The sequence below is a fragment of the Dermabacter sp. Marseille-Q3180 genome (assembly GCF_940792985.1).
Classification (GTDB): Bacteria; Actinomycetota; Actinomycetes; order Actinomycetales; family Dermabacteraceae; genus Dermabacter; species Dermabacter vaginalis.
Map to the genome: position 1 here is coordinate 1,325,578 of NZ_CALNWU010000001.1, position 57,671 is coordinate 1,383,248.

Genomic DNA, 57,671 nt, shown 5'->3' on the forward strand with positions numbered 1-57,671 from the left:
CCACGGATGCGCCGCTCGAGAATGTGGCCCTCCAGCTCTCGAGCTTCACCTCACGCATCACCGATCGCACACTCGCCGATGAGTGGTCGGCAACCGCCCCGGCACAGACGTCCCGCCGCGGGACAGTACGCGGAACCTCGGCTGCGCGCACCCTCGCACCAGGCGAAACCGCCGAGTTCACGGTGCGAATCCCCGCCGACACTCTCGGCTACTCACGCGACGAGTCGCTATGGGGCCCGCGCCGCGTGGCTCTCACGGCAGTCACGGGAGCCACCACGGCGCCCGATTCCGAAGATTCCTCCGCAAACGCCACCCCGGTCGCGACGCTTCGCACGTTCCTCGTGTGGCAACCAGCTGACCACACGCCGAGTGTTTCCCTCGCCTATCTCGCGCCCCTCGCCTCCACCGACCCCGCGCTCGTGGCGACCAACCCGGAGGCTTTCGAAAAAGATGTGCGCGAGGGCGCCTTCGCCGCCCAGTGGGAGATTGCCCAACGCGACGACGTGAGCTGGTGGCTCGACCCCTCCATGCTCGCGGAGCTCAAGGTGCCCGAAGGGACGAGCACTGTTGAGGAAGCCCGTTTGAGTCTTGACGCGAAAACCCCCACGCCATCGCCGAGCGCGAGCCCGGCAACGCCCACGGCGCCCCCGGCCTCGGATGCGGGCGGCGCCAAGGAAACCCCGAGCATGCCTGCCACCACTCGCGCCGCAGGCACACCGTGGGGGCCGAATCCTGCGTGGGACGAGCGCCGCTCCTCACTCATGGACGCGGCTAGAACACACGACGTGACACTCGCCCCCTTTGCCCTCGCGAGCCCCGCAACAGCCCGCTCGACCACCCGGCTTCTCGAGAATGAAGCCGCTTCAGCCGCACAAAGCGCGGGCCTCGCGGCCGCCCCCACCCTGATGCGCGTCGAGTCCGGGGCTGTCACCGCGAATGCCGTACGCACCTCGGGAGCACAGACCGCTCTCGTACCCGCCGAATCCTTCTATTCGTCCCTGAACCCAAGCGTCACCCCGAGTGGGTACGCGCAGGTCGAGGGTGGCGACGAACCGGCAACACCGCTCCTCGGCTACGACACGCGGCTCACGCGCCTTTCGGAGCGGCTTGCCGATCACAACGATCCCGAACTGTCCGTTCAGCGGGCTCTCGCGGATACGGCACTCCTCGCGGGCGAGTCAGCGTCGGCCCCCCGCACCATTCTGCTTGCCCCTTCCCCTACCTCCCGACTCAACCCCGCACGCACCTCCCGCATGCTCGATGCCCTTGGCGCCGCACCGTGGGTCACGCACGCGCCCGCTTCCACCCTCGTCAAAGCGGCAAAGGCAGGAGAAGGCACCACGTCGATCAGCGGCGAGAGTGGGAACTATTGGGTGGGCAAGGTGAATAAGCTCCACGCCATCGGTGAGAAGTCCGACGCCAGCCCCGCCCGCATCGATCCCGAAGCCCAAAAGGTGCCGGCCGGCGCGAGCGGAAGGGTCGAAAAGAGCCTCACGAAGTTGGGCGACGTGCGCGCCGTGCTCGAGGATCCGAGCTACCTTTATGCGGCGATCTTGCTCGCGGCTTCGGGCGTGAGTACCCCACTTTTCGAGGATCCTCACGCTCACGTCACGCGACTTGCACACCTCAACACGGTCACCGAAGCGAACGCGAAGCGCATTTCATTGACACTCGCGGGAACCTACAATCTCGTCTCGAACGAGGCCTCGATCCCCTATACCGTTCACAACGGCTTTTCCACACCCGTGACGCTCAACCCGTCGGTCTCATTTTCCCACCGGATCGCAAAGGCTGGCGCTACGCTCGAGCCCGTCACGCTTCCGGCGCTCACCACGGGCGATAAGGCGATCCCCGTCGAGGCCGTGCGCAGCGGCAGCGGCTCGTTCACGGTGATGATTACAAACGGCGACGACGTGGTCCTCGATTCGCGCGAGAGCCAACTGAGCGTCAACCCCGAGTGGGAGAACTGGACAACCCTCATCGCGATGGTGCTTCTCGCCGCGCTCGTGATTACGGGCGTGATCCGCGCCGGCCGCACAAAATCTGATGCGCGAAGCCCGGCACTCACCGAGCCGGAAGATCTCGCGAGCGTCGACCACCCCGATGCGCCCCCTCACACACGTGTAGAACACTAAGGACACCACCCGAATCATGAACAACTCGAGCAGTTCTTCTGCGCGCGGCAAGGCCATGCGCGCGAGCGCAATCATGGCGGTCGCATCGGCATCAACGCGTCTTTTGGGCTTCGTGCGCACCTTCCTGCTCGGGATGGTGCTCGGCGGCTCCGCATCGATCGCCGCAAACGCGTATTCTGCGGCGCAGATCCTGCCAAACTCCCTGTGGATCCTCATCGGCGGTGGCACCCTCAACGCGATTCTCGTGCCGGCAGTCGTGCGTGCGGCGAAGCTTCCGGATAAGGGCGAGGATTTCTGCTCGCGACTGTTCACGCTGTTCTTCGTTGTCGCGGTGGGGATCACGACGCTCTGCACGCTTGCCGTCCCGTTCCTCACGATCGTCGCGAACTCCAAGCTTGACCCAGGCACGCTTCAGGCCGCGACCGTTCTCGGCTATTTCATGATGCCGCAGATGATCTTCTCGTGTATTTACATCATGTTCGGGCAGATCCTCAATGCGCACGAAAGCTTCGGGCCTTTCACGTGGGCACCGGCGCTCAACAACCTCATGAATATCGCGGGATCGATTCTGTTCCTCGTGCTCTGGGGGGCACAGCCCGACGGCACGCAGTGGACGTGGGGCATGCTGCTCGTTCTCGCCTTCTCCCAGGTGGGAGGCAGTGCCGCGCAGGCTCTCCTCGTGTGGGCGTGGACGCGGAAGATCGGCCTCAAGATCAGGTTCAAGTGGGGTTTTCGCGGGCTCGGCCTGCGCAAGCTCGGAACGATGGGGCTGTGGACGTTCGCGATGATGGTCGTCGGCCAGGTCGCGGTGTTCGCACGTCGCTGGTCCACGGGCGGCGCCGTGTCGGCTGTGGAGCAGGCGCAGGCGAGCGGAGCCGGCGCCAACCGAGAGCTTTTCCCCGCTCTCGCGGCCCTCGACTGGTCGTACACCGTTTTCATGCTTCCACAGGGCATCATTGCCGTTTCCCTCGTGACGAGCATCTTCCCGCGCATGTCGAAGCGGGTCAACGAACGCGACCACCTCGGGGCCTATCGCACCTATTCCTCGATGAACAGGATCCTGTTCGTCCCGATGACCCTCGCGACGGTTGTGCTCATCGTGCTCGCGGCACCGATCATGTGGGTCGTCGTGGGTGGCACGTCCCCCGTTGGGGCGGGCGCCAACGGTCTCGTGCTCATCGGATACACCCTGGGACTGCCAGCCTTCGCCGCAACGTATCTCGTCACGCGCTACTTCTACGCCTACGAGGACACGCGCACCGCCTTTATGATGCGCGTGCCGCCCACGGTGCTCTCGCTTCTCGCGATCCCCGTGATCCTCCTCTGGGTCGATCCGCGCTATGCCGCGGCTGCGGGCGCCTTCGCGAGTTCGATCGGCCTTGTGATCGGGTGGCTCGAAGGTGTGTGGCACATGCGTCGCAACCTCGCCCGAAACGGCGTGGATATGAGCCAGGTGAATTCTCTCGGCACCATTTCCACGATCGCGCGCCTTTTCGTGGCCGGCGCGATTTCGGCGGTGGCGGGCTGGGGGCTCCTCGCACTCTTTGGCGATTTCACGTGGCGAGGGCGCATTATCGCGATCATCGTGGGCGTGATCGTCGCGGCAGTGATGACCGGAGTATTCGCGCTCGTCGCGTGGATGCTCCGCGTGTCGGAGATTCGCGAGGCCGCGACCATGATCAGCTCTCGACTCGTGCGCAAACGCCGAGGCGGGGAGCCGGCAAAGAAGGCACCCGCTGCGGTGGAAGAAACCTCGAGCGAGGCCGAAGAGCCCCGCTACGATGGTCAAGCATCGGATCGAACCACTCGAGCGAACCAAAGGATCACAGTGACAGAAATCCGCAGCCTTGAGGAACTCTTCTCCTCTCTCTCACTGAGCCCCGCCCTCGAGGAAAAGGAAAGCGTGGGCTCTGACCGCTTGCCTACGTCCTCAACCGAAGGGGCGTCGTGGCACCGCGGCGTGAACGAGAACGGCGAGCCGATTCTCGTGTTCGTCGTTCGCGGTGAGTTTGCCGCCGATGTCCTCGATGCCGCACGCCGCGTGTCACTCGTGAACGTTCCGGGGCTTGAAGCCGTTCGCGACGTGCTCGAGTCGCACGAAGGCGAAACGAACGTCACGGCGGTCATCTATACCGACCCGAACCTGCCCACGCTCGCCGACCTCACGCGCGAGGGGGCGCTACGCGCGGAAACCGCCCGCACGATCGCTGGTCGCGTGACGGCAACCCTCCAGGAAGCCCGCAGCAAGGGCATCCGGCACCACCATCTCGATGAAGACCGCGTCTTCGTTGACCTCGAACACGATCAGGTGACAGTCCTCGGAGCGGGTATCGAGGATGCGGGCGACGAGGGCCTCTTGCACCTCACGGAGCCCTTCACGCTCAGCCCGGATGTGCGTGCGGTGGGGCGGATTCTCTACGTGGGGCTCGCGGCGCGCGGGCCGGAATTTTTCGGTTCCGACGCTTCCTTCGACCCGTCGACGACATCTCCGCGCACGGTGCCATCCGATCTGGGGAGGCTTACCGCCACCCTTCTCACGCCGCTCACACCAAACGCGCCCGCGGACGGCCCTCGCCCGATGACGATCGAAGACGTGCACGAGGAGCTCTCGCCATGGCAGTCACTCCCCGTGACCCTCGAGGCGTACGATCCTGAGCAGCACGCCGGGGCGCCGGTACCGCTTGCGGAGCGAAACACCTCCGGTCCCGTCGTCGCGGGTCCATTCGAGCACCGGGAGCAGCTCAACGCGCAAGAGTCGGGGAGCACCGATGAAGCATCGGTCGATGACGCCACCGCCGAAAGCTCTTCTCCCGTCGAAGCCGACCACGGCGACAGCGAAGCCCGGGCCGAGGCACCGGAGGCCGAAGAGGCACACGACGAAGCCGACGCTCCCCTCACGGGAGAGGCTGAGACCACCGATAAACCCGTTGCGGAGGCCGACAAGCCGTGGTCCGAAGTGATCGATGCGCCGAAGGCACCGTCGGCGGCACACATGTTCCCGGGGCACATTGATGCCGATGCCCACCACGCCCCCGCGGCACTCACCGAAGAGCCCACGGCGCCGGTCGCACCCCCGGTGCCTCCCGCGCCCGCCCCCATTCCCGTTGCGGGTCGCGAGGAGTCCCTCGCCGAATCGCCGCGCACGCCGAACACGAACGATGACGCACACGAAGCGCCCGGCCGCCCCGTCGTTGCGCCGCCCTCGGCGGTCCAGCACTCGGCTCCCCGTGTGCGCCAGACGGCGCCCGATGCCGGAGTTGTCATCCCCGTGCAGGGGCGCGAAGCGAGCGCACTCGACCCGCACGCGCCTGCGCCTCACAGCCAGCAGCACTCCTCGGCATTCCGCGACGTTATGGACATCGCCCTCGCTTCCGATACGGCAGGAAGCAGCTCAGCAGCCGAAGGCGACGTGTCCCGCTCCACGACCGCGCGGATTATCCTCGTCGCGGCCCTGCTCGCCGTGATCCTCGGCCTCGTGTGGGCCATCACCTCAGTGACGTCAGTGGGCCGGCACGACCGCGATGTGGCAACGAGCCCGACCACGCAGGCGTCGGAAGAAAAGGCCCCCGAAAAAACCGAAGCCCCTAAGGAAGAGCCCAGCGAGAAACCTACCGAGGCACCCAAACCCCTGGCGCCGCTCAACCAGGTGAGCGTGGTGTACCCGCCCGATCCGGCGAAAGCCGATAAACCCGAAGACGCAGGGCGCATGCTCGACGGTGACCCGGGTACCGTGTGGAAAACCCAGCGGTACGCGAGCGCCGAGTACGGCCACCTGCGCGAGGGCATGGGCGTCAAGCTCGACCTCGGCGACGGCGAAGTCAAAAACGTTCGCGTTACGCCCGGCGCCCAGCAGGGCGGCACGATCGAGCTGCGCACCCTCACCGAGGACGGCCAGATCGGCGACGTGCTCGCCTCCGGTGAGGTCGCCCCCGGCGAGGACCTCACGCTCACGCCCGAAAAGCCCGTGGACGCGCGCTCGCTCGTGCTGTGGGCGCCCAACCTCGGCGCTGTCGACGGTGGATTCCGGCTCGAGATCGCCGAAGTGAAGGTCAATCAAGAATGACCCCCATTCGCCGTGCGTCGCGTAGCGCCCACCGTGCGCGCGGTGAAAGGCGAAGCTGGACTGGCTTCCCACCGGGGGTGTTCGCGGGCTTCCTCGCTGCGACGATTCTTCTTGGCATCATGTTGTCGTGGGCGCTCAACCTGAGTGTCGAAATGGACGCCCCAGCAACCCAGAATGTTGCCGATTCCAACCCGGCACCGGGAACCGACAACTCCGGCCTCCCCGTTCTCACCGAGTACACGATCGGGGCCGAGGTGCAGAATCTCCTCGACACGGGGAGCTTGCAAACCCCCGCGACGTTCGACGTCACGGAGTGCCTGAAGTCCCTCTCCTCGAACGAATCCGTGCTTATGCTCGAGCAGGTTTCGTGGGGCGGCGACGAAAATGCGTGGCTCCTCGTTCTCGATGAGCACAACCTCACGCAAGTGCGTCGTGAAGGCGGGGAAGTTTCGGCAACGGTCGTGCGTTCCACATGCGGTAGGGATGCCGACGGCGCCTCCGCGCCCCTGTTTTCCGCACGGGTGCTCGTGGATCCGAAGAGCTGACCGCGAAACTCAGCCTTCACCCCTACCCTTGTTCTGTTTGATTGTTGGCGAGCCTTCGCTGTGAAAGGACATCATGACCACCTCTGAGCCTCAGACCCCGATCCTCAACACCCTCGGCGGCGGTTTCGGCATCAGCCTTTCGGGATCGCAGACCGACACGGCCGAGACCGCGGCCCCCTCCGATGCCGCGGACGCACCCGTGCGCGACATCGTGATCGTCGGCTCGGGCCCGGCGGGCTACACCGCTGCCGTTTATGCAGCCCGTGCGGGCCTCAAACCCGTGGTGATCGCCGGTTCTCTCGATGCCGGCGGCGCCCTCATGACAACCACCGAGGTCGAAAACTTCCCGGGTTTCCCCGAAGGTGTGATGGGCCCGGACCTCATGGGCAACATGCAGGAGCAGGCCGAGCGTTTCGGTGCTGAGATCCTTTTCGAGGACGCGACCGAGGTCGAGCTCGCGGGCGACGTGAAAACGATTCGAACCGAGGGCGGCGAGGTATTCCGCGCGAAGGCCGTTATTCTCGCGACCGGCTCCGCGTACCGCAAACTCGGAGTGGACGGCGAAGAGCGCCTCTCCGGTAAGGGCGTGAGCTGGTGCGCCACGTGCGACGGCTTCTTCTTTAAGGACAAGGACATTTTCGTGGTGGGCGGCGGCGATTCCGCCGTGGAGGAAGCCACCTTCCTCACGCGCTTCGGCAAGAGCGTGACCCTGCTTCACCGCCGCGATGCGCTGCGTGCCTCGAAGATCATGGCGAAACGCGCTGAAGACGACCCCAAGCTCGCGATCCGTTGGAACACCCAGGTCGTGGGCATTGAGGGCGAGAACGAACTCTCGCACCTCGTTCTCGAAGACACCGTGACCGGCGAACGCGAAACCGTGCCCGCCGACGGCCTCTTCGAAGCGATCGGCCACCTTCCCCGTTCCGGTCTGTTCAAGGGCCAGATCGACATCGATGACGAGGGCTACATCATCTGTGAAGGCCGCACGACTCACACCTCCCTCGAGGGCGTTTTCGCGTGCGGAGACGTTGTGGATCACCGCTACCGCCAAGCCATCACCGCTGCGGGATCCGGCTGCTCGGCTGCACTCGACGCCGAAAAATATCTCGCCACGCTCGAGTGAGCGACTTCGTCGCCTGCGGCGCCTCCTCGCGGAGCGGCGTTACTTTCGAGATTCACCTCTACTGGGCATCGTGGGCGGCGCCCTCACTTCCGGCGCCGCTCACCGCTCGAGAGCTCCACGGAGTTCTACCTTCCAATGTCGAGGTACACGTCCACGACGTTTCTCTCAGTTCAGGAGAAGGGAACCTCGAGATCCCGACCGGGGAGTTTGTGCCTCGGGTACTCCCTACGTGGAGAATCATCGCCCGGAACGGTCGAAGCGTTATCGGTGAGCGGGTGCTCACAGGCGCGCACCCGAAATTCACCGTACGCGAGGCATTGGACGAATTACGCAGCGCACTCGACTCTGGGCGCCTCGCTTAGAACCCTGAGTTTGTTTCACGCTCGTTGAGCCATGCACCCGCAGCACCCCTGGACGCCTGCTCTTCCTCTGCGTGGCAGCTGTGCCTTCCCTCGGCGCCCCCTTTCGTTCTTTTCCTCGTTCCTCCACGCTTGCCTATGCCTCGCACCGGCTTTCCTACCTCGTACATGGGCTGTCAATCCCCACCGTTATTGGCGGAATCGACCCGCGTATCGGCCGAACGTGAGGGAGGCGTTGCTTCTTTCGGCGTGAGATCTACCTTGACTCTTGTGGTTTCTCGGTTGCCAATGCGCACCCTTGCTGCGGCAGCGGCTCGTCAGCAAAACTCTCGCAAATCCCGACGCTGCCGACCATATGGTTAGCCAAGAGTTATCCACAAAGCTGTGCACAAGCGTTACCCCAAGTGTGGATTTCTGACTTTTGTGGGCCTCTACCTGGGGTTTTCTCACGATCTTCACTGTCCCCTTATCGAATTCGTGTGTATAATTTACGCCCAAAATCTCGCGGATGCCCCACTTATCCACATCTTTATTCACATCTGTGTGTTTCACGTGGGCCAGGCCGATACCCCCTCGTTGTTCCCGATCGCGATTCTCTACCCGACTACCTTCGGAAGATGATTTTCAGACCTCCGACTCCCTCACTGACTCGATAGGGCGTTTCGCGTGAAACGTTGTACCTTTGCATACGGCCTGCCAAGGCTTTTCACCTTCGGCTCCTTCGCCTGCTAAAAGAGCCGCCTGAAGCGGCCCTCTTCTCTCATGCCACAGTTTGCTTTTGGGCTTTCACGTGAAACATAGGTCCTTGTCCGCCCTTCAAAACTCATCGTGGATAGCCTTTTGAGGATTATGCGTATCCTGACCCAGGACGGACGGGAACTTCGTTCGCCAGGAACTCGGCTTCAAGTCGTGCCTTACCGTCGCGCGTTTCACGTGGAACGCTGCAGAAAGCACCGAAAAAAGTTGCTCGCAGCGTTGGCGCCAAAAACGCTACCGCAATTTCACCGCTTGTTTCACGTGAAACGTTCGGACCATGCTTACCACTACAGTCCGAAAGGCACCGTAAAACACATGCGTCGGGTTTCACGTGAAACTATGCAGCCGCGTCACGCGCTTTGGCGCTCCGACTTCGATGAGTCCGTTAAACGCGAATCTGTCTTCTCGCTAACTTGCTCCGGTTCGTAGTTTGCGGCCAACGACACAGCCGTTGTTTCACGTGAAACACCGATTTCCCTTTGCCGCTACGCGGCCAAACGAAACGACAATCCACCGAAGTGACTATATAGTTCGCCTACATGTTTCACGTGAAACCGGAGGCGGCATAGCAAAAGCAGCGCGCGAAACTTGCGACCCGACTCAAATCGAACCGACACGTGTCTACGAGTACTGAATGCCCCAAAGCGGTGTCTACTGAAATGCGCGCGAAACAATCCGCGGGTACTTATCCATTCTATAGTTGGCGTTTCACGTGAAACGCGACAACGGAGTCATCGAGAGAATCTATCGCTTAAAGGTGCTTCGGTAAGCAACACCAGAAATGTTCACAATGCAGTGGTGAAGATGATCGCCGGGGAAAGAGGACCCGAAAACCTTTATAGGCCGCTGCTGCGCCCTACTACACGTTTCACGTGAAACAGCAGACCACAAACCGTCGTCTCAAGGCCACCAGCTTTATCAGGAACTGCAGGGCACGCATAAGCAAGCCGATCACAGGGACGATCCGGAGACCAACAACCCATGGCGCCGAATGTTTCACGTGAAACTTACTAGAGCCGTAGAGAACGCGGCGCGCAACAACTGAGGATCGAGGGCCCGGCGGCTCGACCCAGCGACTACCGACGCCTTTCGAGAGCCCGCCTTGGAGGAGGACGCAATAGATGCGTCGACGGGAAACGAAGGGTCCAGCGGCGAGCTCCGCAAAAGAGCACAGCACCACTAGCACAGTGACACTGTTCCTCGCGCATAGCACGAGGAATCTACTGGGAAGACGTCATTTGAGGTGCCTGATGGGGCAGGCACCATGACCAAAGTGGTAAAGAGCGAGCCAGAATTTTCGATCCACGCACAAACGACATCGAACCCGGGTGCCGGGGCCTTAAAGACCAGGCAAAGCGAACCCGCGTGGGCTGCGAGCGCGAGCGCGGGGGCGAAAGGGCCCTGTTTCAGGCCCCACTCAGCGAGGGATCAGGCCTCGGGGATCTCCACGTTGTCGAGCCCGAGCTTTTGCACAATCCGCTCGAGATCGTCGAGATTCGTGAACTCGAGCGTGACTTTGCCCTTGCGCTTACCCACATCGATACGCACGGGTGCCTCGAGCTTGGTGGACAACTGCGACGTCAAGGACACCACGCGCGGGTTATACGAACTACGGCGTGGTACGGCGCGCGTAGCCGTGGAGGATTCAACGCCGTTCGCGATCAGCCGCTCAACGGCGCGGACGCTCAGGCCTTCGCTCACGATGCGCTGGGCAAGCTCCTCTTGGAGCTGCACATCGTCGAGTCCCAGGAGGGCACGGGCGTGACCCGCGGAAAGCGCCCCCGATTGCAGGCGACGCTGCACGAGGGGAGGGAGGCGCAGAAGGCGAAGAGTATTCGAGATTTGCGGCCGCGAGCGACCGATGCGATCCGCCAGTTCATCCTGGGTGCAATTGAAATCCTCAAGCAGCTGACCGTAGGCGGCCGCCTCTTCGAGGGGATTCAACTGCGATCGGTGAAGGTTCTCGAGCAGTGCGTCGCGAAGGAGATCATCATCGGCTGTGGAGCGCACGATTGCGGGAATCGACTCGAGCCCCGCGCGCTTCGCCGCACGCCAACGGCGCTCACCCATCACAATCTCGAATGGCTCGCCATCAACGGAGTCGGTCACAGGCCGCACGACGATCGGCTGGAGAACGCCAACTTCGCGCAGCGAGTACGCGAGTTCATCGAGCTCATCATCGTCGAAGACGGTGCGCGGATTACGAGGATTCTCCCGGATCTCGGAGATCGGCACCTCAACGAATTCAGCACCGGGAACGGGCACGAGACCAGCCTGCCCAGCGGGTGACGTGGGCACGTGGTCGGTTCCAGCGGAGGAAGCGGGCGTTTCACGAGTGGCCGTCGGTGATGCGGCGGCTTCAGCGGCCGGCGCTGTGTCCGACGGTTGCTCCGCCGAAGTCGCATCCACGTGTTCCTCGCGTTTCTCGGCCACGTCGCGCGAGGTCGCAGCCTTCGCTGCAGACTTCTTCCCGCCGCGGCGCTTCGAGCGAGCGTCACGTGACCATGAATCAGCGAGCTCGAGATCAGCAGACTTGCGGTGTTCGCGAGTACCGCCGGACGAGGAATCATCCGAACTGAAGAACATATCCACGCCACGAGTGCCGGCGGGCCTCGATGGTGAAACCTCAGCTTCGGTCGAGGCGGAGGTGGCGTCGGAATCCTTCTTCGAGGGGGAAGAGGGCTCAGCGGGTGGAGCGGAAGGCTCAGGGCTTTGTGCCTCGGGGGCTTCGGGCTTTTCGCTGCTCGCTGGTTCGGAGCTGGGGATCAGCGCACCGATTCCCCTACCAAGGCCGCGTTTCTTCGCCATGATCTCCTCGTTTCAGTTCTTCGGCTCGGGGCGACGGGAAATCTCGTGCGCGGCAGCGCGATAGGCGAGGGCACCCGTGCTGTTGGGATCGTAATTAAGAACGGTTTGCGCATAGCTCGGAGCTTCCGAGATGCGCACCGATCGGGGGATGACGGTGTCGAGGGTTTGCGTGGGGAAGTGCTCGCGCACGTCTTCCGCCACCTGCGCGGCGAGGCGCGTGCGTGCGTCGTACATCGTGAGCAAGATCGTCGACACTTGAAGGTCAGGGTTGAGATGCTTGCGGATGAGGTCGATGTTCTTCCACAGCATCGCAATGCCCTCAAGCGCGTAGTACTCGGCCTGAATCGGCATGAACACCTCGCGGGCGGCCACGAGCGCATTGATCGTGAGCAGGCCAAGCGAGGGCGGGCAGTCGATAAGCACGTAGTCGAGACGCGGCTGCCCTTGCTCTTCGCGCTCAGTGAAGTAGTCCGCGAGGGCGTTCTTGAGGCGCGATTCGCGCGCGACCACGGGGACGAGTTCGATTTCGGCGCCCGAAAGATCGATTGTCGCGGGCGCGCACAGGAGCGACTCTGCTTCTGGAGAGGGGGTCACGATTGCCGAGAGTGGCTCGTCTTCTATAAGCACGTCGTAAAGCGAGGCGATCTCGGGGTCGTGCGGGATGCCAAGAGCCGTTGACGCGTTGCCTTGCGGGTCGGAATCGATGACGAGCACATTAAGCCCGCCCTTCGCGAGTGCGACCGCGACGTTCACGGCACTCGAGGTTTTGCCCACGCCGCCTTTTTGGTTCGCGACGGCCATGATGCGTGTGTCTTCGGGTGCCGCAAAGGTCGCCTTCTCGAGACGCTTGCGCAGCTCCATATCGTTGCGCAATTGCCGCATGAGCGGCGTCTCGTCAAGAGAGCTTTTCTTAGCCACGACGCGGCCCCTTTCGCCTCGTTACCTCACGAACGTGTGCTCGTACCACTGTAGTAGGAACCTCCACGGATGGATCTCCGAATTCCTCAACGCGAACATCGACCGCGCCGACACGCGCGAGGGTCTTCGAGGCCTTCTCGACCTCGTCGCGCGCGCTCTTGCCTTTCATCACCACGAGTTCGCCACCAATCCGGACGAGTGGAACGGTCCACTTCGCGAGCTTGTCGAGCGCAGCTACGGCACGTGCCGTCACGGCATCGAATTCACGCTCGCCGTGGAGGTCCTCGGCGCGGGCACGCACAACCTCGACGTTGACGAGGCCGAGCTCGTCAATTGCACGCTCGAGGAAGTCCACGCGCCGCTGCATCGTCTCGATGAGGGTCACGTCGATGTCCTCGCGCGCGATGGCGATCACGAGCCCGGGAAGGCCCGCACCTGAGCCAACATCCGCGAGTGACTCCACGAGCCCCACGGGCCCGAGGGCACGCACCATGAGCGCGCAATTGATGACATGCCGCTCCCAGATTCGATCCACTTCCCGGGGGCCGATCAGGCCTTCCTCAGCTCCGCGGGTGCGAAGAATGTCCGCGTATCGCTCGGCAAGCGGAAGCCGTTCCCCGAAGAGCTCGCGGGCGAGGGGATCGAGATGGGCGGGGGCGGGAAGCATCAGTCTTGCGGGTAGATCACGACGTGGCGGGTCTTACCCTCGCCATCCGATTCGGAGCGAAGGCCGTGGCGCTTCGCAACATCGTGCACAACCTTGCGCTCGAACGGGTTCATGGGCTGGAGAGGAACGGGAACCTCGCCGTTCTTCGCTTGCTCGACGGCCTTTTCGGCGAGTTCTTCGAGCTCGCTCTTGTGACCCGCGCGGAAGCCGCCAATGTCGAGCATGAGGCGCGAGCGCACGCCCGTCTTCGTTTGCACGGCAAGGCGCGTGAGCTCCTGGAGAGCGTCGAGAAGCTCGCCCTTGGGCTCGTTGAGTGCGCTCAGTTCGGCGGCTCCGCGGATCTCCACGGAGGCGCGGTCGCCGTCAACGTCGATGTCGATATCGCCATCGAGGTCGGCGATGTCCATGAGTTCTTCGAGGTAGTCGGCGGCGAAATCGCCCTCCTCTTCGAGGCGCGCGAGGCGCTCTTCGGCAGAGGTCTGTGCGTTGGCCTTCTCGTTCTCGATCGTGTCGTTCTCGCTCATCGGGAATCCTTACTTCTTCTTACGCTTCTTACCGAGGGCGTTGCTCGACTTCGAGCCGCCTTTTTGGGTGCCACCGCCGTTTTCGGCCGCCTTCTTGCGGCGCTCTTCGATGGCTTTCGCTCGCTTCTCGCGGGCACGCTGGAGCATTTCCTCGTCGCTCAGTTTGCGGCCGTTTTCGTACCGCTTGGGTTGAACGCGAATGTTTTCGGCCTTTGCCGCTTCCATCTCCTGAACACGCTTGGACTTCTTCGGGGTGAAGTCGAGCGGCTCAAGGCCCTGCTTCTCGCGCTTCTTGTTGATGCGCTCGTGGCGAGCCTTCTCGGCCGCGGAACCGGGGGTGGGATTCTTCGTGATCATCCACCACTGCTGGCCGAACGTCCATACGTTGGTCGTGAGCCAGTACCCGAGCACACCGATCGGCATGCCAGGGCCCGAAATCACGTAGATGAACGGGAGCATGTAGAGCATCATCTTCTGCGTGGACGCCATGGGCCCCTCGAGGGCCGACGGCGGCATGTTCCGCATCGTCAGCTCTTTCTGCGTGAGGAAGGTGACGAGCACCATGAGCGCGATGATGACGCCCGCGATGATCTTCGCGGACATGTCGCCAGTGAGGAACGAATCGGAGATCGTCGTACCACCGAAAATGCGCGCATTGTGGGCGCTATCGGCGAGCTCGGGCGTGAGGATGCCAAAGTTCGTGTTGTTTTGCGCGGCCTCCGGAAGCTTGTAGAAGAGTACGCGGAAGAGCGCCAAGAAAATCGGCATCTGGATGAGAACCGGGAGGCAAGAGCCAACGGGGTTCGCGTCGTGCTCCTTGTAGACCTGCATGGTCTCTTGCGCCATCGCCTGGCGCGATTCCGGGTCGGTCTTGCCCTTGTACTTCTGCTGGATCGCCTTCAGTTCGGGAGCGGCGATCTGCATGCCGCGCGAACTCTTAATCTGCTTGACGAAGAGCGGAAAAATGATGATGCGGACCACGACCGTGAGAAGCACGATCGAGAGCAGCCAGGTCCACCCGGAATCGGGGTCCATCACGAAGGACAGCAGCTTGTGGGCCTGGACCATGATCCAGACGACAACCCATTCGATGGGGTAGAGAATGTTCAACTTCGGCCTTTTCTTCCTGCCACTCGCATGCGCATGACGGTCATGCGATGAGCGGCGTGAGGTCGGGTGTTCGGGTCAAGCCTAGTGGGTGCGAGCGAACTTGGGGCTTTCAGTGTCCCGCACGGCTACGGGTTTCGGGTTCGTCCACATGCCCGGGGCGGGGGTCGGGTCGATCCCGCCGTGGCTGAGGGGGTTGCACCGCAGGATCCGCCACGCGGCAAGCAGCAATCCCTTGAAGGTTCCGTGGCGGCGGATTGAGTCCACCGCGTACTGCGAGCACACGGGTGTGTACATGCACGCGGCGGGCAGGTACGGGGAGATGCCGCGCTGGTACGCGCGAAGGATTCCGACGGTTGCCTTCATCCCTGTGCTCCCTCCTTTTTCGCGGTGCGCTTCTCGAGTTTTCGTAGGGCGGAGGCCAAGGCGGAGTCGACTTCACCGACGAGTGTGTCGTGGTCAATCTCGTTGATCCCCACTCGCGTGCGTACCACGACGCTCGCGTACGCGGGCAGAGAATCAAGGCGAGCTCTCATGATTTCCCGCAGCCGCCGCTTGGTGCGGCTGCGCACAACGGAATTGCCAACCTTTTTTGACACGACAAATCCCACGCGCGGCTCCTCCTGGATCCTTTTGACCTCCGGGGAGGAGAGGATCGCGAGGTGCACGATCACGTGGGATCGAGCCGCTGACACGCCCTGGCGGGTGGTCAGCCGGAAGTCGTCGTTGTGACGTAGGCGGCTCACTGCCCGCACGTCACGCCGCGGCTCAGGCCGAGAGGGAGGCGCGGCCCTTCGAGCGGCGCGCGTTGATGATGGCGCGGCCCGCGCGGGTGCTCATGCGTGCGCGGAAGCCGTGCTTCTTGGCGCGGCGGCGGTTGTTCGGCTGGAACGTACGCTTGGTCATCTTTTCTCTCCAAATAAATCGGGGCCCTCGTTTCCGGGAAGGAACCGCGATGCGGCCGGAGGGCCCGGTTAAAGACGGCCCATGGGGCCGGTGGTTTCGGGTGTGCGCGAGATCCACAGTGATGGTTCTCGTGAACACAGACTGATCGAGTCTAGAATCGCGCGGCTACTCGGTCAATGGAACTGGGCTCGATTCGGCGAAGTGTGCCTAGAATCTCATGGTTATCCCCAATGATTCGACAGGGTGTGCTCCTTCTTCCACGTCATTGGGCATAAATGTGGAAAACATGGTGGATAATTGTGGTCGTCCGCCGCACCCCCGATCCCCACGAGGAGCCCCGAATGGACGAGACCGCACTCGATCGCGACGCGCTGTGGGCCGAGTGCCAGCAGATTTTGCGCGCCGATGACTCGGTTTCGAATCGCCACCTCGCCTACGTCACGCTCTCAAGTTTGCGCGGATTTCTCGAGGATACGGCCCTGATCGCGGTGCCGAATGCGACCGTGAAAGACCTTTTTGAGATGCGCATTCCCGAGCAGCTTCGCTCCGCTCTCTCACAGGCCATGGGGAAGCCCGTGACTTTCGCGGTCACGATCGATCCCACTCTCGGTCTTGACGACGCCCCCGATTCTCCGGCCCCTGCTCCCGCTCCCACAGTTGACAACATTGTGGATAACTCTGTGGATTCTTCGGGAACAATGGGTATCACCCCACGTCGAGATGGGGATAACTCTGTGAATACGGTACCGGCAGGGGCCGAGCAAGCGTCGGACCCCGCGCCCTATTCCCCCTATACCCCGGCGGAGGGAACCGACCGAACCGAAGCACCGGCCAGCTCCGTCGATCTCCCCACGGCGTCGTCTCTCGGGAACGACTCTCGCCTGAATCCGAAGTACACGTTCTCAACGTTCGTTGTGGGTGCCTCGAACCGCTTTGCCCAAGCCGCTGCCTACGCCGTGGCCGAGCAGCCCGCCCTCGCCTACAACCCTCTGTTTATCTATGGCGGGTCCGGACTCGGCAAGACCCACTTGCTCCACGCAACCGGGCACTACGCGAAGCAGCTGCACCCGAACATTCAGGTGCGCTACGTCAACTCCGAGGAATTCACGAACGACTTCATCAACTCGGTCCAGTCGGGTCAGTTCGGTAAGGCGCAAGAGTTCCAGCGCCGCTACCGCGACATCGACATCCTCCTGATCGACGACATCCAGTTCCTGCAGCGCGCGCCCGAGACCCTCGAGGCGTTCTTCCATACGTTCAACACGCTGCACAACGCGAATAAGCAGATCGTCATCACCTCGGATCTTCCCCCGAAGCTCCTCGGCGGCCTCGAGGATCGAATGCGCTCGCGTTTCGAGATGGGGCTCATGACCGACGTGCAGCCACCAGATCTCGAGACCCGCATCGCAATTTTGCGTAAAAAGGTCGCAGCGGAGAACAACGAGGAGGTTCCTCGCGAGGTGCTCGAGTACATCGCGGAGAACATTTCCTCGAACATCCGCGAGCTCGAAGGTGCGCTTATTCGCGTGCAGGCACTGCATTCACTTTCGAAGCAGCCCATGGATGTAGAGCTCGCGCAGAACGTGCTGAAAGACCTGCTCACGCACGATGGGGGTGCGGAGATCACCCCGAATCTCATCATCGCGGAGACGGCGGCGTACTTCGGTTTCGGTGTTGATGAAATCAAGGGCACCGCTCGCACCCGTGCGCTCGTCACGGCCCGCCAGTGCGCGATGTATCTGTGCCGTGAACTCACTGAGATGCCGCTCATGGCGATCGGGGATGCGTTCGGGGGGCGCGATCACACGACCGTCATCCATGCCTACAAGAAGGTCTCGACGCTCATGAAGGAGCGCCGAGCCCTGTTCAATCAAGTTACAGAGCTCACGGCTCGCGTAAAAGCGAACGCTCAGGAGCAGGGAAGGCGCTAGGTAGTCTCACGGTTGCGAGCAGCGCAACGAGCCTGGTCACGAGCAACGTTTCCAGAATTGTGGATAACTTTGTGGAGAATGTGCACGCACGGCTTGGCTGTTGTGAGGAGAGAACTCGCCACAGCGGCGAATAGTGACTGTTATGCCCAATATCTCCACAGCTTCTCGTCGTTACTCGCACCGAATTAGAAACTTGTAGTTTTCAGCGTGACCTGCAGAAATGATGGTTATCCACAGCTTCAACAGCCGTAATTAAGAGGGTTGTTTAAACTTGAGACACGGGTGATGGGGAAAACTCGCGTTGCTCGCAAGATCCAGGCCCTGAGGATGTGGAAGCCTTGGGGATGAGAATGACAGGCGTGTAATTTTGACCCGGGCGAGAGACAAAGAATTTGGCTAAAGTTGGGAAGTACGCGCGAGGGCGCGGAAAGCTTTTTCGTAAAGGAGCCGAGGCGTGAAATTTCATCTTGATCGGGACGTGCTGAACGATGCCGTGTCGTGGGCAACCCGCACTCTCCCGCAGCGCCCCGCAATGCCCATCCTCCAGGGCGTGAGGATTGTTGCCGAGGATGGCGAACTCAAGTTTTCGACCTTCGACTACGAAGTGAGCGCCCACATCTCCGTTGAGGCCGAGATCGACGAGCCCGGCGAAGTGCTTGTTCAAGGCAGGATGCTCAGCGATATCGTGCGCGCCCTTCCCCACAAGACCGTCTCTGTGAGCCATGAAGGCCCGAAGGTAGAGATCCTCTGTGGCTCCTCGCGCTTCGCACTCTCGACCCTCCCGGTTGCCGAATACCCGGTTCTTCCCGAGATGCCGCCCGTCGTGGGCACGATTGATTCGGGAACCTTTGCCCGCGCGATCGCGCAGGTCTCGATCGCCGCAAGCAAAGACGATGTTGTCCCGTTGCTCACGGGCGTGAAAGTCACAATCGAGGGCGAGAAGGTCATGATGGCGGCGACCGACCGTTACCGCCTTGCCGTTCGCGAATTCACCTGGAACCCCGCGAATCCTTCGAGCGAGTTGAGCGCCCTCGTGCGTTCGCGCACCCTTACCGAGGTTGCTCGTTCGCTCAGTGGAGGCAACGTCGAGGTCGCGCTCAGCGAAGGCGACTCCGCAAACCTCATTGGGTTCGAATCCTCGGGTCGCCGCACCACCTCGACCCTCGTTGATGGCGATTACCCGCCCGTGCTGCGCCTGTTCCCCGATGTCACCCCGTACACCGTGAGTGTCGCGACTGCCCCACTCATCGAGGCCGTGAAGCGCGTGAGCCTCGTGGCAGAGCGCAACACTCCCGTGCGCCTCACCTTCAGCGAGGGTCAGGTCGCTCTCGAAGCGGGGGACGGTGACGAGGCTCAGGCAAGCGAGGTTCTCGAAGCGAAAGTTGACGGTGGCGATCTCGTGGTGGGCTATAACTCGGGCTTCCTGCTCGATGGCCTCGGCGCGCTCGGTACCGACTTCACGCACTTCTCGCTTCCCGATTCGGTCAAGCCCACCGTTCTTCGCGGGCAAGAATCGCTTGAAGCAGCACCGGAGGAGCACTACCGCTACCTCCTCATGCCTATGCGCATCTGAGCGTTTGATCCTCGATGCACCTCAAGGCGCTCGAACTCACCAACTACCGCTCCTACGCCCACACCTTTCTGCGCTTCACACCCGGGATCACCGTGTTCGTGGGAGCGAACGGCCAGGGGAAAACCAACATCGTCGAGGCCCTCTGGTACCTCGCGACCCTTTCCTCGCACCGCGTGGCACATGACGCCGCCCTCGTGCGGCGAGGCGAGAAAACCGCAATCATCCGCGCGATGTGTGAACGCTCTGGCCGCGATGTACGGATCGACATGCAGATCTCGCCAGGCCGCCCCAACGAGGTGCGCCTGCACTCGCAGCCACTTGCACGAGCCCGTGAAATCCTCGGGCAAGTTCGCGCCGTCATGTTTTCCCCCGAGGATCTCGCCCTCGTGAAAGGTGAACCTGAGGGCCGGCGTCGCTTTCTCGATGAGATCCTCTTCGAAATCGCCCCGCGCTTCGCGAGCATCAAATACGACTACGACAAGGTGCTACGCCAGCGCAATCACCTTCTCAAGCAGATGCGCGCCATGAAGAAGGGCCGAGGTGGAAAACATGCGGCAGAGGAGATTGGCGGCATGGACCCGCGCGAAGCTGCCGACGCCACTCTTGCCGTGTGGGACGAACAGCTCGCGCGCCGCGGCGCTGAACTCATGCGTGCACGCCTCCACCTCGTGAATCGCTTGCGACCCCACGTTGGATACTCCTACCTGCGGGTCTCGAGCGACGAAGGCGCGGATCCCAACCTCGGTCTTGGCCCCGGCGGTCGCGGCGCCGTCACGAGTCCGGCGAACATCCGCTACGCCTCGAGTGTTCTCGAGGGTGACCTCGCCGCCGCAACCGACGTCGAAACGACGCGCGACGAGCCGCCCCTGCCGAGCCTGCAGCAGCTTCATGACGCCCTCCTCGCCCACATCGAGGAGCGCCGCGACGACGAAATCGACCGCGGCGTGAGCCTCGTGGGACCTCACCGCGACGACCTCGAGATCCGCCTCAGCGACTTCCCTGCCAAGGGCTATGCGAGCCACGGCGAATCATGGTCGCTCGCCCTTGCGCTCCGCCTCGGCTCCTACGACCTCCTCACGATCGAGGAGGGCGACCTTGGCGACGGTGAGCCGATCCTCATTCTCGACGATGTGTTCAGTGAGCTCGATGCCCATCGTCGCGAGCGCCTGGGGCGCATCATCAAGGGTGCTGCGCAAGTGCTGATTACAACGGCGAACGATGCCGACATCCCTCGATCGATCGGCGACGACGTGCACGTCGTCGATGTCGTGAAGGGTTCCGCGACCGTGCGCGAAGGCGGGCCTCGAGGCGCGAGAGATGCGGGGGCCACGTGGTGAACAGGGCCGAGGCGAGTCACGGCCCGCAGAGGCCTTCACTCAACCCCTATGCACTCGGCACGTGGCAACAGCGGACTGCTTCGAAAGGGGCTGCGAACAAGCAGGGGAGTGGTGTGGCTCAGTCAGGGTCTTCCGCGCGGGAGGCCGAGGAGCCCCGAGCCGAGCGGGAGCGCGAGGAGGGCGAAGCAGGCGTCGGACCGGGAATGACCGATGAGCTCACGCCTGACCCCGAAGCGAAACCCCGAGATTTCTCGCGCCCCGATGAGCTTGGCCGGCGCGCCCTCAATCAGGCCCGGGCGGCCGCGAAGAAGCATGGTTACAGGCCGCGCGCGAGCCGTCTCACCCGGCCCAAGGGCGATCCGCGTGGCGAGCGGGCCCAGGGCGCCGGCTATTCGGGGGCGGGGCCCGATCCGCGCGATCCGCAGCGCTTGAACACCGTGCTAGAGAAGATGCTCGTGAATCTCGGGTGGGATCGAGGTCTCAGCGCGGGACGTGTGCTTGCTGAATGGGACGACATTGTGGGGCCCGCTATCGCGCAGCATTGCCACATCGAAAGTTTCGAGGAAGGCGTGCTCGTTGTGAGCACCGATTCCTCCGCGTGGGCGGCGCAGCTGCGCATGCTTTCGCCGCAGATCGTGACGCGAATTCACGAGCGGGTAGGTGCCCAGGTCGTGAGCGAAATCAAGGTAGCTGGGCCGAGTACGCAATCCTGGAAAAAGGGGAGCCGCACCGTGACGTGGCGCGGCCCGCGCGACACCTATGGATAGGGCTAAGTCACCAGGGTGCAGAAAACCGACAAAAAACCCCATAGTTCCTCTGCACTTCAGTTGGTCTGGCGACCCAAACCCCCGTTAGCCCTCTGCAATTCAGAGTTACGGGAGGTTCAAACCCCCGTTAGCCCTATGCAATTCGGGGGAGGGGGTTGTGCTGACCGACACACGGGACGGCGATATGCACGCATGAACCTCCTTCCGGGGTTCCCGTGCGGTAAAATTTGAGGGTTGAGAGTGGTCGAGTTCCGCTCAGCGGCCTGCAAATGGCCCTGAGAGGCCACGGGCCCCCGAAATGGGCCCGCCCCCGTGCCAAGGGGTGAAGATGGCTCACGGGCCCTCGATCCTCACACCCGGGTTCAACCGACCCGGCGTTGACCATCAAGGAGATTCCTTCGTGAGCGAAGCCCAGGAAAACGCACCGCATTACGACGCCTCGGACATCACCGTCCTCGAAGGCCTCGAGGCGGTTCGCAAACGCCCAGGCATGTACATCGGTTCGACCGGCGAGCGCGGTTTGCACCACCTCGTGTACGAGATCGTTGATAACTCAGTTGACGAAGCGCTCGCGGGCTACGCGAGTGAAATCACCGTGGACGTGCTCGAGGATGGCGGCGTGCGCGTGATCGACGATGGCCGCGGCATCCCCGTTGCTATGCACCCCACCGAGAAGAAGCCCGCCGTTGAGCTCGTGCTCACGGTGCTTCACGCGGGCGGTAAGTTCGGCGGCGGCGGCTACGCGGTCTCGGGCGGTCTGCACGGCGTGGGCTCCTCCGTGGTGAACGCGCTTTCGAAGCGCCTCGAGGTCGAGATTAAGCGCGACGGCTACGTGTGGCGCCAGCAGTACACGCACGGCGTGCCGAACGCCCCGCTCGAGAAGGGCGAAGCCACCGAAGAAACGGGCACGTCGCTCACGTTCTGGGCCGATGGCGATATTTTCGAGACCACCGAGTACGAGTTTGAGACGCTCCGCAAGCGTTTCCAGCAGATGGCCTTCCTGAACAAAGGCCTCAAGATCACCCTCACGGATCACCGCCCGGTTGAGGATCCCGTTGACGATGATCTCCCGGATCTCGACAACCTCGATCAGGATGTCGACGAAAACGACGGGATTAACGACGCGGCTCGCCCCACCGACGCCGGTGCCGACACGGCCGAGAAGCCCAAGACCAAGACCGTGACGTTCCTGTACGAGCAGGGTCTCGAGGACTTCGTTAAGTACATCAATAAGCAAAAGCGCGCCGAGGTGATCCACCCGGAGATCATCAGCTTCGAGAGCGAAGACACGGACCACATGATCTCCGTGGAGATCGCGATGCAGTGGACCACGGCGTATTCCGAGTCGGTGCACACGTACGCGAACACCATTAACACCCACGAGGGCGGCACGCACGAAGAGGGCTTCCGCAGCGCTCTCACGGGCGTGATCAACCGCTACGCGCGCTCCAATAACCTTATGAAGGAAAAGGACGCGAATCTCACGGGCGAAGACATCCGCGAGGGCCTCACGGCGGTCGTGTCCGTAAAGCTCGGCGAGCCCCAGTTCGAAGGGCAAACGAAGACCAAGCTCGGCAACACGATCGCGCGCACGTTCGTGTCGAAGGTGATGACCGACAAGCTCGGCGACTGGGCCTCGGCCCACCCGAACGAGATGAAGATGATCGTCACGAAGGCGCAATCGGCGGCCGCGGCCCGCGAGGCCGCCCGCAAGGCGCGCGATGCGACTCGCCGCAAGTCGCCGCTCGAAACGGGCGGCATGCCCGGCAAGCTTCGCGACTGCTCGAGCCGCAACCCCGCGATCAGCGAAATCTTTATCGTCGAGGGTGACTCGGCAGGCGGCTCGGCCGTGTCCGGCCGCGACCCGAAGACCCAGGCGATCCTCCCGATCCGCGGCAAGATCCTCAACGTGGAGAAGGCGCGCCTCGATCGCGCCCTCGACAACGCCGAGGTGCGCTCGCTTATCACGGCGTTCGGCACGGGTATCGGCGAGGATTTCGATCCCACGAAGCTGCGCTACCACAAGATCATTCTCATGGCGGATGCCGACGTGGACGGCCAGCACATTTGCACGCTTTTGCTCACGCTGCTGTTCCGCTACATGCGCCCGCTCATCGAACTCGGGCACGTGTTCATCGCGATGCCGCCGCTGTATCGCCTCAAGTGGACGAACTCGCCGCACGAATACGTGTTCAGCGACGAGGAACGTGACCGCAAGCTCGAAGAAGGCCGTGCCGCCGGCAAGCGCATTCCGAAGGACAACGGCATTCAGCGCTACAAGGGTCTCGGCGAAATGGACTGGCGCGAGCTGCAAACCACCACGATGGACCGCGATTTGCGCACCCTCAAGCAGGTCACGATGGCCGAAGCTGCCGACGCCGACGCGGTGTTCAGCGTGCTCATGGGCGACGACGTGGACGCGCGCCGCCGGTTCATTCAGGAAAACGCGAAGGACGTGCGCTTCCTCGATATCTAAACCGCGCACCGAAAGGCGAGCCGAGGTTATTGAGAGAGCATTCACGCGAGGAAGACTAGGGGAGAAGACATGAGCGACGAGAACATCGAAGATCAGGGCCCGAAGAGCGCCGAGGATCTCGAACACGCGATTCCGCAGGGCCTCACCACCACCGTTGACGCGATCGACGAGGATGAGGGCGATCAGATCTTCCAGGTGGATCTGAACAAGGAGATGCAAAAGAGCTACCTCGATTACGCGATGAGCGTGATCGTGGGGCGTGCACTTCCCGATGTGCGCGACGGCCTCAAGCCGGTGCACCGCCGCATTGTGTACGGCATGTACGACGGTGGCTACCGCCCCGAGCGCTCCTTCAGCAAGTGCGCGAAGGTCGTCGGCGAGGTCATGGGTACCTACCACCCGCACGGCGACTCCGCGATTTACGATGCGCTCGTGCGCCTCGTGCAGCCGTGGAACCTGCGCTACCCGCTCGTGCTCGGCCAGGGCAACTTCGGCTCGGCCGGTGACGACGGCGCCGCGGCCTCGAGGTACACCGAGTGCAAGATGTCGCCGCTTGCCCTCGAGCTCGTGCGCGATATCAACGAAGACACCGTGGACATGGTGGGCAACTACGACAACACGGTGGATGAACCCGTGGTGTTGCCCTCGCGCTTCCCGAATCTTCTCGTGAATGGCTCGGCGGGTATCGCCGTGGGTATGGCGACCAACATCCCCCCGCACAACCTGCGCGAGGTTGCTTCTGCGGTGCAGTGGCTGCTCACGAACCCTGAAGCCACGAAGGAAGAGCTCCTCGAGGCGTGCATCGAGCGCATCCAGGGCCCGGACTTCCCGAACGGCGCAACGATCACGGGCCGCAAGGGCATCGAGGAGGCGTACCGCACGGGTCGCGGTTCGATCACGCAGCGTGCCGTCGTCAAAACTGAAGAGATCAACGGCCGCCTCGCGCTCGTGGTGACCGAGCTTCCCTACCAGGTCAATCCCGACAACCTCGCGCGTAAGATCGCCGAGCTCGTCAAGGCCGGCCGCATCCAGGGCATCGCCGACATCACCGACGAAACCTCCGGTAAGACCGGTCAGCGCCTCGTGCTCACCCTCAAGCGCGATGCCGTGGCGAAGGTTGTGCTCAACAACCTGTACAAGCAAACTCAGCTTCAGGAGAACTTCTCCGCGAACATGCTCGCGATCGTCAACGACGTGCCCCGCACGCTTTCGATCGATTCGTTCGTGCGCGAGTGGACGAAGCACCAGATCGACGTCATCGTGCGCCGCACCCGCTTCCGCCTGCGTAAGGCCGAGGAGCAGATCCACATCTACCGCGGCTACCTCAAGGCCCTCGATGCGCTTGACGAGGTGATCGCGACCATTCGCCGCTCGCCCGACGTGGACGAAGCCCGCACGGCCCTCATCGCGCTTCTCGACATCGATGAGATCCAGGCGAACGCGATCCTCGCACTCCAGCTTCGCCGCCTCGCCGCGCTCGAGCGTCAAAAGATCATGGAAGAGCACGATCGCCTTGCCGCGTTGATCCTCGAGTACCAGGAAATCCTTGGCAGCGAGCAGCGCCAGCGTGAAATTGTGAGTGAAGAGCTCGAAGCGATCGTGGAGAAGTACGGCGATGATCGCCGCACCCAGATCGTGCCCTTCGATGGCGATGTGTCCGTTGAGGACCTCATCCCCGAAGAGGACATGGTCGTCACGATCACGCGCGGTGGCTGGGTCAAGCGCACGAAGACCGACGAATACCGCGCGCAAAAGCGTGGCGGCAAGGGCGTGCGCGGCGCGAGCCTGCGCGAGAACGACGTCGTGGACCACTTCTTCACGACCACGACCCACAAGTGGCTTTTGTTCTTCACGAACTTCGGTCGCGTGTACCGCATCAAGGGCTACGAACTTCCCGAGGCGCCGCGCGACTCGAAGGGCCAGCACATCGCGAACCTTCTCGAGTTCCAGCCGAACGAGTCGATCCGTTCCGTGCTCGTGATCGGCGGATACGACGAGGCGGAGTACCTCGTGCTCGCCACGAAGCAGGGCATCGTCAAGAAGACTGCCATGAGCGCGTTCGATTCGAATCGCAGCGCCGGCCTGATCGCGATCAACTTGCGTGAGTTTGAGGGGTCCGACGGTTCCCTCGTCACCGATGAGCTTGTGGCGGCCCGCGCTGTCAACGGCGATGATCACCTGTTGCTTGTGTCGAAGAACGGCCAGAGCGTGCGATTCCCCGCTTCCGACGACGTGTTGCGCCCCATGGGCCGCGTCACGGGCGGTGTGACCGGCATGAAGTTCCGCGGTGACGATGAGCTTCTCGCGATGGATGTTGCCCACCCCGACACGTTCGTGTTTACCGTGACCGATTCCGGCTTCGCGAAGCGTTCCTCGATTGACGAGTACCGCGTGCAGGGCCGAGGTGGCCTGGGTATTAAAGTCGCGAAGCTGCCGAACGACCGCGGCCCCCTCGTGGGTGCCGCGATCGTTGAGGAAACTGACGAAGTTTTCGTGCTCATGGAAAAGGGCAAGGTCGTGCGGTCCTCCGTCGCGGGCGTGCCTTCCAAGGGCCGCGACACCATGGGCGTGGTGTTCGCAAAGCCCGACCAGAAAGACTCGATCATCCTCGTCAACGTGTTCAAGGAAAGCGAGCACGAGGAGGACGATGACGAGGTCACGGAGGCACCCGGTGAGGGTGTCACCGCGCAGGGCGAAGCTGCCGAGAACGCCGAAGCCGAACAATCCGGTGAGACCGACACGGCCACGGAAGGCGAGTCGACTGACAGCGGCGATGCCGGCGATGCCGTAGTCTCGGACTGATCGAATGAGCGAGGAGAACACCGTGAGTTCCACGAGCGACGATAAGACCCAGCCGATCGCTAAGCAGGGCGGGCCCGAGCAGAGCGCCGAGTCCCGCAACGCCACCGACGCGCTTTCGGAAGGCGTCACGAGCCGCATCGACGCGATCAAGAGCGGAGAGGGCGACGAGCCGAAGTCGAGCTCGCGCACCAAGAAGAATGCCCAGGCACAGGGTGCGAAAAAAGGAAACGCGGCAAGCGGACAAGCGTCGGACCGAAAGGGCGACCAGACCCCTTCACCTTCCGCTTCCAAAGCATCCCAGGCGGGGACTTCCCGCACCCAGCGCCAGGGCGCGCAGCCGCTGCCGAAGAGCCGCACGACCCACCAGCCTGCTGGCCGCCCCGTTCCCGGCGCCCATGACGCCGCGCCCGCGCAAGAGGTGCCGCGCCAGGGAGGCCGACGCGTGAAGCTCACGCTCTCGCAGCTCGATCCGTGGAGCGTCATGAAGCTGTCGTTCCTCGTGGCGATCGCGTTTGGTATCGCGCTCATCATCGCGGTGGCGCTGCTGTGGCAGATCGTCGACGCGATCGGCCTGTGGGACCAGATCCACCAGATCGGCTCCGACCTCAACAGCGGCAAACCGCTGCCCTTCATGGAGTACTTCGAGTTCTCGAAGATGCTTTCGTATTCGGTGATCGTGTCGGTGCTCAACGTCGTGATCATTACCGCGCTCGGCACGCTGTTCGCGTTCCTGTACAACATCGTGGCCTCGCTGCTCGGCGGCTTGAAGGTCACGCTGACGGATAATTAAGCCACGGCCCTCTCGCCTGTGTGGCGTCTCATACACATGCGTGCGTGCGTTTGTGCGAGGGACCCGCACTGGGCTAGAGTGTTTCCTCGTTGGAGTTACGCAAGTTGCTCCAGGAGGGCCTATAGCTCAGTCGGTTAGAGCGCTGTCCTGATAAGACAGAGGTCGCTGGTTCAAGTCCAGCTAGGCCCACTCAACGAACGGAGGCATCGTGAAGTTTGTACGAGCACTTCTTTTGCTCATCGCCTCCACCGCCATTGGCCTCTTCGCCTGGCGGAAAGTTGAGGAAAAACAATTGCGAGACGATCTCTGGCAGGAAGCCGAAGAGCAGACTCGCTGACATACCGGGGGCTATGGCGCAATTGGTAGCGCACCTGCTTTGCAAGCAGGGGGTTACGGGTTCGAGTCCCGTTAGCTCCACAAGGAAAACCCCAGGAAGGTCTTGAGCCCTCCTGGGGTTTCTTCATGCCCTCAAACGCGTGACCGGCGGAGCCAAATCGAGGTGGTAAATCCCCGGAAATGGCGTGGAAAATCCCCGCGCGGAGGGTGGCAAATCCTCGGAAAAGGGGTGGCAAATCCTCGCTTTTTATATGGGGCGGCGCTTAGAATGACCGCATGAACTCGGTAAACGCCCACATTCCCCGGCATGCGGTGTCAATCGCGCGGGAGATCCTCGAGGACTCGCCCCTGCTCGTTGTTCAAGGCGCGCGCCAGGTCGGGAAATCAACGCTCGTGGGGCAGGCTGTTGATCCACAACGCGCTCATATGGTCACCCTCGATGATCCACTTGAGCGAGCGTTCGCGGAAGCGGACCCGGCAGCGTTTTTACAACAGGCCCAAGGTAAGACCCTTGTGGTCGATGAGGCGCAGCGCGTTCCGGCGCTCGCACTTGAGTTGAAACGCACGATCGATGCCGACCGGCGCCCGGGACGATTCGCGATCACCGGGTCGTCCGATCTGCTGCGCACCCCTGGTGTCTCTGATTCTCTCGCGGGTCGCGCGGAGTTTCTTCGCGTGTATCCGCTTACCGCTGGCGAAATTATGGAACGGGCAGAGCCCGAGGATTGGATCTCGTGGATTCTTGATGGCGCAGCGGGAGCAAATGCTGGCAAGGTCTCCTACTGCGGCGGGGATGAGCTTCGAGGCATGGTCCTCGGTGGTGGCTATCCGGTTCCCGTGCAGCGTGAAGGGGAGCGTCGCAAAGCGCGGTGGTTCGATTCGTATGTCACTTCACTCATCGAGCATGATGCGCCTCAACTCGCGGGCGGCCAGTTCCCTTCCCAGTTGCGAGCACTCTTGCGGCACGTCGCGGAGCAGGGCCAATCGGAACTCGTGAAGGCGAAAACGGCACGTGCTCTCGGGGTTGGCGAGACGGCACTCGGGGACTATCTCGCTCTCGCTGAGCGCATGTACCTTCTTGATGTCACGCCCGGGTGGGGAGTGGGTTTCACGAATCGCGTGGTCAAGCGCCCGAAAGTCGCCGTGGCTGATTCGGGCCTTGCCGCGTTTTTATCTGGGCTCACGCTCGAAAAGACGCGCGTCGCGGGAGGCGCGGAACTTTTCGGGGCAACGCTTGAGTCGTTTGTGGGGGAGCAGCTGCGAGCGCAATCGACCTGGTCACGGGAGCGCTTCAGCCTCCACCACTATCGCGAACGAGATCGGGAAATCGACGTTGTCGTTGAACTTGCCGATTCTCGCTTGATTCTCATCGAAGTGAAGGCGGCCGAAACCGTGACGGAACGCGCGTGGAAAAACCTTGATGTGGGATCAGCTCCCTTCAAGGATCGAGTCGCGGCGCGCGTGGTGCTGTACTCGGGAACGCGCGCAGTCACCATGAAAAATGGAGGAGCCCCCCTCCACGTTCTGCCAGTCTCGAGTCTTTGGCAGCACCCGTAAAAGAGCGCTTTTCGTCTTTCGCCGAGCGGGGGCGAGAAAAATTTTTGCCTCGAGCCCATTTCGCCGCGAGAAGCCCCCACATAGGATTGCCCCATGACCGCGAATCAGAACGAAGAGCAGCGGAGCGCAACCACAGCTGCCCCGGAGCCGACGTTTCCGCGCTTTGATCTGGGGAACTCACGCGTGAATCTCGACCGGGCGACCCGTATCGCCGCGGAGCTTGAAGACGAAGCCCTAGCGCACAAGCTCACCGAAGGTCGCTAAGGTACGCCAGGGCTTTTGCGCCGCAGCATCAGGCGGCATGCCTCTCAATTAGAAGTAGGTCACGCACCACGGCTCGCGGCGGCGCTGCAGGAGGATGCCGAGCTTGTCGACCGCGTCTTCGTCACCGCGCACCCAGCCCACCGTTTCGAGGGCCTGGATGTTGACGCCGCCAAGGAGAGTCGAGCCGAGAGCCGGAACATCGATCTCCACTTGCGGATCTCCCTCGTAGGGCTCGCACGTGCCCTTGCCGTCCTCCACGGTGAGGCGCCAAGTGCCGTCGGCAAACCCCATCGAATCCACCACGCGGAAGGTGACGTCACCCTCGGTGTAGTAGTTGCGGGCCTCGAGCAGCGCGGCCGGGTCGATCACGCGCAGCCACAGGAAGTCGTTGTGCTCGGTGATGTGGTAGCGGCGGCGATCAGCGAGGGCCCAGGGGAGGTGCTCGTCGTTGCGGGCATTATCGAAGCGGACCCGACGCACGAGATCGAGCGAGCCGAGGAACTCCCACATGGCGATGCTCGCGTCGGTGTTGCAGGGCACGAAGTCGATGACGTCGAGGGCGCCGCCGCGGCTTTCAAGGCGCCACGTCGCGTAACCGTCGAGCTCGCCCTTCTCGTTCCAGTGGCCGATCGCGCGGGTTTTGTTGTTCGTTTCGCGCGTGGGCTTGTCGATCGAGCCGTTGCGGATTTCCATCTCGGGCGCGCAGCGGCTGATCGAGCCGGTTTGGCGCGCGTGGAACTTCTCAAAGACGTGGCTGGAGGCTTCGGCGAGCTGGGTGACGTCGATGTATTCGCACGTGCCGGTGATGGGTGCGGACACGCTGAAGCCCGAGCCAGCGTGCAGCTCGACGGAGGTGCTGAAGATCGCGGGGCCGAAACCGAAACGCCCGTAGATCGCCGCTTCGGTTGCGGTGAGGGCCGCAACGGCGAGCCCCTTTTCCTTCGCGTCTGTGAGCGATTCCGTCATGAGGGTCGTGGCGATGCCTTGGCGGCGATGGGAGGCGAGCACGGTGACTTCGCTGATCTGGTGGCAGTCGATGACCTTGCCGCCAACGTTCAGTTCACCGGTCCAGCCCATGAAGGTGGCAACGGGAATGTCGTTGCCGAGGCCGTAGGTGGGTCGTTCGGAATCGAGAACGGTGCGGGCGGTTGCCTTGCGTTCCGCGTCGATTTTCAGTTGGTGTTCGAGGAATTTCTGTGAGGGGTAGGGATCGTGGAATCCCTGCTGGACGGCGGTGAGCCAGGCGGGATACCAGGGGTTATCGTTCGGGTCGGCGCTTGTCACGTGATGGGTTTCATACTTGAGATTCACGCGAGTGACACTAGCAAAGTAGGGTTTGGAGCATCTGAGGCGAAAGACGGGAGGTGTCGTGGCTGCGTTAGTTTTCGATGCCGTCTCGTTCTCGTTTTCCTCGCGTCCGCTTCTCGACCGCGTGAGCTTTCGCGTGGGTGCGGGGGAGCGAGCGTGCCTCGTGGGCCCGAACGGGTGCGGCAAAACCACTCTGCTTCGGCTTGCGCTCGGGGAGCTAACGCCCGAAGGTGGCGCGGTCACGTGGGAAGGAATGGGGTCCGACGCTTGCCAGCCTCCGTCGGCAGAAAACTTTTCCGGGAGTGTTGGCGACTATTTCGATGAAGCCCTTCGGCCCGTGTGCGCTCTCAGCACGATGTTTGAACGCCTCACGGCCCACATGGCGGCGGGCGGGGGTGAGAGCTCGGACGATGCTCGCGAGTACGACGCTCTACTTGCGCAGATGACAGTGCGCGATGTGTGGTCGCTTGAGTCGCGCATCGATGAAGTGCTTGCGGGGCTTGGCCTTCCGATGCTCACGGGGGAGGGCCGCGAACGTGATGTGGCAACACTTTCCCCAGGCCAGCGGGGGAGGCTTCCGCTTGCGGCGATGCTTATCGCGCGGCCCGAGGTGCTCATTCTCGACGAGCCTACGAACCATCTTGATGCCGAGGGCTTAGCCTTCCTTGCGCGCACCGTGCGCCAGTGGGAGGGGCCGGTGCTCATGTCGAGCCACGACCGCGCGTTCATCGAGGACACTGCCACGGCGATCTACGACCTCGACGTTGCGACGTGGCAGGCGCTCGCGACGGCCGAGGGGCACGAGCTTCACGGTGTGTATCGCACCTCGGGCTCGTATTCGAAGTTCCTCGAGGCGAAGCACAAGGCCCGAAAGGCGCATGCGCAGATTCACGCGGCGCAGCAAAGCGAGAAGCGAGAGATTGGCGAGCACCGCCAAGCGGCGGGGGCGATCGCGAGCGGAGGGGTGCGTCTCGCAGAGGCGAGCGGTATGGCAAAGAAGTTCTTTGCCGATCGCGCGCAAGCCACTTCAACTCGGCGCACGCGCAACGACGACAAAAAGCTTGAGGCGCTGGAGGAGCGGGAGGTGCGTCGGCCCCGCTCCTACGACCTGACGTTCCCGCTCGCGCCCGCGCAGAACGCCGCTGGCCTTGCCCTTTCCACGCGCGCCGCCGCCGTTGAAGGGCGCTTGGCGCCGCTCACCCTCGACTTGTCTCGCGGCGAGCACTTGCTCATCACGGGCGGTAACGGCGCCGGCAAATCAACGCTCCTCACCTGGATTGCCACGGGGGAGCCGCCAGAGGGCGCGAGTGCGCACGGTTCCGTGTCGTGTGACCGGCCCGTGGGATTCGTGCCGCAACGCCTACCGCGCATGGGCGATCCAGGCTTCACGCGCGAGGTGTGGACCGAGGGGATCGGGGAGCGCGGATCGGGAATGCTGCATCCCTCAATGTGGCGCACGCGGATCGACGAGCTCTCTGCGGGAAATCAACGACGCGCCCAGCTTGCCCTCGCGCTTGCCGAGGCGCCGTCGTTCCTCGTCATTGATGAACCCACCAACTTCCTCGATCTCGCCACGGTTGAGGCGCTCGAGCGAGCCTTTGGCGAATGGACGGGGACGCTCATCATCGCGAGCCACGACCGCTGGCTCATCGAACATTGGGAGGGGCGGCGCCTCGAGCTTTAATTGAGGAGGTCGTTTTTCGAGGTCGGCGCCGCGCAGCTCGCTTTCGGATGCTGATGCATCTCATTCCATAAAGACCAGCCCTCATCGAGGCTAAGGTCTCCGTCGGCAATGGTTTCCTTGAGGATTTCTACAGTGTCGATGGAGCGAATACCTCGAAACGTGGCGTACTCCCGTGATTCGCGATCATCTGACACCCATGTGGCCCTCGCGAAGTCGACGCGTTCGAGGAGTGTGAGAGTCATAGCTTCACCGAGGTGCTGTTTCGGTTTGGCACTGGTGCCGCCGAAAACGGATACGCGAACTTTGAGTGCCTTGAGTTCTTCGTCAGTGGTGAGTTCAATTGGTGTTCCGAGCGCTTCGCGAAGCTGTGCAACTGAGTCAAAGGTGCGCTCCCAGTCGCGAAGTTCCTTCTCGATACCTTCGCATTGCGCACCCCTATTGCGCAGCCACGAGATGAGGAGATCCGTGCGCTCGACGCAAGCAAACGTCACGGCCACCGTTGTGTCGGGGAAGATCTTTCGGGCGCTCACGCGGCGATAGCCACTTCCGCGCGTGCCGCTTTACGTGCCTCATCCACGTCAGCGATACCGGCGAGATCGGCAAAAGGCCTGATCGTTGTGCGTTTTTCGCAGTAGGCGAGGGCAAGGTCATGAAGGAGACGTCGCGGCTTTCGCTCTTGACAGTTGCGTTCGTGCCACGCGCTATAAGGCTCCATGCAGAGGGGCGGGTCCGGCCACGCCCCCGCGAGGGTGGGCAGTTGCTGAGCGTAGAACTTGCTGTGCACTCTCGCAGCAAACGCGATGGGTGCGACGCGGAAGCGGTAGGCCTCGTGTGCAAGCTGTTCGGGCGACCAGGAATCACGATCAACGACCTTGTCCCGGGGCATGAGAACGGCGCTCGCGATTTCGTTTGCGACACGCTCAATGGGGTCAGCGCTTTCGTAGTCGATTACGTCTCGATGGTGCGAGGTGTTGTGTTCGCATACCAAGTGTGCAAGCTCGTGCGCGATCGTGAAGCGAATCCGCTGTGGGCTGTTGGTCGAGTTCGCGATAATCGCGCCTACCTGTTCGCTTCGCGCTTGAATGCAGTAGCCGTCAATTCCTTTTGGAAGTGGCGTCACCCATACGTCGATGCCGAACGCTTCTTCGATGGCGCTCGCCAGTTCATCCACGTCGCCGAGAACTCCGTCGCCAACGAACTGACGAATATGTTGTACGACGATTCCAGCAGTTCGTTCCGGGGATGCTTCTGGTGGGATCACCGGAAACGAGAGCACGCTGCCAACTCCCAGCTCGGCGAGCCCGAGGCGTCTCTCATAGAGCTTCAAGGCTTTCTCGCTCAGTTCAGAGTCGAGATGAGCGTTTACTCCTCCACCAGCACGAGCGGCTGCAGCAAATGGAAGCGAGGTGCGCCCAATAAGAGCGTCGATGCTAAGCCCGAGGAAGTCTGCAATCCAGGCGAGTTCAACCGCCTTGAAGGTGCGTTCGCCTTGGATTGAGCGTGTAAGTGCCGAAGCCTGCATGTGTGCGGCTTCAGCGACCTTTTTACGGTTGTGCCCGGAGTCGTCGATGCAAGCACCGACGGCGGCGCCGATCGTGGCATTATCCATATCGTCACTCTACCGTTCGAAATTGCGCTGAGCGCAAGAACTGTGTGCTACACCTCGGAAGGTTTAGGACCGCCAGAAGCTCGTCACGTTCTGCTTCGTCGCGAGCTGGTAGTCGATGAACGCCGCGAGCAGCTCATAGTCGAAGGGTTTACTCCACGGCTGGCGGGCGAGCATCGCGGTGCGGTCGGTGTCGCGTGCGGCCATGAAGGCAGCGAAATGGTCCATCGTTGCCTTCTCGGGAGACACGGACATATGCATCTTCGCCGCCGAGAACCCCACGATGAATGTGCCGTGATGCGTGAACATGGGCGTGCTCCACGCCATTCGCATCTCGAGCTCAGGGTACGTCGCCTGCACCCAATCGAGAACCTCGATCATGCGCTCGCGCTTAGGGCCCTCGGGCACCGTGTCGAGGAACTCGTCCAGCGTTCTGATGGTCATGGTGCCACCTTAGTGGAGGGCCGGGCCTGTCTATGCGTGGTGTGGGGTCCGACGGTTGCCTGCCTACCATCGCGGCGGGCTTTTATGCCCCTGACCTAGGCGTAGAGTTAACGACATGCGAGGCTGCAACGGCTGCTCATAAAATGATGGGCAACGACGTCACCTCTTCGGGAGTATGAAGCATGAGCAAACCAAGCGTGCTTTTTGTGTGCGTGAAAAATGGCGGCAAGAGCCAAATGGCGGCAGCACTCATGCGTCACCATGCACGAGGTGCCGTTGAGGTGCATTCGGCGGGTACGAAGCCGGGAACGACGCTCAATGAAGCTTCTCGCGCGAGCGTGGCAACCGTCGGAGGAAATTTTGATGGTGAGTTCCCGAAGCCGATCGACCCGCGCATCCTGCGCGCCGCGGACCGCACCGTCATCGTGGGAGGTGACGCGCAGGTGGAACCGATTGAGGGCATGCGCGGGACGATCGAAAAGTGGGAGATCGATGAGCCATCGCTTCGCGGCATCGAGGGGGAGGAGCGCATGACCCTCATCCGCGACGATATTGATCGACGCGTGCGGGCCCTGCTTGCAGAGCTGACCGCAAGCACCGAGTAACCGAAAGGAACAACCGTGCAGGATACTGCCGCACCTCGACTGTCCATCCTTGACCGCCTTTTGCCGCTTTTCATACTTGTGGCAATGGCCGTGGGCATCGCCCTCAGCGTGTGGGTGCCGCAAACCTCGGAGCTTCTCAATCGCGTGAAGATCAGCGATATTTCGCTGCCAATCGCACTTGGTCTCCTCGTCATGATGTACCCGCCGCTCGCGAAGGTGAGGTTTGAGAAGGCGCGCAAGATCGCGCGCGATAGGCGGCTCATGATCCTCTCGCTGCTGCTCAACTGGGTGGTGGGCCCTCTCGTGATGTTTGCCCTCGCGTGGGTGTTCCTGCCGAATGAACCGGAGCTTCGAACGGGTCTTGTGATCGTGGGTCTCGCGCGCTGCATCGCCATGGTGCTCGTGTGGAGCGATCTCTCATGCGCGGACCGTGAGGCAACGGCTGTGCTCGTGGCGATCAATTCCGTGTTCCAGCTCTTGATGTTTTCGGTGCTCGGCTGGTTTTATCTGCAGGTTCTGCCCGGGTGGTTGGGGCTGGACACGACGAGCGCGCAGTTCTCCTTCGCGGCAATCGCGAAAAGCGTGCTCATTTTCCTCGGGATTCCCCTCGCACTCGGTGTGCTCTCGCGCCTGATCGGCGAGCACTACAAGGGCCGTGAGTGGTTCGAAAATAACTTCCTGCCGAAAGTTTCGCCGCTTGCGATGATCGGCCTGCTGTACACGATCGTGGTGCTCTTCTGCCTTCAAGGCCGGCAAATCCTTCAGCACCCGTGGAGTGTGGCGAGCGTTGCCGTTCCTCTCTTCGCGTATTTCGTGCTCATGTTTGGCCTCTCGCTCTTTGCGGCGCGCGCATCGGGCATGAACTATGCGCAGAGTGCCTCCACGGCGTTCACCGCAACGGGGAACAACTTTGAGCTCGCGATCGCCGTGACGATCGGAACCTTCGGCGCGACCTCGTCGCAGGCACTCGCGGGCACGATCGGACCGATGGTGGAGATCCCCGTGCTGGTTGCGCTCGTGTACGTCATGCGCGCCGTGGGGCCCCGCCTGTTCCCTGGGGATCCGACGCTTCCTCGCATCTCGCACGGCGCTTGATCTGTGGGCCATGATCGATGGCGCTAGCCGGGTAGAGCTTCCACCGGTCAACTAAGGTGTTGCGCAGTCAATGTCGTAGACGTGACTGTCGAAGGGCCTCACCTCAAGACTGATGAGGTAAGACCCTTCGAGAAATTAGTGCCGTTAGCGTCTAAGCGGGGGCTGGTGCCGACGTATCGGCGTCGAGACCCTTCTCCGCTTCTTCCTCACGAGCATCACGTTTGCGGTGACTGAGCCAGGTGCTGAAGCCGAGAACAGCAATCAGAAGCACTCCCCATACGAAGTTGGAGGCGAATGCTGAACCAGACCAGGAGCCAAGGACCATGTTGATACCGGTTTGGAGTTCTTGCATGGCGATCGCTCCGATGGCGATCATCCACAGACGGCCGGCGCCACCGTAAGGGTCCATGCCGGCGATCACGGCAATCAAGATGGCTTGCATGATTAAGGAACGGGCTTTCACGGCGATCACCTGGTGATGGGTGCCTAGTCGTCGAGGTTGAGAAGCCTCCTGACGATGGTAAGGGTAAGGATTCGGACAAGTATCAACCTGAGTACCTTGACACCGACGTCAAGCCTGATGACAAGGTTGAGATCCCGCTGAAGCCGGGCAAGCTGTCTAAGGGCACCACGTGCGACATTGACATGAGCACTGTTCCAGCTGGCTGGAACGTGTCCATGGGTAAGAACTGCACGCTGATCGTGGTTCCGGGTAAGGATGCTAAGCCAGGCGATATCGCTAACATCGAGGTGGACTTCACCTACCCTGACGGCAGCAAGGATACCGCGACCGCTCAGGTCGCGGTTGCTGAGCCAGATGCACCAGCTCCGGCTCCGGCTCCGGCTCATGGAAAGGAAACCCCAGGTAATGGTGGTGACCTCGCTCGTACCGGTGCTCAGGTTGCAGGTGTTTTTGGTATCGCTGCTGCGATGATCGCTGCAGGCTTCGGTCTGGCGTTCATGCGCCGTCGCCGTGCAGGAGAAGGAAACTAGATCGCCTAACCGGTAACTAGCCGGTATAACCCAGTAGGAGTGAGACCCGAAGAGGTCTCACCCCTACGGCGCTTAACAAACGCTTATATAAAAGCTGGCCTAACAGTCAAAACAGCACTTGAGAACCGCGCAACCTAGAGGCTTAGAGACTTAGCTGCGAAAAACTTGGACATCTGTTGGCGGCCCCACTACACTGTAACAAGTGTATGGCTTGGCGCGGCTATGTCTAGCGTTGAATGACGCGGGGGTTCGCCGAACAAACCTACCGATCCCCTTTTTGTCTACAAATCCCCTTTTTGTCTACAAGACCTTCGCGGAAGGAAATTTTTGACAACATGAAGAAACAAGGTGTTTCCCGTCGTCGCGGTATGAGGTTTGCGGCCGCTGCCCTCGCTTTGGGTATGGTGACCCCGCTCGCATGCACCGCACTCCCTGATTCCCCGTTCGGTTCGGTAGCCTACGCGGACGAACCTACAGCTAATCCCAGCAAGGCCATCCACTCGCCGGGCAAGGCAGACCAGGAGGGCACGATCTCCGGTTCTGTGAAGGAGATTGTTGAGGCGACGGTTCCTTTCGAGAACGTCCAAAAGTCCGGAAAGGCGCTTGAGGGTGTCAAGGTCTACGCTCAGTGGTACGAGGGTGAAAACACTCAGCACTCGTCCCCGGTGTACTACACCGAGTCGGACGCGAACGGTAACTTCACCATCAACATGGCTCCGTATACCGATGCTCAAGGCGTTAATCGTGAGTTCCGCGCGGATGCCAGTGTAGGTAACTTGAATGAGAATGCTGACTGGAGCCGGGACGAGAACCGTGAGAAGATCCGCGTCTGGACCGAACTTCCGGAAGACATGACGGATAAGTACCGTCTGGTGCACCAGCCGGCAGCTGGTATCTTCCCGCTGACGACTACCACCCCGACCACCCAGGGCGATGGTAGATGGGGCAACGGCAAGATCACCGGCATGACCATCCAGTACGCCCAGAAGGACAAACTGCCGCAGCATCTCCCAGAGAATAAATGGGGGGAAAGCACCGGCACTAACAACTCTGGTGCCTACAAGGGCCAAGCTTTCTGGAACCTTGATGTTCTGCAGGGTGCTACAAACCACAACCAAGCGAGCGCTTTCGATCCTAAGGACATCCCTGCCCCCGGTCTGAAAGTTGTTGGCTCCTACCTCACCGATGAAGCGGTGACCAAGATTGAGGAGTACGCGAAGGACAACTTCGGATCCAAAGAATTGCGCGGCAAGGGCTGGACCCCGACTGATGAAGCTGGTCTGCAGAAGTGGATCAATGAGCAGGTAGCGGAGGATCCAGAAGGCTGGATCGCAGAAACCCTGACCACCACCACCGGCGCTGACGGTAAATTCCAGCTGCTGTGGAAGGGTATCTACGGCAATAACCACACTGGCACTGGTGGTGGCATTAACCCGCCTGCGGATAAGTTGCATAAGCTTGCAGGTTCCCACGATGAGGGTTCCTGGCTTAACGGCAACCGCGAATCCAAGCACGTCAACATGGACTGGAGCTACGTCAGCGTTCTCGACAAGGACGGCAACCCGCTGCCGGACAACATCGGTACGCTGTACCCGTGGGCTCTAGGTAACTGGGCTGGGCCGACTAGTGGCGGTGCTCACGCGGAGCTCTTCGGTGGTGACCTTTCGTACATCGAGCCCACCGCTGACGTCTACACCGGCTGGAACATCGCGCTTGCTCCGCAGGCCTTGAAGTTCGATGTGGTTGATAAGAACACCACCGATAACTGGGCCAACATCGGTGACAAGGTCCAGACCGATACTGCAGGCCTTCCGATCTCGGATAACCTGAACTACTACATCGAATGGGTCGACAAGGACGGCAAGGTCGTCAAGACGTGTGAAACCGCTAAGGCTGACACCGCAACGAAGATCCCGAGCTGTGAGCTCGAGGTTCCTGCGGATGCCCAGGCTGGTGACACGTTCACCGCTCGCCTGAAGGTTGCTGACGAAGATCCAGATCCGAAGAACGATCTGGTTCTGGCCATGGACGCTTTCGCAGTTACCCGTGACTACCTCGAGTACGAGCCAGTCAACGCGAAGGTGGAAGAAGCGGCTACCTCGGAGCCGAAGTTCGACAACCCAGAAACCGAGCCTGAGGAAGCCAAGCCTGAAAAGGCAAAGTTTGAGCTCGGCAAGCTGCCTGAGGGTGTCACTAAAGGACAGGTCAAGGTTGACCCCAAGACTGGAGTTGTGACCTTCACCCCGAACGCTGACCAGGCAGACAAGACGTTCAAGTTCCCTGTCGTGATGCGCAACGAGGACGAGGACCTTCAGGTTCCAGTTCTCGATGAGAACGGCGACCCTGTCAAGGACGAATCCGGTAACCCGAAGACCCAGGGCCGTATCGTTGCCCGTGGTGAGGCTGTCTTCAACGTTGTGAAGGACGACGATGGTGACGGTGTTGCACCTGATCCAGACGGTAATAACGACGGTGAACCAGACGACCCGAACGCACCGGAAGTCGACGCTCAGGGTGTGACCTTCGGTGTTAAGATCGACGGCAAGATCGTCGAATCGGACGGTAACAACGACACGGCCGAAGAGCTCCCTGAGTCAGTCCGCGACGTGGTTGTTACTCTGAAGGCGGAAGATGGAACCGAATACAAGTCCAACGACAACGGTGAAACCTGGCGCGGAGCCAAGGACTACCCGGTTGTTCAGAACTTTGGTCTGAAGGACCTTCCAAAGGGCAAGTACACGGTTTCGGTCGCTGGTGTCGATGACATCAACAAGAATGACCTGAAGCTCAAGGCTGACAGCCAGCTCCGCGACGACGCCGAGATTCAGATCACGGGCAACACGCCTAACCTCTTCGTTGAGCTCGAAACCGTTGACAGCAAGAACTACGAGCCCGGCTACGAAGATGGTTCGGGTAAGCCTGGTGAGGATGTGACTGTTCCTGCTCCTGAGTTCAAGGACAAGGACGGTAACCCGACCGAGGCTCCTGAGGACACCACCTTCAAGCCGGGTGATAATGCTCCGGATGGTGTGACGGTTGATCCGAACACCGGTGAGATCACTGTTCCGGTTCCGGGGGATGCGAACCCGGGTGACAAGATCACTGTTCCTGTCGAGGTGACCTACCCGGATGGTTCGACGGACACTGTTGATGTGACTGTGACCGTTGACGAGCCGGACACTCCTGCTCCTGCTGAGGAGAACAAGGACCAGTTCGAGCCGGAGTACAAGTCCGAGCTGGTTGTTCCTGGTGAGGAGACGAAGTCGTCGCCGACCTTTACTGATAAGGACGGTAAGGACGCGAAGGCTCCTGAGGGTTCGAAGTTCAAGATCACTGATGGCTTCACTGCCCCTGAGGGCTACGTCGTTGAGATTGACGAGAAGACCGGTGAAATCACCGTTACGTTCCCGGATGAGTCCAAGCTGAACAAGGACACCAAGGAAGAGTTCGATGTTCCTGTCACGGTGACCTACCCTGATGGCAGCACCGATAAGACGGATGCTAACTTCAAGCTGGACACCGATAACGACGGTAAGCCTGACACTGAGGACGAGGACGACGACGGTGACGGCATCCCGGACGAGGACGAGAAGGATAAGGGTTCGAACCCGAAGGATGAGGGCTCGATTCCGGCAACTCCGCTGGAGCCGGGTAACCCCACCAATGCCGCAACCTTCGAGCCGGAGTACGAGTCCGAGTTGGTTGTTCCTGGTGAGGAGACGAAGTCGTCGCCGTCGTTCACTGATAAGGACGGTAAGGACGCGAAGGCTCCTGAGGATTCGAAGTTCAAGATCACTGATGGCTTCACTGCTCCTGAGGGCTACGTCGTTGAAATCGACGAGTCCACTGGTGAGATCACGGTGACGTTCCCGGACAAGTCGAAGCTGAACAAGGACACCGTTGAGGAGTTCGATGTTCCGGTTACGGTGACCTACCCGGATGAGACCACCGATGAGGTGGAGGCGAACTTCAAGCTGGATACCGATAATGACGGTAAGCCTGACACCACCGATGGCGATGACGATGGTGACGGCATCCCGGACGAGGACGAGAAGGATAAGGGTTCGAACCCGAAGGATGAGGGCTCGATTCCGGCAACTCCGCTGGAGCCGGGTAACCCCACCAATGCCGCAACCTTCGAGCCGGAGTACGAGTCCGAGTTGGTTGTTCCTGGTGAGGAGACGAAGTCGTCGCCGTCGTTCACTGATAAGGACGGTAAGGACGCGAAGGCTCCTGAGGATTCGAAGTTCAAGATCACTGATGGCTTCACTGCTCCTGAGGGCTACGTCGTTGAAATCGACGAGAAGACCGGTGAAATCACCGTTACGTTCCCGGATGAGTCCAAGCTGAACAAGGACACCGTTGAGGAGTTCGATGTTCCGGTTACGGTGACCTACCCGGATGAGACCACCGATGAGGTGAAGGCGAACTTCAAGCTGGATACCGATAATGACGGTAAGCCTGACACCACCGATGGCGATGACGATGGTGACGGCATCCCGGACGAGGACGAGAAGGATAAGGGTTCGAACCCGAAGGATGAGGGCTCGATTCCGGCAACTCCGCTGGAGCCGGGTAACCCCACCAATGCCGCAACCTTCGAGCCGGAGTACGAGTCCGAGTTGGTTGTTCCTGGTGAGGAGACGAAGTCGTCGCCGTCGTTCACTGATAAGGACGGTAAGGACGCGAAGGCTCCTGAGGATTCGAAGTTCAAGATCACTGATGGCTTCACTGCTCCTGAGGGCTACGTCGTTGAAATCGACGAGAAGACCGGTGAAATCACCGTTACGTTCCCGGATGAGTCCAAGCTGAACAAGGACACCGTTGAGGAGTTCGATGTTCCGGTTACGGTGACCTACCCGGATGAGACCACCGATGAGGTGAAGGCGAACTTCAAGCTGGATACCGATAATGACGGTAAGCCTGACACCACCGATGGCGATGACGATGGTGACGGCATCCCGGACGAGGACGAGAAGGATAAGGGTTCGAACCCGAAGGATGAGGGCTCGATTCCGGCAACTCCGCTGGAGCCGGGTAACCCCACCAATGCCGCAACCTTCGAGCCGGAGTACGAAGATGGTTCGGGTAAGCCTGGTGATGATGTCAAGGTTCCTGCTCCTGAGTTCAAGGACAAGGACGGCAACTCGACTGACGCTCCTGAGGACACCACGTTCAAGCCTGGTGAGAACGCGCCTGAGGGTGTGACGGTTGATGAGAACACTGGTGAGATCACGGTTCCGGTCCCTGAGGATGCGAAGCCTGGTGACAAGATCACTGTTCCGGTTGAGGTGACTTACCCGGATGGTTCGAAGGACACCGTTGAGGTGACCGTGACCGTTGACGAGCCTGACGCTCCGGCTGAACAGCCTGACTGGAACGATGACAAGGGCAACCCTGGTGACAAGGTTGAGGTCCCGAACACTGGTGGTCCGGTTGAGGATGGCACCACTGTTGAGACCGAGGGTCCTGGTAAGGCTGAAATCGATGACAACGGCAACCTCGTTGTTGACATCGACAAGGACGCCAAGCCTGGCGACAAGCTTGTTGTCATTGTGAAGGACAAGGACGGCAACGAGATTGACCGCGTGACCGTGACGGTTGACAAGCCGGCTGAAGAGCCTGCTCCCGAAGGCAACGGCAACGTCCCTGCTAAGCCAGGCGACAACACCGGTGCACCTCGAGGCAAGCAGCCCGTCAAGGTTGTCCCGCTCCCCAGGACGGGTGCTGAGGTTGCAGGCGTTGCCACAGCCGCAGCTGCGCTCATCGCAGCGGGCCTCGGCCTCGTGTTCTCGCGCCGCCGCCGCGCAGGTGAAGAGAACTGATCGCCTAACCGGTAACCGACCGGCATAAACGGTGGGGGTGAGACCGCAACGCGGTCTCACCCCCACTAGTTTTAAGCAATTCGCAGTTCTCGCCAGAGCTCTTCTCGAGCCGATCAACCGTGCCTGGGCTCTATAGATAATCGCGAAAGTCCGCCAGTTCCTGGCCGACGCGAGAGATGTACGTCGGCAGCGCCATGCCTGTCATTGACGAGTAGTGAGTGATCCGAGCGACCTGAGTGCCTTCTCCGGAAGACTCCCGAAGTGCGCCCAGGGATGCGGGAGCATGAAGCGCTTTGAAGACCTCCGCACCGAGACCAATGATGAGTGGGTCGTGGCTACCGAGGGTTTGAAGTTCCTCGCAAAGGCCCTCGATCTGCTCGCGCACGAAGCGTGGATCCCTAAGAAGCGTGTTGATGGGCATCGACTTGCTGCTTCGGAACGGAGCGACTCTACCGTCCTGCATCTTGACGAGATCGGTGATGTAAGCACCTTCGAGTCCATTGGCTTTGCATGCATCACGGAGGCGCCTGTCACTCGTGCGGCCATGCTCTTCATGAAAGCTCGCGAAGCTCAAATTGTCAGTGACGTCGGTGATGTCGGCGGCCCGCTCGGCAAAGTTGAGGGCGACAAGTACAAGATCTGTGCGTAGCGAGGGGAGCTCGGTATCCAGCTGTTGCTGGCTCCGCACTTCTCCAAAGGTGCGAACTGCAGAATCGAGCTTCAATTGTGGAGCGCGGGCAGGGTCGGGGCTCCACGGAGATTCATTCCACACGGTCCAACTCCCGCAGAGTCCGTAGCGAGTGCGCATTAAGTCGAAGATTTGGTAATCCACTGACGAATACCTCGAGATTGGTTCTTTAGTTGGTTGGCCCTAAGGGTAGCGTTGAAGAAAACTGGTTTTGAAAGCGTGAGGACGTCCATCATGGCTACCGACAACACCCCCACAATCGATGAGTTTCGCCCTGTTGTGTTGGCCGTTCTCGCTGACGGGGAGACCCGTGGGTTTCGGGAATTGTGCGGCCTTGTTGCCGATGCTGCGGGTCTCACACAGGAGACACGGAGTGAACGACTCAATTCGGGTCAGCCGCGGTTCATGAATCGCACGGGGTGGGCGTGTTCCAGCATGACCAAGGCGGGCCTTCTCGAACGCCCGAAGCGAGGAACCTATCGCATCACCCCCAACGGTCTGACGGTTGCCAGCCGCAAGCTTGCGACTTATACGGAGAAAGACCTCATGGAGTGGGAGGCGTGGCGCGAGTACCAAGGCGAGGTCGCGGCGCGCCGATCGGCCGATGAAACCCCTACCGTTGCGGTCTCGGATATCGAACAAGATGCCGATCCGGTCGAGGCTATCGCTGCACGGTCGAGGGACTTCAACGCACAGGTCGAAACCGACCTCCGAAAGCGCCTCCAGGAAAACTCGCCGGAGTTTTTCGAGAAAGCTGTGATTGATCTGCTGTGGGCAATGGGCTACGGCGGAGATTACGGCGAGAAGCAGCACGTTGGGCGATCGGGTGACGGGGGCATCGACGGAATCATTCACCAGGATGCTCTCGGCCTCACGAACGTGTATATCCAGGCGAAGCGCTACGCCGACACGAATAGGGTGGGCGAGCCCGAGATCCGCAACTTCATTGGCTCTCTCGATGCGCAAGGCGCAAACCTCGGCGTATTCATCACAACGTCAACCTTCCTTGATCGGGCAAAGGTCACCGCCGCTGGCTACCGCCACGGGCGCATCGTGCTGATCGACGGCATCCGGCTCACGAAACTGATGCTGGCCTATGGGGTCGGTGTGGAAAAGGCGCAAGAGTTCACTCTCTACGCCGTGGATGACGATTACTTTGAAGAGGACAGCCTCTGACCCCTCGCAGGAAGCGTTCGCACGAGAGTCGAAACTCGTGCGATGACGGGCGCTCTCGAACACTCAGGTTCGTTATCTATTCGTGATGTTAACTGGGCCGCGTACGAAAATCCCGACGAACTTGTACGTGAGCGATTGAGAAAACGGGGGATCGACATGCACTACGACATCGACGACCGGGCTGCCCAGGCCACCATCTCGCAAACGAGCGGAACGGTCAGTGGAATTGAATCCGCCAATACGAACCTGAAGGATGACGCGTCGAGTTTGGGGGGCAGGCTCAGGCACAGCCCAAAAACGGCGGCCGCTCTTACGGGTGATGTTGCCACCGCCTTTGAGGCAGCGGGTGAAGCCCTCGTGGGGATGGTGAACAACAACCTCCAGTCGTCGTCGGATGCGGTGAAGTCGTACATCGACGGTGACAACCAGATGTGCACGCTCGCCGATGCGGGACGGCAGCAGGCCTACGTGAACGACATGCCCGGCATCAACTAAGCACGATCGACGAGTGAGGAACAGCAATGATTTTTGATGTCCCAGAGATCGAAAACCCGGCAGTCGTCGCTTCTGGCGCGGCCGATATCCGTACCGCCGGCGAAACGGTTGAGAAAAGAATGAAGGACACCGCGGGCGCATGGCAGCCCATCCGTGGCCAGTATGATGCGCCCGAGGCTGCTCAAGTTCATCAGGCAATGGACACGCCCGAGCAGATGGCAGCTGAAGTGAAGGCATCCGCAGGACAAATTGCCGCGCGACTCGATGCCTACTCGGTTGAATTAGATCTGCTGCAGGCTCGCAAGACTATGATTGAAATCGAAATTGCGCAGTTCATCTCCGAAAAATTGGCCGCTACTGTTGGTCTCCCTGGAGCCAGCGCAGCGCTCGCTGCTCGCGAAGCCGAATTGCACGAGAAGTGTCGACAGCTCAGGAAAGCTCGTGATCACGCCGACCAAGATTGTGCGGGCTCGATTAGCGGCATCGTAGAAAGTACCGGCGATGCCATAGGCAAGAAGTTTCTCAGGGCTATTACCCGCGGCAACGATATTGAAGGTGGCGCTGGAACGGTTCTTCAGGGGCTTAAGCTCGGTACCGATATTTACAAGTACCGTGCCACGAGCTTCTTCTACGTCAACGGCACGATTGAAATCAAAGAGGATTGGGCGCCAAAGTACCTGAAGAGACTTGCTGGTAAAGGTAAGTTCGGTAAGGGGCTCGTCAAAGGTCTTACAGGCTGGGACGCGAGCAATGTTATGGATCCGAAAGCCGTTCTTCCGGAAACCAATCCGCTGAGTCCGCTGGCAAAGCCAACGACCACCACCGGAGCTCTTCAGTCGTTTGTGGCGCGCAGTACGCTCAAGCTCGAGGGCGCATCATCGCGAGTCCCACACAAACACAGCCAGGCCGTCACCGACGGAAAATGGAAGAGCATCAAGGGAACCGCAAAGTTCATGTCGAAGTCCGGAAACTACATCAGCGCCGCCGCTGCCGGTGTGGATTCATGGCAGACGGACTCTCACGTAAACCCGGACATGGGTAATGTGCAAAAGGGTGCGCGTGCGGGTGCCCTCGCTACCGGCGCGGGGGTTGGCGGCTGGGCCGGTGGCAAGGCCGGCGCGGCCATGGGCGCCGCGATCGGCTCCTTCGGCGGCCCGATTGGTACCGTGGCGGGCGGTGTTGTCGGCGGCATCATCGGCGGTGTCGCTGGCGGCTCGGCAGGTGGCTGGCTAGCGAAGAAGGGCAACGAAAAATTCCTAAGCCAAGGCATCAAGTAACACCCAGAAATCGCTGATGAACAGCGGTTTTCATAGAGCGTGTGAGTGGACGAGAGGACGTAAGGAGGGGCAATGCCCGGATCTGGCGAGGCAACACCCGCGGAAGTGACGACCTATACCCACCCGGACATGGTCGTCGACGTGTACGCACCGCGAGGGTGGGAGGAAGATACGTCCGGCGCTGACCGGGGAATCTTCATTTACCTTTCGGACGACGTGTGGAACGAGCAGTTCCGCCCGAACATCGTGCTCATCCAGAGGAAGGCCGAGCCGGGAACCGAGTCGCTCGACAAGCTCGCGGCCACCCAGGGGGAAGTCGAGGATTCGTTCGGCGAGCAGCTCGACGAGTACCGGCTGCTGCATTTGGACGAGGGAACCGTCGGCCTCCAGGGCGTGCCCGGGCTTCAGCGGATCGCCTCGTATAAGAACCCCGACGGCATCCCGCTCACGATGTTCCAGTGGATCGCGGTGCACAATGGCACGCACGTTGATCTCACGATCACCTACCCCACCGAGCTCCTGGGCGAGCGCGCGCAGCTCATCCTCAACATGGGGCACGGGCTGCTGTGGAAGGAGTCGGCGAAATGACGGAGCACAACACCATGGGCAGCGAGAACATCGGAGTGGAGCTCGGCTTCGAGAGTTTCATGATGCTGCTTGAGAAGGGGGTCCCGAACGAGAACTTCACGATCGTTGACGTCAACGACCGGGTCGTCGCGAGCGATCACCACGTTGCCGACGGCACCCAGGCCATCTGGGACACCCTCAAAAATCACCGCTACCAGCTCACGATCACCTCGATTGCCGGCAACGGCGCGGAGGACAACCGTTTCCTGTGGCTCGGCCCGAACGGGTGTGTGAGCGCGCAGACCGTGCTCACGAGCGAAGTCTCCACTCCGCCGAGCTTCGTGCTGAAGTCCCACTCTCTTTCGAGCCGCTACACCGTGCTGTTCGACCTCACGGATCTCACTCCCATCGCGGAGAAGGATGTCACGTCAACCGAAGCGGTGCAGATCGAAGCGGAAACCTGGGAGAACCTGGTCCTCGAGCCCGGTGAGGAACGCAAGCACCACAGGGCCCAGCAGGATGTGGCCGAAGCACTCAGCGCAATCTCCCAGGATATGGCGAGCGACATCACCCAGGGCCTCTACGAGCAGGTGGTCGTGGCATCCGAAAAGCAAACCGACACTGGCTCGGCACCGATCGCAACGGTGTGGGTGGCAACCCCGCACGGCTACGTATCGTTCTTCTCGGAGCCGCGAAAACTCTTCGGTAGCTCGCACTATCTTCAGCCAACCGAAGCGTGGGTGCTGTTCATGATGGCCTCCCACCAACTCCCGAGCGCTCAGCAGATTTCTACTTGGTGAGCTGCGGAGACCGGCGCCAGCTACCTGAGAGACGCGTGCTCTCATGAAAATTCTTCTGTGGGCCCTCATCTTCGTTGTCACCACGGCGATCTTTGCGTTCTACATGTTTCACGTGCGCTACCAGGAAAACGCCGAGTGGTACGACGACTACCGCGAGATCCCAAACCTGTGGATCCTGCCCTATTGCACGCCCGTGTTTAGCGTGGGTGCGCTCCAGATTATCTACGACGAACTGGGGCAACCGGGAGGCGCATTCGTGGCTGGGCCCCTGCGGATCCTCGGGATCATCACCGTATTCATGATCCCCATTGGCCTTCTCGGCGGCACCGGAGTGCCGCTGCCGTGGCCGCTTGCGCCCCGCTGGGTCGTGGAGCGCCGCAAGAAGGATCGCGAAAAGAAGCGGAAGCGCAAGGCCTCGCGCGCCTAAAACCCAAGACCAGGGCAGCAGCGCCTAGATTCCCCGCGTCGCCATCACCTCGCGCACGCGGCTCATGCGCTCCTCGTGCTCGCGAGCGCTATACGCGCCGAGCTTCAGATCATCCGTGAGGCGGCCATCCACGAGCATCACGAGGCGGCTCGCACGCGCCGCGACCTGAGGGTCGTGCGTCACGAGAATGAGCGTTGTGCCGGCGTCATTGAGACGCGAAAGCACATCGAGAATCTGCTGACTCATTGCCTGATTGAGCGCGCCCGTGGGCTCATCGCCAAATACCACGCTCGCGCCGTTAATGAGGGCGCGGCAAATCCCCGCGCGCTGCAATTGCCCACCGGAAGCCTGCCCGGGCAGGTGATCGGCGATCGACGCGATCCCGATGTCGGTCATGAGTTCTTCGGCACGCGCCACGATTTCACTGCGCGGCCGCTCACCCGCGAGGAGCCCGGGCAGCACGATGTTGTCTCGCAGGTCAAGGCTCTGCAGAAGGTGCGGTTCTTGAAAAACGAAGCCGATGTGGCGCAAGCGAACGTCGGCAAGCTCCCGCTCCCCAAGCTCCGTGAGCTCCCGCCCGCCGAGCGTGACCGTGCCGGCCGTGGGCCGATCCATTCCCGAAAGCATGTGGAGAAGAGTGGTTTTCCCCGAGCCCGAAGGTCCCATGATCACCACGAACTCCCCGGCGGCAACCTCGAGGTCGATGCCGTGCAGCACGCGCTGGCTGTAATCCTTGATGATTCCTGACGCGCTCAGCATGAGATCCTCCTAGTCGCGAAGGGTGAGGGTGTGAAGTCGAAGGGTGGATGTGCGAGTCGCGAGCAGCACGCACGCGAAAACCGCAGCCGGAACAAGCAGCCACGCAACCCACGGATTGGGCATGAGGGAAATTCCGGGGGCCCCCATCTGCCCCATGATCAGCCGGAACAGGGGCTGGGTGGCGAGGGCGGCGAGGGCCACGCCTGCGGCAACGCCCACAATTCCGACGCTTGCCAACTGCACCATGTGCATGCGCGTGAGCGCGGTGTTTCTCATCCCCAGTGCCTTGAGTGAGGCGAGTTCACGCCCGCTGCGCGCGATGAGAAGCACCACGAAAAGGGCGACGATGAGGAATGTTTGCCCAAGCGCGATCGCCGCCGCGATCCACGTGACGGTGCGCAGCTGCGCAATCGCGCCGCCCATCGTTTGCGAGGCGTAATCCGCCATGTGCGTGACCCGCGCTCCGGGGAACTCGTGCGAGAGCCTCGCGGCAACGGCGTTGGCATCCTCACCGGGGGCGAGGCGCACGTACACGAGCTCCGTGAGCGGCATAGTGGGGGCAGCAAATGCCGCCTTCGCGGTCATGCCGCCATTCGTGATGTCTTGGTAAATCCCGGAGATCCGCAGCCGTCGGACCTCACCTTCGCCGCGAAGCGTGACCGTTTCGCCGACGCTCGCGCCGAGCTCCTTCGCTTCGTTCACGGAAAGGGAGATCTCCGATGCGCTCGCGGGCGCGGCACCCTCCTGGTAGGTGAGCGGAAAGGTCGCGTGGTCGCCCACCTCGACGAGTACGCTTTCCCACTCGCCTTCGGGGTTTTGGGCCTCGAAGCGGCCCGTGGTGAGATGCGCGGTCTCGGTGATCGCTGGATCGCTTGCGAGGCGCGAGAGGAGGGGTGCGGGAGATTCGGCATTCTCGCGAACATCGATCCGCAAGTCCGCAGAGCCCACGCCGAGATAGGTGGCGAACTGCGGGTTCGCGAAGGTCGCGGCAATGTTTGCGGGCACGATGATCGCGAAGGCGCTGAGCGCAATCACGGCGATGAGCAGCAGATTTTGGGGATTGAGTGCGCCGCGAACGCCAAGAAAATCGGGAACTGCGAGGCGCGTGCGGGCAAGCCGCCACCGCGGGGCGTGCTGAACTCGCGGGCGCGCGGTTCCCGTGCGCAGCGCTTCTGCGGCCGACATTGTGCCGATGCGGCGCATGAGCAGCCAGCACGAAGCCACGATCGCGAGAGTTCCCAAGGCGGCCACGCCTACCGGGGCCGCCACGAGTGCCACGTGGAAGTGAGGCTTACCGATGTACATGAGCACGCCCCGGCTTGCGAGGGTTCCAAGCGGAAACGATGCGAGAAGGCCCGCGAGCGCACCCGCCGCGGTAAGCGCCGCGTACTTGAGAATGAAAAGACCCTTGAGTTTTCCGATCGGTGCGCCGATTGCTTTGAGCGTCGCGATCTCCGCCATGTCGGTGTGGAAGGCCGCGAGGAAAGCGAAGCGCAGCGCGAGGAGGGCAATCACGATCAGCAGTCCCGCGATGAGGGTGGCGACGATCGCGAGGAGCAGCGCGCTGAGCGCATTCATGAGCGCGAAGATTGTGGAATCGACCATGACGCCGCGTGCGGGAAGTCCCGCGTGAACGTAGGCGTCTTTGACTTCCTGAAGGCTCGCGCCTTCCTTGAGGCGGAACTCGATGAGGTATTCGGGCTCGAGGTGCGCGCGGGCGGCCTCGAAGTCGCTTTCGTTGACGACCATGCGTTTCGAGGTGACCATCGACGGGTTCATTTGGGCATCGCGCGCAAACCCGGCAACCGTCAGAACTTGCGGCGTTCCGCCGACCTCAAGCGTGACCGTGTCGCCTTCCTTCGCGAGATTCTCCGCCTCGTAGTACACGGGAAGCCACACGTCGCCGGGGGAGGGGGCCACGCGGTTGCCGCGCTCGTCGAGGAGGAGGTCGAAGCGCTCGGGGGAGGTGACGAGGGCCGGCTCGAGTACGGAATCGGCCTGGTTTTCGCCCGCGATGGTGAGGCGTGCTGTGGGAACCGGAAGGGTTTCCATGACGTCGGTGTCGGCGATGCCCGGTTGGGTGCGCGCCCACGCGGTGATGTCTTCCGGATTGAGCGGGCCGGCGTGCATTTGAACGATGTCGGGCGGGCGGGAATCGGCCCAGAAACTCTCGAGGGCAACGGCGGTGCGGGAGAGAAGAACGGCGCTTGTGCACGCGAGGAGGGAAGCGATGGCAACGATCGCGAAGAGCACGAGCGAAACTACACGGTTGCGCCGGAGATCGGCGCGCAAGAGGCGCCAGAGCATGGGTCCCCCTGGAGGTTGCGGTGGTATTACCAGCATAGTGCCGGGGCTCGCGCCGCAGGTCCCATTTGACGATGGAGATAACAGCGTGAGACCCCTCTGTTTCAGTGGCGCCTAGGCGGTTTTCTCCCTTCGAGAAGGTCGGGGTGGGCTGGCGGGAGAGGTCCTGGCGCTGTACTGTAAATGAGAACAGTTACCATTCAAGGAGGGGTTCATGCGGATTCTCCGCTCCACCTGCGCCACGCTCGCCGCACTCACGTTCGCCCTCGCGCCCGCCTTCGCGGGGCCCGACGGTGATCGCACGGTCCAGACGAACGCGCATATCGACGCGCCCAAAGTCTTCTGGGACGAGGACGCCCAGCAATTCCAGATCAACTCGCAATCCAACGGGACAACGCTCCCGCTCGACAAAACCGCAAACTGGGTCGGCCGCGGCTACCTGGACAACGGCACGCAAAGCTACATCTTTGACGTGACGAAGGATCCGCGCCTCGCGTTCCTCGGAAAGGAAGGCGACCACCTCTACATGGCGCCTCACAGCCCAGGACCCGGCAACACCCCCATCTGGTCAGGTTTCGGCGCCGACACGGCAGTGCCCATCGAAAACTTCCAAGACGAGAACTTCGCGATCGAGCTCACGGGCTTCAACGGCCCAGGCGAGATGCACATGTTCAACTACTCGGCGTACGGTGACCTGCCCGTCACGCGCCTGTTCTCCTCGCACGATCACAACTCGCGCGCCGTGTGGCTCGACCCCGGCACGCACACCCACAACTTCACGACCTTCACCAAGCCCGGCCGGTACGAAGTCACCTACGAGGCGAGCGCACGAAAGTCCGACGGCACCTTCACCTCCTCGAAGCCCACCACACTGGTGTGGCGCGTGGGCGGCACCAACCCCGCCGACGAAAAACTCGGCGATGTCAAAGCTGCCTACGACAAAGCCGAAGGCATCAGTGGCAGCAGCACCCCGAGCTTCTCGATCGCCCCGCACACCGGCAAGAAGAAGGACGGCGACGAGCGCCTCACCGACCTCACCTTCGATGCTGGCAACGCCGACGCTGAAGGCACCGTCGTGTTCTTCATAGACGGCTACCACCTCGCCGAAGTGCCCGTGAAGGGCGGCAAGGCCACGTGGAGCGAGATGATCGGCTCGCAAAAGTCGACCTTCCAGGCCGTGTTCGTGCCCACGAAGGGCGCTGCTCGCTGGATCAGCGCACCGCTCACCTCGAGCACTGGCCAAGCGGCCACGTCAACGAAGGACGCGGGCGACTTCCCCACGGAAACCCCCGACTCTGTCGCGACCGGCTTCCCCAAGGGAGAGGTAAAGGTCAGCTCACGCGACGTTTCGGTGAGCGCGAAGGCCGGCAAGAACGAGAGCCTGATGAAGCTCTCCACGAAACCTGCCGACGATTCCCTCACCTATCACGTTTCGGGCGGGTTCTACGAAAAGGGCTCCCAGTTCGCGACGTGCGACGTTGATGTTGTCAGCGGCCCCGGCCGCCGCAGCTTCGATATCGACCATGAGGCTTGCATGGGCGACGCGTATGACCTCCGCCTGACCCTCGAGCCGCTTCCGCGTGCCGCCATCGGCAACACCGAAGTCGCGGACTTCGGCCCGGTCAGCGCCAAGGGCAAGGAAATCTCGACCCAGTTCTCCGAGAACGGCGCAACGGGCACCCCGGACGCGCCGGAAGGCGGAGATGCGTCGGACCCGGGCGCCGGGGATGAAGGGGCCGACGGTTCCCTCCTCGACACCCCCGTGACCATCAACAACGGACACGTTGACCTGCGCGTCATGGACGTCGACGGAAGCTTCTCCGTTGCCCTCGGCGACGACTCGCGCCAGCACGCGAAGAAGTCCGTGCTTCGCACGATCGACTCGACGACGCTCGAGGTCACGAACCTCGCGAAGGCGACGCGCGGCGGCAACATCCTTGCCGACAAGAGCTACGACGTGCTCGGCCCGAAGGGCAGCGAGCTGTATGTTCTCCCGCAGGCCCAGCAGCAGGGGCGCGTGTGGCCGGGCTTCTCGAGTGAAGAACTCGACCGCGCGAAGTATCCCAACGGTGCGACGATGACGCTCACGCCCGTGAGTGCTCCCGAGGGCGGTAAGTGGTTCGCGTACACCGAAAACCTCGGCACGATCCAGCAGATGTATGCCACGAGCGAGAAGGCTTCCGACATTCCGCTTCCGCCCGGCACCCACATGCATACCGCGTGGGCCTTCACGAAGCCGGGGACGTACACGATTGATGTGACTGCGCGCGCGAAGCAGTCGAGTACGGGCGAACGCAGTGCCGGTGGGGACGAGGCTACCGCCAAAACCCAGCGCCTCACCTTTGTTGTGGGCGAGCAGCCGGGCGGCGACCAGGGCGATGCGGAGGGCCAGGATCCGTCGGGCGAAAACCCGGCCCAGCCAGCGAACCCCGCTGGCGATGCCGGTGACACCGATGGGACCGGAGCCGAAGGCGATCCCGCGGGCGCCGGTGCCTCTGATGCCGGTGGCAGTGCTCCCGAGGCTTCCGACGCCGGCGCATCCGATGCAGACGGCGAGGGTGGCGTTCTGAGCGACCTCCCGCGCACCGGCGCAAGCGTGGGCCTGACTGTTGCCGTTGCCGCCGCACTCGCGGCCGGCGGTGCGGCGCTCACAAGGCGCCGCAAGAGCAGCTAAACGCTCACGGCTACAGAAACGGGCCCGTGCTTCTCCAAGGAGGCGCGGGCCCTTTCGCATGGTCATTGACGATGGGGTCAAAGCGGGGAAAGTGTGCTGCTAGATGAGGGTTCGCTTCGTGAGGCGCAACCGGACATCGGCGCATTCTGCGACCCGCTTGGAGTGGGTCACGACGATCACGCACTTTCCGGCTTTTGCCGCGCCCCGCAGAATCTCGATCACCTCTTCCGCCGTGTCCTCGTCGAGGTTGCCCGTCGGTTCATCCGCGAGAATCACCGGAGCCTTCGATACGAGCGCACGCGCGATCGCCACGCGCTGCTGCTGCCCACCCGAAAGGCGAAGCACATTGCGGCTCGCCTGCTCCTTCGTGAGACCGAGGTTTTCGAGGTTTTCAACGCCTGCCTTCTTATCCACGAGACGAAGGTTCTCGAGTGGAGTGAGGTAGTCGATCAGGTTGTAGTTCTGAAACACGAGGGAGATCTGCTCGCGGCGATGCTTCGAGTACCCCGTTTGCGCAATATCGGTTCCGTTGAATCGCACCGTGCCACCGGTGGGCGCTTCAAGGCCCGCAAGGAGGCTCAACAGAGTGGATTTGCCCGCACCGGATGCGCCGACGATCGCGTAGAGCTTCCCGAGCTCAAAGGTTGTCGAGACGTCCTCGAGAACCCGGCCGCGAGACTGCTCGTAGGTGTAGCTGACGTGATCAAGGTGAAGAATGCTCATGATGTGCTCCTAGCTCATAGAGGCGAGAATTGACTTCGGGCTGCGCCGAAAAACAGGAATAAGAACCGCTGCGACAGCAATGGCGACGATGAGGGCGCCCACGCCAAGCGCAGCGAGGGCCGCGAGTGGACTCGCGGAAGGGGAGAGGGCTTCGAGAACCGGGTCGTGAGAGCGGGCCAGGAGAGCCTCGCTCACGGCAGTCGTCGCGAGGAACCCCAGCCCGAGTGCGAGCACCGCCGCGACGGCTACGAGCGCGCAAATCTCCGTGAGGAACTGACGAAGGATGCTCCCCTTCGATCTGCCAAGGGAGAGCAGAATCCCGATCTCATGGAGGCGGCCGCGCGCCCAAAACGCGAGCACGAGCACGAGCACCGCAATGCTCACTGCGCTCAGTCCAAGAACGAGCCACGTGAGAAGGCGTTCCACGCCGGCGATCGAGGCTAGGACGGTGCGAAACTGCGCCGAATTATCCTCGAGGCTCAGGTGAGGGCGAGCCTTATGCGCCTTCGCGAGCACAGCTGGAAGCGCCTCAGCGCTCGCGGTGCTGTATCGCGCGAGGGTCAACGACGCCGGATCGGTCAGGGGTGTCATATCTTCGGCCGCGGCGAAAATACGGTTCTCCGCGGCGCCCGCAGGAAGGCCGGACGGATTCTCCGCGCGACCGCTAAAGATGCCGGTCACGACGAGGCGCACGAGCTTGCCGTCACGCCCGAGCGTGATCGCACTTCCCACCGATAGGTGGTTCTTCGCGGCAAAGTCTTTGTGCACGAGGGCGCCGTGCGACGAAGGCGTCAGGTACTCGCCCTGCTCAAGCGTGAAGACCTTGCCTTGAAACAGCGGATTCAACTGCGAATTAGTCGTCGCCGTCGCCGTCATGTCATTCGCGAACTCTGGGTCAAGCTGCACCGCCCCGGCCGCCGTGACGGGACGGTCACCTTTCGGTTTTACGAGCAGATCCGTCTCGTACGCACTTGAGGTCACGCCGGGAAGCTTCGCGAGAGCGTCGGCATCGGTGCGGGCGAGGCTGGCGTCGGAATTCTGCGCCGTGAAACCCGCCCCAACGTGCCGATCGATCGCGCCGCTGATATCGCCCATCGTGGCGCGCACGCCCGATTGCGCCACGAGGCACGTGAAAATGAGCGTCATAAGAAGCAGAAGAATGATGCTTCTCGCCGGACGCCTTTGAAGAGAGAAAGCGGCCAGGCGCAGTGAAGACAAGCCCATCATTTGAGAGCCACCAACAGTTTTTTCGGGGCCGTGCGAAGCATCGGGAGTGCAGCGAGCAGCACGCACACGATCATGACGATGGCCGCCGCAATCGCGACGTATGCAACATCCTGATGACCGAGGCTTACGTGCAATGAATCGAGAGTTTTAAGCGCGCTCGACGATTCGAGATCGGCGCCGGCCTGCTGCCCGGGAGCAAAACCATTCTTCGTAGAAGAATTGACGCTTCCCAGCACCGAAGAGCCAATGGATTGCGCGATCAACGTGCTCACGAAATACGAGAGTCCAATCGCCGGAATGGCGATGAGCCCAAGCTCCATCCAGTATTGGCGCAGCATTCCACCCTTGGTGGTGCCCACCGAAAGGAGCACACCCGTTTCCTTCTTGCGTTCACCGAGCCACAGGAACAGGATGAGGCTCAAAAGCGCGATGGCCAGGACGAACGTTGCGATTCTCGCGCCGTTCATGATCGAGCGAACGCCATCAACCGCACCGGTGATGCCCGCGAGATACTGCGTCGACGGGGCAAGCTGATAGTTGCGCCAGTCAATACCGAGGCGGCTCGCTTCCTCCGCGACCGTCTTGAGCTCAGCGCCCTTCTTCACGAAGAAATTAGCGTCCTGATAAATCTCGGTTTTCTTCGTCCAGCCATAGAGCTCACGGGTCGTATCAAGATCCGTGAACAGCGTATTGGCGAAAAGTTCGCTGCGCTGGGCAACGGGCCTCGGGTTATCTCCCGAAAAAATGCCGACAATTTCCGTTTTCACTTCGGTTGTGGATCGGTTCTGGTTGTCGACGTCGAACTGATTACCCTTCACGGTGATCTCGTCGCCCACCTTGAGGCCGTTCGCCTTCGCGAGATCCTCGTGGATGAGGGCCTTGTGCGAGTCCCCACCGCGCAGGTGGCGGCCTTGCGTGAGGGTGAGAGCCCCACCGCGGAAGCTATTTTCCAGCTCAGAGCCGTTCACGCCCCACACGTTCGCGGCGTTGCCGAACTGCTTCTCCTTTTGCTCGTCGTACTCGTTGTGATCGAGCTTCTTGACGCTCGCGCCCACGAGATCCGCCGTGACGTTCTGACGCGCGACGTAGCTCTCGACGTTCTTGAGCTTCGCGATCTTCTCGATATCCGCACCCTTCACGGTGCCTGCGCCGCGGGGTGTTCCCTGATTGAACTGCGGGTTGTTTTGCAGAACGAAGCCCGCGCCCGTGCGCCGATCAACCTGCGCTCCCGCCGCATCGGCGGCGCGTGT

General features: G+C 61.8%; 44 protein-coding genes, 2 tRNA genes and 1 pseudogene (2 of these 47 only partly in view). 29 read left to right on the plus strand and 18 right to left on the minus strand.

Going from position 1 to position 57,671, the window contains the following annotated elements:
* From NBW56_RS05950 to trxB, 4 genes are all read left to right on the plus strand, one after another.
* Positions 1–2,135 carry the 3' portion of a DUF6049 family protein gene (locus tag NBW56_RS05950; RefSeq protein WP_250258400.1) on the plus strand. Its footprint begins 310 nt before the window's first position, so only the last 2,135 of its 2,445 coding nucleotides appear in the window; the start codon falls outside the window, past its left edge; its stop codon occupies positions 2,133–2,135.
* Between the two features lie 16 nt (positions 2,136–2,151).
* The gene (locus NBW56_RS05955; protein ID WP_250258401.1) at positions 2,152–6,198 is read left to right on the plus strand and encodes a murein biosynthesis integral membrane protein MurJ; all 4,047 of its coding nucleotides are present in this window, start codon (positions 2,152–2,154) and stop codon (positions 6,196–6,198) included.
* Positions 6,195–6,743 (plus strand): hypothetical protein, encoded by a 549-nt coding sequence (locus NBW56_RS05960; protein WP_150332441.1) that lies wholly within the window; start codon positions 6,195–6,197, stop codon positions 6,741–6,743. Before NBW56_RS05955 ends, NBW56_RS05960 begins: the two co-directional genes overlap by 4 nt.
* 73 nt (positions 6,744–6,816) lie before the next feature.
* Positions 6,817–7,866: a thioredoxin-disulfide reductase gene (trxB, locus tag NBW56_RS05965; RefSeq protein WP_239379056.1), complete on the plus strand. Its 1,050-nt coding sequence runs from the start codon at positions 6,817–6,819 to the stop codon at positions 7,864–7,866.
* A 2,543-nt stretch (positions 7,867–10,409) separates the two neighbouring features.
* Here the strand turns inward: trxB and NBW56_RS05970 are convergent.
* The 8 genes from NBW56_RS05970 to rpmH all read right to left on the minus strand — a co-directional run bounded on the left by NBW56_RS05970 (position 10,410) and on the right by rpmH (position 15,911).
* Positions 10,410–11,789 carry a ParB/RepB/Spo0J family partition protein gene (locus tag NBW56_RS05970; protein WP_250258402.1) on the minus strand — a complete coding sequence of 460 codons (1,380 nt, stop codon included), beginning with the start codon at positions 11,787–11,789 and terminating at the stop codon, positions 10,410–10,412.
* Positions 11,790–11,801: 12 nt separating this feature from the next.
* The gene (locus NBW56_RS05975; protein ID WP_502799330.1) at positions 11,802–12,671 is read right to left on the minus strand and encodes a ParA family protein; all 870 of its coding nucleotides are present in this window, start codon (positions 12,669–12,671) and stop codon (positions 11,802–11,804) included.
* 28 nt (positions 12,672–12,699) lie between these two features.
* A complete protein-coding gene (rsmG, locus tag NBW56_RS05980) occupies positions 12,700–13,374 on the minus strand; it encodes a 16S rRNA (guanine(527)-N(7))-methyltransferase RsmG (protein ID WP_250258403.1) in 675 nt (224 codons plus the stop codon).
* Entirely contained in the window at positions 13,374–13,898 is a 525-nt protein-coding gene (locus NBW56_RS05985) for a Jag family protein (RefSeq protein WP_250258404.1), read from the minus strand. Before NBW56_RS05985 ends, rsmG begins: the two co-directional genes overlap by 1 nt.
* Before the next feature lie 9 nt (positions 13,899–13,907).
* Positions 13,908–15,008 (minus strand): membrane protein insertase YidC, encoded by a 1,101-nt coding sequence (yidC, locus tag NBW56_RS05990; RefSeq protein WP_250258405.1) that lies wholly within the window; start codon positions 15,006–15,008, stop codon positions 13,908–13,910.
* Positions 15,009–15,089: 81 nt separating this feature from the next.
* A complete protein-coding gene (yidD, locus tag NBW56_RS05995) occupies positions 15,090–15,371 on the minus strand; it encodes a membrane protein insertion efficiency factor YidD (RefSeq protein WP_250258406.1) in 282 nt (93 codons plus the stop codon).
* The gene (gene rnpA, locus NBW56_RS06000) at positions 15,368–15,751 is read right to left on the minus strand and encodes a ribonuclease P protein component (protein WP_250258407.1); all 384 of its coding nucleotides are present in this window, start codon (positions 15,749–15,751) and stop codon (positions 15,368–15,370) included. The genes yidD and rnpA overlap by 4 nt, the downstream gene beginning before the upstream one ends.
* A 22-nt stretch (positions 15,752–15,773) precedes the next feature.
* A complete protein-coding gene (gene rpmH / locus NBW56_RS06005) occupies positions 15,774–15,911 on the minus strand; it encodes a 50S ribosomal protein L34 (RefSeq protein ID WP_016663525.1) in 138 nt (45 codons plus the stop codon).
* A gap of 341 nt (positions 15,912–16,252) precedes the next feature.
* Here rpmH and dnaA point away from each other — a divergent pair, with 341 nt between their 5' ends.
* From dnaA to NBW56_RS06065, 12 genes are all read left to right on the plus strand, one after another.
* Complete coding sequence (gene dnaA, locus NBW56_RS06010; protein ID WP_250258408.1) at positions 16,253–17,842, plus strand: chromosomal replication initiator protein DnaA; 1,590 nt, start codon at positions 16,253–16,255, stop codon at positions 17,840–17,842.
* A 454-nt stretch (positions 17,843–18,296) separates the two neighbouring features.
* On the plus strand, positions 18,297–19,415 hold the full coding sequence (gene dnaN, locus NBW56_RS06015; RefSeq protein WP_250258409.1) for a DNA polymerase III subunit beta: 1,119 nt from the start codon (positions 18,297–18,299) through the stop codon (positions 19,413–19,415).
* Positions 19,416–19,429: 14 nt separating this feature from the next.
* Positions 19,430–20,752 (plus strand): DNA replication/repair protein RecF, encoded by a 1,323-nt coding sequence (gene recF, locus NBW56_RS06020; protein ID WP_250258410.1) that lies wholly within the window; start codon positions 19,430–19,432, stop codon positions 20,750–20,752.
* A 113-nt stretch (positions 20,753–20,865) separates the two neighbouring features.
* Positions 20,866–21,519 (plus strand): DciA family protein, encoded by a 654-nt coding sequence (locus NBW56_RS06025; protein ID WP_250258411.1) that lies wholly within the window; start codon positions 20,866–20,868, stop codon positions 21,517–21,519.
* Between the two features lie 328 nt (positions 21,520–21,847).
* On the plus strand, positions 21,848–23,995 hold the full coding sequence (gene gyrB, locus NBW56_RS06030; RefSeq protein ID WP_250258412.1) for a DNA topoisomerase (ATP-hydrolyzing) subunit B: 2,148 nt from the start codon (positions 21,848–21,850) through the stop codon (positions 23,993–23,995).
* 69 nt (positions 23,996–24,064) lie between these two features.
* Positions 24,065–26,797, plus strand: coding sequence for a DNA gyrase subunit A (gyrA, locus tag NBW56_RS06035; RefSeq protein ID WP_250258413.1), 2,733 nt, complete (start codon positions 24,065–24,067; stop codon positions 26,795–26,797).
* 22 nt (positions 26,798–26,819) lie between these two features.
* Entirely contained in the window at positions 26,820–27,587 is a 768-nt protein-coding gene (locus NBW56_RS06040) for a DUF3566 domain-containing protein (protein WP_250258414.1), read from the plus strand.
* 115 nt (positions 27,588–27,702) lie between these two features.
* Positions 27,703–27,776: transfer RNA gene (locus NBW56_RS06045), tRNA-Ile, on the plus strand.
* Between the two features lie 19 nt (positions 27,777–27,795).
* Positions 27,796–27,924, plus strand: a complete 129-nt coding sequence (locus NBW56_RS06050; protein ID WP_250258415.1) for a DLW-39 family protein — start codon at positions 27,796–27,798, stop codon at positions 27,922–27,924.
* A gap of 7 nt (positions 27,925–27,931) precedes the next feature.
* Positions 27,932–28,004 (plus strand) — tRNA-Ala (locus NBW56_RS06055).
* 195 nt (positions 28,005–28,199) lie between these two features.
* A complete protein-coding gene (locus NBW56_RS06060; RefSeq protein ID WP_250258416.1) occupies positions 28,200–29,480 on the plus strand; it encodes an ATP-binding protein in 1,281 nt (426 codons plus the stop codon).
* 93 nt (positions 29,481–29,573) lie between these two features.
* Complete coding sequence (locus NBW56_RS06065; protein ID WP_153246498.1) at positions 29,574–29,744, plus strand: hypothetical protein; 171 nt, start codon at positions 29,574–29,576, stop codon at positions 29,742–29,744.
* 48 nt (positions 29,745–29,792) lie between these two features.
* On the opposite strand, the gene NBW56_RS06070 is transcribed toward NBW56_RS06065, so the two are convergent.
* Entirely contained in the window at positions 29,793–31,055 is a 1,263-nt protein-coding gene (locus tag NBW56_RS06070) for a GNAT family N-acetyltransferase (protein ID WP_250258417.1), read from the minus strand.
* A 58-nt stretch (positions 31,056–31,113) separates the two neighbouring features.
* Here NBW56_RS06070 and NBW56_RS06075 point away from each other — a divergent pair, with 58 nt between their 5' ends.
* A complete protein-coding gene (locus tag NBW56_RS06075) occupies positions 31,114–32,736 on the plus strand; it encodes an ABC-F family ATP-binding cassette domain-containing protein (protein WP_250258418.1) in 1,623 nt (540 codons plus the stop codon).
* On the opposite strand, the gene NBW56_RS06080 is transcribed toward NBW56_RS06075, so the two are convergent.
* The 3 genes from NBW56_RS06080 to NBW56_RS06090 form a co-directional block, all read right to left on the minus strand.
* Complete coding sequence (locus NBW56_RS06080) at positions 32,733–33,266, minus strand: hypothetical protein (protein WP_250258419.1); 534 nt, start codon at positions 33,264–33,266, stop codon at positions 32,733–32,735. The genes NBW56_RS06075 and NBW56_RS06080 overlap by 4 nt on opposite strands.
* Positions 33,263–34,345, minus strand: a complete 1,083-nt coding sequence (locus NBW56_RS06085) for an ImmA/IrrE family metallo-endopeptidase (RefSeq protein ID WP_250258420.1) — start codon at positions 34,343–34,345, stop codon at positions 33,263–33,265. The genes NBW56_RS06080 and NBW56_RS06085 overlap by 4 nt, the downstream gene beginning before the upstream one ends.
* 63 nt (positions 34,346–34,408) lie before the next feature.
* The gene (locus NBW56_RS06090) at positions 34,409–34,786 is read right to left on the minus strand and encodes an iron chaperone (RefSeq protein WP_250258421.1); all 378 of its coding nucleotides are present in this window, start codon (positions 34,784–34,786) and stop codon (positions 34,409–34,411) included.
* 182 nt (positions 34,787–34,968) lie between these two features.
* Between NBW56_RS06090 and NBW56_RS06095 the strand changes: the two genes are divergently transcribed.
* Positions 34,969–35,391, plus strand: coding sequence for an arsenate-mycothiol transferase ArsC (locus NBW56_RS06095; RefSeq protein ID WP_250258422.1), 423 nt, complete (start codon positions 34,969–34,971; stop codon positions 35,389–35,391).
* Between the two features lie 15 nt (positions 35,392–35,406).
* The gene (arsB, locus tag NBW56_RS06100; RefSeq protein WP_284346096.1) at positions 35,407–36,486 is read left to right on the plus strand and encodes an ACR3 family arsenite efflux transporter; all 1,080 of its coding nucleotides are present in this window, start codon (positions 35,407–35,409) and stop codon (positions 36,484–36,486) included.
* Between the two features lie 151 nt (positions 36,487–36,637).
* On the opposite strand, the gene NBW56_RS06105 is transcribed toward arsB, so the two are convergent.
* A complete protein-coding gene (locus NBW56_RS06105) occupies positions 36,638–36,928 on the minus strand; it encodes a hypothetical protein (RefSeq protein WP_250258423.1) in 291 nt (96 codons plus the stop codon).
* A gap of 107 nt (positions 36,929–37,035) precedes the next feature.
* Between NBW56_RS06105 and NBW56_RS06110 the strand changes: the two are divergent.
* The 9 genes and pseudogenes from NBW56_RS06110 to NBW56_RS06150 all read left to right on the plus strand — a co-directional run.
* A pseudogene (locus NBW56_RS06110) lies at positions 37,036–37,479 on the plus strand (YPDG domain-containing protein); the annotation flags it as partial.
* Positions 37,480–37,814: 335 nt separating this feature from the next.
* Positions 37,815–43,304, plus strand: coding sequence for a YPDG domain-containing protein (locus tag NBW56_RS06115; protein ID WP_250258424.1), 5,490 nt, complete (start codon positions 37,815–37,817; stop codon positions 43,302–43,304).
* 283 nt (positions 43,305–43,587) lie between these two features.
* Positions 43,588–43,953, plus strand: a complete 366-nt coding sequence (locus tag NBW56_RS06120; protein WP_250258425.1) for a hypothetical protein — start codon at positions 43,588–43,590, stop codon at positions 43,951–43,953.
* 273 nt (positions 43,954–44,226) lie between these two features.
* Positions 44,227–45,168, plus strand: a complete 942-nt coding sequence (locus tag NBW56_RS06125; protein WP_250258426.1) for a restriction endonuclease — start codon at positions 44,227–44,229, stop codon at positions 45,166–45,168.
* A gap of 42 nt (positions 45,169–45,210) precedes the next feature.
* Positions 45,211–45,663, plus strand: coding sequence for a hypothetical protein (locus NBW56_RS06130; RefSeq protein ID WP_250258427.1), 453 nt, complete (start codon positions 45,211–45,213; stop codon positions 45,661–45,663).
* A gap of 26 nt (positions 45,664–45,689) precedes the next feature.
* Positions 45,690–46,940: a hypothetical protein gene (locus tag NBW56_RS06135; protein WP_250258428.1), complete on the plus strand. Its 1,251-nt coding sequence runs from the start codon at positions 45,690–45,692 to the stop codon at positions 46,938–46,940.
* A gap of 72 nt (positions 46,941–47,012) precedes the next feature.
* Entirely contained in the window at positions 47,013–47,528 is a 516-nt protein-coding gene (locus NBW56_RS06140) for a hypothetical protein (protein ID WP_250258429.1), read from the plus strand.
* On the plus strand, positions 47,525–48,307 hold the full coding sequence (locus NBW56_RS06145; protein WP_250258430.1) for a hypothetical protein: 783 nt from the start codon (positions 47,525–47,527) through the stop codon (positions 48,305–48,307). Before NBW56_RS06140 ends, NBW56_RS06145 begins: the two co-directional genes overlap by 4 nt.
* Positions 48,308–48,350: 43 nt before the next feature.
* On the plus strand, positions 48,351–48,734 hold the full coding sequence (locus NBW56_RS06150) for a hypothetical protein (RefSeq protein WP_250258431.1): 384 nt from the start codon (positions 48,351–48,353) through the stop codon (positions 48,732–48,734).
* A gap of 24 nt (positions 48,735–48,758) precedes the next feature.
* Here NBW56_RS06150 and NBW56_RS06155 read toward each other — a convergent pair whose 3' ends face one another.
* Together NBW56_RS06155 and NBW56_RS06160 are read right to left on the minus strand one after the other, a co-directional pair.
* Complete coding sequence (locus NBW56_RS06155) at positions 48,759–49,493, minus strand: ABC transporter ATP-binding protein (RefSeq protein WP_250258432.1); 735 nt, start codon at positions 49,491–49,493, stop codon at positions 48,759–48,761.
* 9 nt (positions 49,494–49,502) lie between these two features.
* Positions 49,503–51,800, minus strand: coding sequence for an FtsX-like permease family protein (locus tag NBW56_RS06160; protein ID WP_250258433.1), 2,298 nt, complete (start codon positions 51,798–51,800; stop codon positions 49,503–49,505).
* A 211-nt stretch (positions 51,801–52,011) separates the two neighbouring features.
* Here NBW56_RS06160 and NBW56_RS06165 point away from each other — a divergent pair, with 211 nt between their 5' ends.
* Positions 52,012–54,471: a choice-of-anchor M domain-containing protein gene (locus tag NBW56_RS06165; protein ID WP_250258434.1), complete on the plus strand. Its 2,460-nt coding sequence runs from the start codon at positions 52,012–52,014 to the stop codon at positions 54,469–54,471.
* 99 nt (positions 54,472–54,570) lie between these two features.
* Here NBW56_RS06165 and NBW56_RS06170 read toward each other — a convergent pair whose 3' ends face one another.
* From NBW56_RS06170 to NBW56_RS06180, 3 genes are all read right to left on the minus strand, one after another.
* On the minus strand, positions 54,571–55,194 hold the full coding sequence (locus NBW56_RS06170; protein WP_250258435.1) for an ABC transporter ATP-binding protein: 624 nt from the start codon (positions 55,192–55,194) through the stop codon (positions 54,571–54,573).
* Between the two features lie 9 nt (positions 55,195–55,203).
* Positions 55,204–56,340 carry an ABC transporter permease gene (locus NBW56_RS06175; protein WP_250258436.1) on the minus strand — a complete coding sequence of 379 codons (1,137 nt, stop codon included), beginning with the start codon at positions 56,338–56,340 and terminating at the stop codon, positions 55,204–55,206.
* Positions 56,341–56,417: 77 nt separating this feature from the next.
* Positions 56,418–57,671, minus strand: the 3' portion of a protein-coding gene (locus NBW56_RS06180) for an ABC transporter permease (RefSeq protein ID WP_250258437.1). Its footprint extends 114 nt past the window's final position; only the last 1,254 of its 1,368 coding nucleotides appear in the window; its start codon lies off the right edge, out of view; the stop codon is at positions 56,418–56,420.

What these genes read in the sequence shown, in the direction of transcription:
- NBW56_RS06140 (WP_250258429.1), top strand. Translation starts at nt 47,013, where the DNA reads ATGCCCGGATCTGGCGAGGCAACACCCGCGGAAGTGACGACCTATACC.
- NBW56_RS06175 (WP_250258436.1), bottom strand. Translation starts at nt 56,340, where the DNA reads ATGACGCTCATTTTCACGTGCCTCGTGGCGCAATCGGGCGTGCGCGCC.
- recF (WP_250258410.1), top strand. Translation starts at nt 19,430, where the DNA reads ATGCACCTCAAGGCGCTCGAACTCACCAACTACCGCTCCTACGCCCAC.
- rsmG (WP_250258403.1), bottom strand. Translation starts at nt 13,374, where the DNA reads ATGCTTCCCGCCCCCGCCCATCTCGATCCCCTCGCCCGCGAGCTCTTC.
- NBW56_RS06165 (WP_250258434.1), top strand. Translation starts at nt 52,012, where the DNA reads ATGCGGATTCTCCGCTCCACCTGCGCCACGCTCGCCGCACTCACGTTC.
- NBW56_RS06150 (WP_250258431.1), top strand. Translation starts at nt 48,351, where the DNA reads ATGAAAATTCTTCTGTGGGCCCTCATCTTCGTTGTCACCACGGCGATC.
- rpmH (WP_016663525.1), bottom strand. Translation starts at nt 15,911, where the DNA reads ATGACCAAGCGTACGTTCCAGCCGAACAACCGCCGCCGCGCCAAGAAG.
- NBW56_RS06130 (WP_250258427.1), top strand. Translation starts at nt 45,211, where the DNA reads ATGACGGGCGCTCTCGAACACTCAGGTTCGTTATCTATTCGTGATGTT.
- NBW56_RS06155 (WP_250258432.1), bottom strand. Translation starts at nt 49,493, where the DNA reads ATGCTGAGCGCGTCAGGAATCATCAAGGATTACAGCCAGCGCGTGCTG.
- NBW56_RS05970 (WP_250258402.1), bottom strand. Translation starts at nt 11,789, where the DNA reads ATGGCGAAGAAACGCGGCCTTGGTAGGGGAATCGGTGCGCTGATCCCC.
- trxB (WP_239379056.1), top strand. Translation starts at nt 6,817, where the DNA reads ATGACCACCTCTGAGCCTCAGACCCCGATCCTCAACACCCTCGGCGGC.
- NBW56_RS05975 (WP_502799330.1), bottom strand. Translation starts at nt 12,671, where the DNA reads ATGCGGCAATTGCGCAACGATATGGAGCTGCGCAAGCGTCTCGAGAAG.
- NBW56_RS06170 (WP_250258435.1), bottom strand. Translation starts at nt 55,194, where the DNA reads ATGAGCATTCTTCACCTTGATCACGTCAGCTACACCTACGAGCAGTCT.
- gyrA (WP_250258413.1), top strand. Translation starts at nt 24,065, where the DNA reads ATGAGCGACGAGAACATCGAAGATCAGGGCCCGAAGAGCGCCGAGGAT.
- NBW56_RS06120 (WP_250258425.1), top strand. Translation starts at nt 43,588, where the DNA reads ATGAAGCGCTTTGAAGACCTCCGCACCGAGACCAATGATGAGTGGGTC.
- NBW56_RS06105 (WP_250258423.1), bottom strand. Translation starts at nt 36,928, where the DNA reads ATGCAAGCCATCTTGATTGCCGTGATCGCCGGCATGGACCCTTACGGT.
- NBW56_RS06095 (WP_250258422.1), top strand. Translation starts at nt 34,969, where the DNA reads ATGAGCAAACCAAGCGTGCTTTTTGTGTGCGTGAAAAATGGCGGCAAG.
- NBW56_RS06160 (WP_250258433.1), bottom strand. Translation starts at nt 51,800, where the DNA reads ATGCTCTGGCGCCTCTTGCGCGCCGATCTCCGGCGCAACCGTGTAGTT.
- NBW56_RS06090 (WP_250258421.1), bottom strand. Translation starts at nt 34,786, where the DNA reads ATGACCATCAGAACGCTGGACGAGTTCCTCGACACGGTGCCCGAGGGC.
- yidD (WP_250258406.1), bottom strand. Translation starts at nt 15,371, where the DNA reads ATGAAGGCAACCGTCGGAATCCTTCGCGCGTACCAGCGCGGCATCTCC.
- NBW56_RS05985 (WP_250258404.1), bottom strand. Translation starts at nt 13,898, where the DNA reads ATGAGCGAGAACGACACGATCGAGAACGAGAAGGCCAACGCACAGACC.
- NBW56_RS05960 (WP_150332441.1), top strand. Translation starts at nt 6,195, where the DNA reads ATGACCCCCATTCGCCGTGCGTCGCGTAGCGCCCACCGTGCGCGCGGT.
- NBW56_RS06125 (WP_250258426.1), top strand. Translation starts at nt 44,227, where the DNA reads ATGGCTACCGACAACACCCCCACAATCGATGAGTTTCGCCCTGTTGTG.
- NBW56_RS05955 (WP_250258401.1), top strand. Translation starts at nt 2,152, where the DNA reads ATGAACAACTCGAGCAGTTCTTCTGCGCGCGGCAAGGCCATGCGCGCG.
- NBW56_RS06065 (WP_153246498.1), top strand. Translation starts at nt 29,574, where the DNA reads ATGACCGCGAATCAGAACGAAGAGCAGCGGAGCGCAACCACAGCTGCC.
- NBW56_RS06135 (WP_250258428.1), top strand. Translation starts at nt 45,690, where the DNA reads ATGATTTTTGATGTCCCAGAGATCGAAAACCCGGCAGTCGTCGCTTCT.
- NBW56_RS06115 (WP_250258424.1), top strand. Translation starts at nt 37,815, where the DNA reads ATGAAGAAACAAGGTGTTTCCCGTCGTCGCGGTATGAGGTTTGCGGCC.
- NBW56_RS06060 (WP_250258416.1), top strand. Translation starts at nt 28,200, where the DNA reads ATGAACTCGGTAAACGCCCACATTCCCCGGCATGCGGTGTCAATCGCG.
- gyrB (WP_250258412.1), top strand. Translation starts at nt 21,848, where the DNA reads ATGGCTCACGGGCCCTCGATCCTCACACCCGGGTTCAACCGACCCGGC.
- NBW56_RS06085 (WP_250258420.1), bottom strand. Translation starts at nt 34,345, where the DNA reads ATGGATAATGCCACGATCGGCGCCGCCGTCGGTGCTTGCATCGACGAC.
- NBW56_RS06145 (WP_250258430.1), top strand. Translation starts at nt 47,525, where the DNA reads ATGACGGAGCACAACACCATGGGCAGCGAGAACATCGGAGTGGAGCTC.
- dnaA (WP_250258408.1), top strand. Translation starts at nt 16,253, where the DNA reads ATGGACGAGACCGCACTCGATCGCGACGCGCTGTGGGCCGAGTGCCAG.